At 74.2% G+C, this 55,025-nt stretch carries 52 protein-coding genes and 2 pseudogenes (1 of these 54 running past the window's edge); 28 read left to right on the forward strand and 26 right to left on the reverse strand.

Translation table 11 applies throughout. From position 1 onward, the window contains the following. The 5 genes and pseudogenes from ACFYYN_RS36435 to ACFYYN_RS36455 all read left to right on the forward strand — a co-directional run. A pseudogene (locus ACFYYN_RS36435) lies at nucleotides 1-351 on the forward strand (flavodoxin-dependent (E)-4-hydroxy-3-methylbut-2-enyl-diphosphate synthase); the annotation flags it as partial. A gap of 37 nt (nucleotides 352-388) precedes the next feature. Beyond that, nucleotides 389-2,314, forward strand: coding sequence for a 1-deoxy-D-xylulose-5-phosphate synthase (gene dxs / locus ACFYYN_RS36440; RefSeq protein ID WP_500549146.1), 1,926 nt, complete (start codon nucleotides 389-391; stop codon nucleotides 2,312-2,314). Beyond that, nucleotides 2,295-3,698 (forward strand): aspartate aminotransferase family protein, encoded by a 1,404-nt coding sequence (locus tag ACFYYN_RS36445; protein ID WP_500549147.1) that lies wholly within the window; start codon nucleotides 2,295-2,297, stop codon nucleotides 3,696-3,698. The genes dxs and ACFYYN_RS36445 overlap by 20 nt, the downstream gene beginning before the upstream one ends. 83 nt (nucleotides 3,699-3,781) lie before the next feature. Next, entirely contained in the window at nucleotides 3,782-4,399 is a 618-nt protein-coding gene (locus ACFYYN_RS36450) for a helix-turn-helix domain-containing protein (RefSeq protein ID WP_500323864.1), read from the forward strand. Nucleotides 4,400-4,413: 14 nt separating this feature from the next. After that, nucleotides 4,414-4,539, forward strand: coding sequence for a DUF6126 family protein (locus ACFYYN_RS36455; RefSeq protein ID WP_500323865.1), 126 nt, complete (start codon nucleotides 4,414-4,416; stop codon nucleotides 4,537-4,539). A gap of 20 nt (nucleotides 4,540-4,559) precedes the next feature. On the opposite strand, the gene ACFYYN_RS36460 is transcribed toward ACFYYN_RS36455, so the two are convergent. Next, nucleotides 4,560-5,384 (reverse strand): tyrosine-protein phosphatase, encoded by an 825-nt coding sequence (locus ACFYYN_RS36460; RefSeq protein ID WP_500549148.1) that lies wholly within the window; start codon nucleotides 5,382-5,384, stop codon nucleotides 4,560-4,562. Between the two features lie 244 nt (nucleotides 5,385-5,628). Between ACFYYN_RS36460 and ACFYYN_RS36465 the strand changes: the two genes are divergently transcribed. Continuing rightward, nucleotides 5,629-6,420 carry an SGNH/GDSL hydrolase family protein gene (locus ACFYYN_RS36465; RefSeq protein WP_500323867.1) on the forward strand — a complete coding sequence of 264 codons (792 nt, stop codon included), beginning with the start codon at nucleotides 5,629-5,631 and terminating at the stop codon, nucleotides 6,418-6,420. 31 nt (nucleotides 6,421-6,451) lie between these two features. On the opposite strand, the gene ACFYYN_RS36470 is transcribed toward ACFYYN_RS36465, so the two are convergent. After that, on the reverse strand, nucleotides 6,452-6,910 hold the full coding sequence (locus ACFYYN_RS36470; protein ID WP_500549149.1) for an ATP-binding protein: 459 nt from the start codon (nucleotides 6,908-6,910) through the stop codon (nucleotides 6,452-6,454). Nucleotides 6,911-7,046: 136 nt separating this feature from the next. On the opposite strand from ACFYYN_RS36470, the gene ACFYYN_RS36475 reads away from it, so the two are divergent. Continuing rightward, nucleotides 7,047-7,913 carry a Sco1979 family transcriptional regulator gene (locus tag ACFYYN_RS36475; protein WP_500357320.1) on the forward strand — a complete coding sequence of 289 codons (867 nt, stop codon included), beginning with the start codon at nucleotides 7,047-7,049 and terminating at the stop codon, nucleotides 7,911-7,913. A gap of 85 nt (nucleotides 7,914-7,998) precedes the next feature. Beyond that, nucleotides 7,999-8,805, forward strand: coding sequence for an SAM-dependent methyltransferase (locus ACFYYN_RS36480; protein ID WP_500323870.1), 807 nt, complete (start codon nucleotides 7,999-8,001; stop codon nucleotides 8,803-8,805). A gap of 21 nt (nucleotides 8,806-8,826) precedes the next feature. Here the strand turns inward: ACFYYN_RS36480 and ACFYYN_RS36485 are convergent, their stop codons facing one another. Genes ACFYYN_RS36485 through ACFYYN_RS36510 form a run of 6 tightly spaced genes read right to left on the reverse strand, consistent with a single transcriptional unit; the run spans nucleotide 8,827 to nucleotide 14,980 of the window. Beyond that, nucleotides 8,827-9,717, reverse strand: coding sequence for an STM4011 family radical SAM protein (locus tag ACFYYN_RS36485; protein ID WP_500549217.1), 891 nt, complete (start codon nucleotides 9,715-9,717; stop codon nucleotides 8,827-8,829). Between the two features lie 11 nt (nucleotides 9,718-9,728). After that, on the reverse strand, nucleotides 9,729-11,108 hold the full coding sequence (locus tag ACFYYN_RS36490; RefSeq protein WP_500549150.1) for an STM4012 family radical SAM protein: 1,380 nt from the start codon (nucleotides 11,106-11,108) through the stop codon (nucleotides 9,729-9,731). After that, nucleotides 11,105-11,914, reverse strand: a complete 810-nt coding sequence (locus tag ACFYYN_RS36495; RefSeq protein WP_500549218.1) for an STM4013/SEN3800 family hydrolase — start codon at nucleotides 11,912-11,914, stop codon at nucleotides 11,105-11,107. Before ACFYYN_RS36495 ends, ACFYYN_RS36490 begins: the two co-directional genes overlap by 4 nt. A gap of 1 nt (nucleotide 11,915) precedes the next feature. After that, nucleotides 11,916-13,073, reverse strand: coding sequence for an STM4014 family protein (locus ACFYYN_RS36500; RefSeq protein WP_500549151.1), 1,158 nt, complete (start codon nucleotides 13,071-13,073; stop codon nucleotides 11,916-11,918). Then, nucleotides 13,054-14,019: an STM4015 family protein gene (locus ACFYYN_RS36505; protein ID WP_500549152.1), complete on the reverse strand. Its 966-nt coding sequence runs from the start codon at nucleotides 14,017-14,019 to the stop codon at nucleotides 13,054-13,056. The genes ACFYYN_RS36500 and ACFYYN_RS36505 overlap by 20 nt, the downstream gene beginning before the upstream one ends. 7 nt (nucleotides 14,020-14,026) lie before the next feature. After that, entirely contained in the window at nucleotides 14,027-14,980 is a 954-nt protein-coding gene (locus ACFYYN_RS36510) for an STM4015 family protein (protein WP_500549153.1), read from the reverse strand. A gap of 222 nt (nucleotides 14,981-15,202) precedes the next feature. Between ACFYYN_RS36510 and ACFYYN_RS36515 the strand changes: the two genes are divergently transcribed. Both ACFYYN_RS36515 and ACFYYN_RS36520 read left to right on the forward strand, forming a co-directional pair. Then, nucleotides 15,203-15,529 carry a DUF8820 family protein gene (locus ACFYYN_RS36515; protein WP_500549154.1) on the forward strand — a complete coding sequence of 109 codons (327 nt, stop codon included), beginning with the start codon at nucleotides 15,203-15,205 and terminating at the stop codon, nucleotides 15,527-15,529. Between the two features lie 54 nt (nucleotides 15,530-15,583). After that, nucleotides 15,584-16,639 (forward strand): DUF6745 domain-containing protein, encoded by a 1,056-nt coding sequence (locus tag ACFYYN_RS36520; RefSeq protein WP_500549219.1) that lies wholly within the window; start codon nucleotides 15,584-15,586, stop codon nucleotides 16,637-16,639. Here the strand turns inward: ACFYYN_RS36520 and ACFYYN_RS36525 are convergent. From ACFYYN_RS36525 to wecB, 6 genes are read right to left on the reverse strand one after another with little or no spacing between them, the layout of a single operon-like run. Further along, nucleotides 16,615-17,538 carry a carbohydrate kinase family protein gene (locus ACFYYN_RS36525; protein WP_500549155.1) on the reverse strand — a complete coding sequence of 308 codons (924 nt, stop codon included), beginning with the start codon at nucleotides 17,536-17,538 and terminating at the stop codon, nucleotides 16,615-16,617. The two genes, ACFYYN_RS36520 and ACFYYN_RS36525, sit on opposite strands and share 25 nt — an antisense overlap. A gap of 31 nt (nucleotides 17,539-17,569) precedes the next feature. Beyond that, on the reverse strand, nucleotides 17,570-18,094 hold the full coding sequence (locus tag ACFYYN_RS36530; RefSeq protein WP_500549220.1) for a PadR family transcriptional regulator: 525 nt from the start codon (nucleotides 18,092-18,094) through the stop codon (nucleotides 17,570-17,572). 31 nt (nucleotides 18,095-18,125) lie between these two features. Then, entirely contained in the window at nucleotides 18,126-20,288 is a 2,163-nt protein-coding gene (locus ACFYYN_RS36535) for a glycosyltransferase family protein (RefSeq protein WP_500549156.1), read from the reverse strand. After that, a complete protein-coding gene (locus ACFYYN_RS36540) occupies nucleotides 20,285-22,102 on the reverse strand; it encodes a hypothetical protein (protein WP_500549157.1) in 1,818 nt (605 codons plus the stop codon). Before ACFYYN_RS36540 ends, ACFYYN_RS36535 begins: the two co-directional genes overlap by 4 nt. Continuing rightward, complete coding sequence (locus tag ACFYYN_RS36545; protein WP_500549158.1) at nucleotides 22,102-22,743, reverse strand: class I SAM-dependent methyltransferase; 642 nt, start codon at nucleotides 22,741-22,743, stop codon at nucleotides 22,102-22,104. The genes ACFYYN_RS36540 and ACFYYN_RS36545 overlap by 1 nt, the downstream gene beginning before the upstream one ends. Beyond that, a complete protein-coding gene (wecB, locus tag ACFYYN_RS36550) occupies nucleotides 22,736-23,821 on the reverse strand; it encodes a non-hydrolyzing UDP-N-acetylglucosamine 2-epimerase (protein ID WP_500549159.1) in 1,086 nt (361 codons plus the stop codon). The genes ACFYYN_RS36545 and wecB overlap by 8 nt, the downstream gene beginning before the upstream one ends. A gap of 62 nt (nucleotides 23,822-23,883) precedes the next feature. Here wecB and ACFYYN_RS36555 point away from each other — a divergent pair, with 62 nt between their 5' ends. The 3 genes from ACFYYN_RS36555 to ACFYYN_RS36565 are packed head-to-tail and all read left to right on the forward strand — an operon-like array spanning nucleotide 23,884 to nucleotide 27,743. Continuing rightward, nucleotides 23,884-25,314 (forward strand): glycosyltransferase, encoded by a 1,431-nt coding sequence (locus ACFYYN_RS36555; RefSeq protein WP_500549160.1) that lies wholly within the window; start codon nucleotides 23,884-23,886, stop codon nucleotides 25,312-25,314. A gap of 18 nt (nucleotides 25,315-25,332) precedes the next feature. Further along, complete coding sequence (locus tag ACFYYN_RS36560) at nucleotides 25,333-26,592, forward strand: nucleotide sugar dehydrogenase (protein ID WP_500549161.1); 1,260 nt, start codon at nucleotides 25,333-25,335, stop codon at nucleotides 26,590-26,592. After that, nucleotides 26,592-27,743, forward strand: coding sequence for a glycosyltransferase (locus ACFYYN_RS36565; protein ID WP_500549162.1), 1,152 nt, complete (start codon nucleotides 26,592-26,594; stop codon nucleotides 27,741-27,743). Before ACFYYN_RS36560 ends, ACFYYN_RS36565 begins: the two co-directional genes overlap by 1 nt. Nucleotides 27,744-28,076: 333 nt before the next feature. Here the strand turns inward: ACFYYN_RS36565 and ACFYYN_RS36570 are convergent, their stop codons facing one another. After that, nucleotides 28,077-29,108, reverse strand: a complete 1,032-nt coding sequence (locus tag ACFYYN_RS36570; protein ID WP_500549163.1) for a saccharopine dehydrogenase family protein — start codon at nucleotides 29,106-29,108, stop codon at nucleotides 28,077-28,079. 229 nt (nucleotides 29,109-29,337) lie between these two features. Between ACFYYN_RS36570 and ACFYYN_RS36575 the strand changes: the two genes are divergently transcribed. Beyond that, the gene (locus ACFYYN_RS36575) at nucleotides 29,338-30,249 is read left to right on the forward strand and encodes an alpha/beta hydrolase (protein ID WP_500549164.1); all 912 of its coding nucleotides are present in this window, start codon (nucleotides 29,338-29,340) and stop codon (nucleotides 30,247-30,249) included. Between the two features lie 320 nt (nucleotides 30,250-30,569). On the opposite strand, the gene ACFYYN_RS36580 is transcribed toward ACFYYN_RS36575, so the two are convergent. Beyond that, nucleotides 30,570-31,025, reverse strand: a complete 456-nt coding sequence (locus tag ACFYYN_RS36580) for a hypothetical protein (protein WP_499515234.1) — start codon at nucleotides 31,023-31,025, stop codon at nucleotides 30,570-30,572. A 49-nt stretch (nucleotides 31,026-31,074) separates the two neighbouring features. On the opposite strand from ACFYYN_RS36580, the gene ACFYYN_RS36585 reads away from it, so the two are divergent. Beyond that, nucleotides 31,075-31,266, forward strand: a complete 192-nt coding sequence (locus tag ACFYYN_RS36585) for a hypothetical protein (protein WP_500549165.1) — start codon at nucleotides 31,075-31,077, stop codon at nucleotides 31,264-31,266. 136 nt (nucleotides 31,267-31,402) lie between these two features. Here ACFYYN_RS36585 and ACFYYN_RS36590 read toward each other — a convergent pair whose 3' ends face one another. The 3 genes from ACFYYN_RS36590 to ACFYYN_RS36600 are packed head-to-tail and all read right to left on the reverse strand — an operon-like array spanning nucleotide 31,403 to nucleotide 35,103. Next, the gene (locus ACFYYN_RS36590) at nucleotides 31,403-32,470 is read right to left on the reverse strand and encodes a maleylacetate reductase (protein ID WP_500549166.1); all 1,068 of its coding nucleotides are present in this window, start codon (nucleotides 32,468-32,470) and stop codon (nucleotides 31,403-31,405) included. Continuing rightward, nucleotides 32,467-33,333 (reverse strand): dioxygenase family protein, encoded by an 867-nt coding sequence (locus ACFYYN_RS36595; protein ID WP_500549167.1) that lies wholly within the window; start codon nucleotides 33,331-33,333, stop codon nucleotides 32,467-32,469. Before ACFYYN_RS36595 ends, ACFYYN_RS36590 begins: the two co-directional genes overlap by 4 nt. A 12-nt stretch (nucleotides 33,334-33,345) precedes the next feature. Next, complete coding sequence (locus ACFYYN_RS36600) at nucleotides 33,346-35,103, reverse strand: FAD-dependent oxidoreductase (RefSeq protein WP_500549168.1); 1,758 nt, start codon at nucleotides 35,101-35,103, stop codon at nucleotides 33,346-33,348. 69 nt (nucleotides 35,104-35,172) lie between these two features. Between ACFYYN_RS36600 and ACFYYN_RS36605 the strand changes: the two genes are divergently transcribed. From ACFYYN_RS36605 to aroQ, 3 genes are read left to right on the forward strand one after another with little or no spacing between them, the layout of a single operon-like run. Beyond that, complete coding sequence (locus ACFYYN_RS36605; protein ID WP_500549169.1) at nucleotides 35,173-36,318, forward strand: helix-turn-helix domain-containing protein; 1,146 nt, start codon at nucleotides 35,173-35,175, stop codon at nucleotides 36,316-36,318. Between the two features lie 60 nt (nucleotides 36,319-36,378). Continuing rightward, nucleotides 36,379-37,140 (forward strand): pirin family protein, encoded by a 762-nt coding sequence (locus ACFYYN_RS36610; RefSeq protein ID WP_500549170.1) that lies wholly within the window; start codon nucleotides 36,379-36,381, stop codon nucleotides 37,138-37,140. Nucleotides 37,141-37,162: 22 nt separating this feature from the next. After that, complete coding sequence (gene aroQ, locus ACFYYN_RS36615; RefSeq protein ID WP_500549171.1) at nucleotides 37,163-37,630, forward strand: type II 3-dehydroquinate dehydratase; 468 nt, start codon at nucleotides 37,163-37,165, stop codon at nucleotides 37,628-37,630. Between the two features lie 54 nt (nucleotides 37,631-37,684). Here aroQ and grpE read toward each other — a convergent pair whose 3' ends face one another. Further along, nucleotides 37,685-38,380, reverse strand: a complete 696-nt coding sequence (grpE, locus tag ACFYYN_RS36620; RefSeq protein ID WP_499515242.1) for a nucleotide exchange factor GrpE — start codon at nucleotides 38,378-38,380, stop codon at nucleotides 37,685-37,687. Continuing rightward, complete coding sequence (gene dnaK, locus ACFYYN_RS36625) at nucleotides 38,377-40,245, reverse strand: molecular chaperone DnaK (protein WP_500549172.1); 1,869 nt, start codon at nucleotides 40,243-40,245, stop codon at nucleotides 38,377-38,379. Before dnaK ends, grpE begins: the two co-directional genes overlap by 4 nt. Before the next feature lie 142 nt (nucleotides 40,246-40,387). Between dnaK and ACFYYN_RS36630 the strand changes: the two genes are divergently transcribed. From ACFYYN_RS36630 to ACFYYN_RS36640, 3 genes are all read left to right on the forward strand, one after another. Further along, nucleotides 40,388-41,233: an NUDIX domain-containing protein gene (locus tag ACFYYN_RS36630; protein WP_500549173.1), complete on the forward strand. Its 846-nt coding sequence runs from the start codon at nucleotides 40,388-40,390 to the stop codon at nucleotides 41,231-41,233. Nucleotides 41,234-41,286: 53 nt separating this feature from the next. Then, complete coding sequence (locus ACFYYN_RS36635) at nucleotides 41,287-41,817, forward strand: O-acetyl-ADP-ribose deacetylase (protein ID WP_500549174.1); 531 nt, start codon at nucleotides 41,287-41,289, stop codon at nucleotides 41,815-41,817. A gap of 296 nt (nucleotides 41,818-42,113) precedes the next feature. Continuing rightward, a complete protein-coding gene (locus tag ACFYYN_RS36640) occupies nucleotides 42,114-42,374 on the forward strand; it encodes a hypothetical protein (protein ID WP_500549175.1) in 261 nt (86 codons plus the stop codon). 41 nt (nucleotides 42,375-42,415) lie between these two features. Here ACFYYN_RS36640 and ACFYYN_RS36645 read toward each other — a convergent pair whose 3' ends face one another. From ACFYYN_RS36645 to ACFYYN_RS36655, 3 genes are read right to left on the reverse strand one after another with little or no spacing between them, the layout of a single operon-like run. Beyond that, entirely contained in the window at nucleotides 42,416-43,951 is a 1,536-nt protein-coding gene (locus ACFYYN_RS36645) for an ATP-dependent DNA ligase (protein ID WP_500549176.1), read from the reverse strand. A 47-nt stretch (nucleotides 43,952-43,998) separates the two neighbouring features. Continuing rightward, nucleotides 43,999-45,135, reverse strand: a complete 1,137-nt coding sequence (locus tag ACFYYN_RS36650; protein ID WP_500549177.1) for a site-2 protease family protein — start codon at nucleotides 45,133-45,135, stop codon at nucleotides 43,999-44,001. A 17-nt stretch (nucleotides 45,136-45,152) separates the two neighbouring features. Further along, nucleotides 45,153-46,097 carry an AraC family transcriptional regulator gene (locus ACFYYN_RS36655; protein WP_500323901.1) on the reverse strand — a complete coding sequence of 315 codons (945 nt, stop codon included), beginning with the start codon at nucleotides 46,095-46,097 and terminating at the stop codon, nucleotides 45,153-45,155. 81 nt (nucleotides 46,098-46,178) lie between these two features. Between ACFYYN_RS36655 and ACFYYN_RS36660 the strand changes: the two are divergent. Both ACFYYN_RS36660 and ACFYYN_RS36665 read left to right on the forward strand, forming a co-directional pair. Then, nucleotides 46,179-47,044 (forward strand): annotated as a pseudogene (locus ACFYYN_RS36660) (Rossmann-fold NAD(P)-binding domain-containing protein). A gap of 177 nt (nucleotides 47,045-47,221) precedes the next feature. After that, nucleotides 47,222-47,872: a DUF4360 domain-containing protein gene (locus ACFYYN_RS36665; protein WP_500323903.1), complete on the forward strand. Its 651-nt coding sequence runs from the start codon at nucleotides 47,222-47,224 to the stop codon at nucleotides 47,870-47,872. Nucleotides 47,873-47,941: 69 nt separating this feature from the next. On the opposite strand, the gene ACFYYN_RS36670 is transcribed toward ACFYYN_RS36665, so the two are convergent. Beyond that, the gene (locus ACFYYN_RS36670; RefSeq protein ID WP_500549178.1) at nucleotides 47,942-48,826 is read right to left on the reverse strand and encodes an alpha/beta fold hydrolase; all 885 of its coding nucleotides are present in this window, start codon (nucleotides 48,824-48,826) and stop codon (nucleotides 47,942-47,944) included. A gap of 68 nt (nucleotides 48,827-48,894) precedes the next feature. Here ACFYYN_RS36670 and ACFYYN_RS36675 point away from each other — a divergent pair, with 68 nt between their 5' ends. The 5 genes from ACFYYN_RS36675 to ACFYYN_RS36695 all read left to right on the forward strand — a co-directional run bounded on the left by ACFYYN_RS36675 (nucleotide 48,895) and on the right by ACFYYN_RS36695 (nucleotide 53,846). Further along, nucleotides 48,895-49,530: a GNAT family N-acetyltransferase gene (locus ACFYYN_RS36675; RefSeq protein WP_500549179.1), complete on the forward strand. Its 636-nt coding sequence runs from the start codon at nucleotides 48,895-48,897 to the stop codon at nucleotides 49,528-49,530. 39 nt (nucleotides 49,531-49,569) lie between these two features. Beyond that, a complete protein-coding gene (locus ACFYYN_RS36680) occupies nucleotides 49,570-49,971 on the forward strand; it encodes a hypothetical protein (RefSeq protein ID WP_500549180.1) in 402 nt (133 codons plus the stop codon). A 124-nt stretch (nucleotides 49,972-50,095) separates the two neighbouring features. Next, complete coding sequence (locus tag ACFYYN_RS36685) at nucleotides 50,096-51,943, forward strand: DUF2264 domain-containing protein (protein ID WP_500549181.1); 1,848 nt, start codon at nucleotides 50,096-50,098, stop codon at nucleotides 51,941-51,943. A 7-nt stretch (nucleotides 51,944-51,950) separates the two neighbouring features. Continuing rightward, a complete protein-coding gene (locus ACFYYN_RS36690) occupies nucleotides 51,951-52,379 on the forward strand; it encodes a PPOX class F420-dependent oxidoreductase (protein WP_500549182.1) in 429 nt (142 codons plus the stop codon). 300 nt (nucleotides 52,380-52,679) lie between these two features. Continuing rightward, nucleotides 52,680-53,846 (forward strand): MBL fold metallo-hydrolase, encoded by a 1,167-nt coding sequence (locus ACFYYN_RS36695; protein ID WP_500549183.1) that lies wholly within the window; start codon nucleotides 52,680-52,682, stop codon nucleotides 53,844-53,846. Between the two features lie 71 nt (nucleotides 53,847-53,917). Here the strand turns inward: ACFYYN_RS36695 and ACFYYN_RS36700 are convergent, their stop codons facing one another. After that, nucleotides 53,918-55,025, reverse strand: partial view of an MFS transporter gene (locus tag ACFYYN_RS36700; RefSeq protein WP_500549184.1) — the 3' portion only. It continues 59 nt past the right edge of the window; only the last 1,108 of its 1,167 coding nucleotides appear in the window; its start codon lies off the right edge, out of view — the gene reads right to left on this strand; its stop codon occupies nucleotides 53,918-53,920.

Here is a 55,025-nt window from a genome sequence, read left to right on the forward strand (position 1 = left end):
AACCTGCGGCAGCGGCGGCTGGAGATCGTCTCGTGCCCGTCGTGCGGGCGGGCGCAGGTGGACGTGTACAAGCTGGCGGACCAGGTGACGGCGGGTCTGGAGGGCATGGAGGTGCCGCTGCGGGTCGCGGTGATGGGCTGCGTCGTCAACGGTCCGGGCGAGGCGCGCGAGGCGGACCTGGGGGTGGCCTCGGGCAACGGCAAGGGGCAGATCTTCGTCAAGGGCGAGGTCATCAAGACCGTGCCGGAGTCGAAGATCGTGGAGACCCTCATCGAGGAGGCCATGAAGCTCGCCGAGCGCATGCAGGCCGACGGAGTGCCGTCAGGAGAGCCCCAGATCAGTGTGAGCTAAAGCGAAACAATCCCCGGCAGGGGAGCGAGGTGGGAAAGTGTCGCTGCTCGAGAACATCCGTGGTCCACGCGACCTGAAGGCCCTTCCGCCGGAGCGGCTGGGCGAACTCGCCGTGGAGATCCGTGAATTCCTGGTGCAGGCGGTGGCCAGGACCGGGGGGCACCTGGGACCCAATCTGGGCGTGGTCGAGCTGACGGTCGCCCTGCACCGGGTCTTCGACTCGCCGGCCGACCGCATCCTGTGGGACACGGGTCACCAGTCCTACGTCCACAAGATCCTGACCGGCCGTCAGGACTTCTCCAAACTGCGCGGCAAGGGGGGCCTGTCCGGCTACCCCTCGCGCGCGGAGTCCGAGCACGACCTCATCGAGAACAGCCACGCCTCCACGGTGCTCGGCTGGGCCGACGGCCTGGCCAAGGCCAACCAGGTGCTCGGCCGGCAGGACCACGTCGTGGCCGTCATCGGGGACGGCGCGCTCACCGGCGGCATGGCCTGGGAGGCGCTGAACAACATCGCCGCCGCCAAGGACCGTCCGCTGATCATCGTCGTCAACGACAACGAGCGCTCCTACGCCCCCACCATCGGCGGCCTCGCCAACCACCTGGCCACCCTGCGCACCACCGACGGCTACGAGCGCTTCCTGGCCTGGGGCAAGCAGGTGCTCCAGCAGACGCCCGTGGTCGGCAAGCCGCTGTACGAGTCCCTGCACGGCGCCAAGAAGGGCTTCAAGGACGCCTTCGCCCCGCAGGGCATGTTCGAGGACCTGGGGCTGAAGTACCTCGGCCCGATCGACGGCCACGACGTGACCGCGGTCGAGTCGGCGCTGCGCCGGGCCCGGCGCTTCCACGGCCCCGTCCTCGTCCACTGCCTCACCGAGAAGGGCCGCGGCTACGCCTTCGCCGAGCGCGACGAGGCGGACCGCTTCCACGCCGTGGGCGCCATGGACCCGCTCACCTGCGAACCGCTCACCCCGTCGAGCGGCCCGAAGTGGACCTCGGTCTTCGGCAACGAGATGGTCCGGATCGGCGCCGAGCGTCCGGACGTCGTGGCGATCACGGCGGCCATGCTGCAGCCGGTCGGGCTGGAGAAGTTCGCCAAGGCCTTCCCGCGCCGCGTCTACGACGTCGGGATCGCCGAGCAGCACGCGGCGGTCTCGGCGGCGGGCCTGGCGACCGGCGGCCTGCACCCGGTGGTCGCCGTGTACGCGACCTTCCTCAACCGCGCCTTCGACCAGGTCCTGATGGACGTCGCGCTGCACAAGTGCGGTGTGACCTTCGTGCTGGACCGGGCCGGCGTCACCGGCGACGACGGCGCCTCGCACAACGGAATGTGGGACATGTCGATCCTCCAGGTCGTCCCGGGCCTGCGGATCGCCGCGCCGCGCGACGCCGACCAACTGCGCGCCCAGCTCCGCGAGGCGATCGACGTCGACGACGCGCCCACCGTCGTCCGCTTCCCCAAGGAGACCGTCGGCGAGACCCTGCCGGCCATCGACCGGGTCGGCGGCATGGACGTGCTGCACCGCGGCGACCGGCCGGACGTGCTGATGGTGTCCGTCGGCGCCCTGGGCTCGGTCTCCCTGGCTGCGGCCGCCCTGCTGCGCGAACGCGGCGTCGGCGTCACGGTCGTCGACCCCCGCTGGGTCAAGCCGCTCGACGCGGAGCTGCCCGCGCTCGCCGCCCGGCACCGCATGGTGGCCGTCATCGAGGACAACGGCCGGGCCGGAGGCGTGGGTTCTGCGGTGGCGCAGGCCATGCGGGACGCAGAGACCGACGTGCCGGTCCGGGACTTCGGCATCCCGCAGCAGTTCCTGGCGCACGCCAAGCGCGGCGAGGTGCTGGCCGACATCGGGCTCACCCCGGCCGAGATCGCCGGCCGGATCGGGGCCACCCTGACCCGTCTCGCGGTGAACGAGCAGCACCCGAACGAGAGGCACGTGAGCGATGACACCGCCCGAACCTGAGCCCAAGGGGTTCGACCTGGCGACGCTGCTGGCCGAGCGCGGAGCCGAGCGATACGACCTGCACGCCAGGTACCTCAACCACCAGTTGCCGCGGATGCTGCACACCATCGGCTTCGACAAGGTCTACGAGCGGGCCGAGGGCGCGTACTTCTGGGACGACGAGGGCCGGGACTACCTCGACATGCTCGCCGGCTTCGGGGTGATGGGCCTGGGCCGCCACCACCCCGTGGTCCGCAAGGCGCTGCACGACGTCCTGGACGCCGGGCTGGCCGACCTCACCCGCTTCGACTGCCAGCCGCTGCCGGGACTGCTCGCGGAGAAGCTGCTGTCGTACGCACCGGGGCTCGACCGGGTGTTCTTCGGCAACAGCGGCACCGAGGCCGTCGAGACGGCCCTGAAGTTCGCCCGTTACGCCACCGGCAGGCCCCGCGTGCTCTACTGCGACCACGCGTTCCACGGGCTGACCACCGGCTCGCTGTCCGTCAACGGCGAGGTCGGCTTCCGCGAGGGCTTCGACCCGCTGCTCCCCGACACCGCCGTGCCCCTGGGCGACCTGGCGGCCCTGGAGCGGGAGCTGGCCAAGGGCGACGTGGCCGCGCTGATCGTCGAGCCGATCCAGGGCAAGGGCGTGCACGCCGCGCCGCCCGGTTACCTACGGGCGGCGCAGGAGCTGCTGCACCGGCACAAGGCGCTGCTCATCGCCGACGAGGTGCAGACCGGCATCGGCCGCACCGGCGACTTCTTCGCCTACCGGCACGAGGAGGGCGTCGAGCCGGACCTGGTGTGCGTGGCCAAGGCGCTGTCGGGTGGCTACGTGCCGGTGGGCGCCACCCTCGGCAAGGACTGGATCTTCAAGAAGGTCTACTCCTCCATGGACCGGGTACTGGCGCACTCCGCCAGCTTCGGCTCCAACGCCCAGGCCATGACCGCCGGGCTGGCCACCCTCACGGTGATGGAGGACGAGAAGGTCGTCGCCAACGCGCGGGCCACCGGGGACCTGCTCCGCGACCGCCTCGCCGCCCTCGTCGACCGCTACGAGCTGCTGCACGAGGTCCGCGGCCGGGGCCTGATGATCGGCATCGAGTTCGGCCGGCCGAAGTCGCTGGGGCTGCGCAGCCGCTGGACGATGCTGCAGGCGGCCCGCAAGGGCCTGTTCGCGCAGATGGTGGTGGTGCCGCTGCTGCAGCGGCACCGTATCCTCACCCAGGTCTCGGGGGACCACCTGGAGGTGATCAAGCTGATCCCGCCGCTGGTCATCGGGGAGCGCGAGGTGGACCGTTTCGTGGACGCCTTCACCGCCGTGATGGACGACGCACACGGCGGCGGTGGCCTGATGTGGGAGTTCGGCAGGACACTGGTGAAGCAGGCCGTCGCCAACCGCTGACCCGGGCCCGCGTCCGGCCCACGGTGCTTTGCCCCTGAGGCAAACTTTTTGCCTCAGGGGCGAACCACGTCTATACCTGAGGCATGACCTCACCATCCGCGGACGAGGCGCCCCTGCCGGACGTCGCCCCCCAGCTGCGCGCGCTGCGCCGCAGGGGCGGGCTGACGCTGGAGGCGGCCGCGGCCCGCGCCGGGCTGTCGCCCGCGCACCTGTCCCGGCTGGAGACCGGGCAGCGGCAGCCTTCGCTCCCCATGCTGCTGACCCTCGCCCGCACCTACGGCACCACGGTGTCCGACCTGCTCGGCGAGACCTCCCCCGAGCGCGATCCGGTCGTCCGCGGCGGTTCCGTGCCGCCCGCGGAGGCCGGCGGCTGGACGTACTGGCCGGCCGGGAACCCCGGGCGGGCCATGCAGGCGCTGCGGCTGCACGTGCCGCCCGGCCCCCAGGAGGGGCTGGTCCGCGTCCACGCCGGCGAGGAGTGGCTGCACGTCCTGGGGGGCGAGCTGCGGCTCACCCTCGGGGACGCCGTGCACCGGCTGGTGCCCGGCGACAGCGCCCACTTCGACTCGCTCACCCCGCACCGCATCGCGGCGGCCTCGCCGAACGGTGTCGATCTGCTGTTCGTCCACACGCTGCTGCGGAGTTCCGTCGTAGAGCTGTGCCTGGGCGACGGCCGTTCCCCGCGCCCCCACGGCGCATGACGAGAGGACTGACCGTGTCCGGCAACTCCGGGGGCAAGGCCCCCATGGGCTTCAAGGTGCGCACCTTCATCTACCTGGTGGGGGTCCACGTCATCGCCGCGTTCTTCTTCCTGATCTTCCACCTGGCCGGGGCCAAGTAGGGCGGCCCCGCCGCTTCGTGTCAGGCCGGCTGCGCGCCGTCCAGGAAGAGCGCGCGCAGCCGCTCGCGGCGCCCGGGGGTGAGGCCGAGCCCCTCCTCCAGGTAGCGGTCGACCGAGCCCCAGTGCTCCTCGATGGTGTCGAAGGCGGTCTCCAGGTACTCCTTGCGCGCGTCGAAGAGCGGGCCGAGCAGCTCCATGACCTCGGGGGTGGTCGCCGGTTCCGCGTCGTCGCCGCGCTTGATGCGGTAGCGGCGGTGGGCCTCGTTGCTCTTGAGGTAGTCCTCCACGATCGCGTCGCGCTCGACCCCGAGGGCGAGCAGGATGACGGCGACCGAGGTCCCGGCCCGGTCCTTGCCCGCGGCGCAGTGCAGCAGCGCCGGCACCGACTCGTCCTCGGCGAGCAGTTCCAGCATGCGGGCGTGCTCGGCGGTGCGGTCCAGCACGATGCGGCGGTAGGCCTGCACCATGCGCGCGGCGGCGCGGCCCTCCCCGAGGATCTCGCGCAGCGCCGCGATGTCGCCGTCGCGGACCGTCGTCCAGAACTCGGCGCCCGAGGCCGGGTCGCTCAGCGGCATGTTGACGTTGCGCACCCCGGGCAGCTCGACGTCCGGGCCCTCCAGCTTCATGTCGGAGGCGTTGCGGAAGTCGAAGACCGTGTGCAGCCCGAGGGTGGAGAGGAAGGCGGCGTCGGCGGCGGTGGCGTGCGCCAGGTGGCCGCTGCGGAAGAGCCGTCCGTACCGCAACCGGCGGCCGTCCGTCGTCGGGAGGCCGCCCACGTCGCGGAAGTTGCGCACCCCGGTCAGCTCGGGTTCCGACGGGGCGGTCTGCGGCGTCTGCTCGGTCACCGGGGCTCCTTCGCTCAGGGGCCGGACGGTGCGGATCACCGGCGGCCGGACCACTCCCGACCTTACGACACCCGTGGCTGCCCGTACCGCGCGGTATGTGATCGCGGGAGGGGGGCTGTGCGCGGCGGGCGCGGCACCGCCGTATTCCGCTTCCGGAGGATCCAGCCGGGTGGGATACATCACCCCCCGTCAACCCTTGGTTACGGTGGCGTAGGTCACTTGAGGAGGTGAAGTATGTGCTGACGTGCCAGACGATTCGAAGAGAAACAACAGTGCCGCCATCGGGTCGTACACCGCCCTGGGGGACAGCTTCACCGAAGGTGTGGGCGATCCGGGTCCCGACGGGACGTTCATCGGCTGGGCCGACCGGCTGGCGGTCCTCCTGTCCGACCGCCGCCCGGAGCACGACTTCCGGTACGCGAACCTCGCGGTGCGCGGCCGCCTGCTCGACCAGATCGTCGAGGAGCAGGTGCCGCGGGCCGTGGAGCTCGCGCCCGACCTCGTGACCTTCTGCGCGGGCGGCAACGACATCCTCCGCCCCGGCAGCGACCCGGACGACGTCGCGGAGCGCTACGAGGCGGCGGTCGCCCGCCTCACCGCGTCCGTCGGCACCGTCGTGCTCTGCACCGGTTTCGACACCCGCGGCATCCCCGTGCTGCGCCATCTGCGCGGCAAGATCGCCACCTACACGGCCCATGTGCGCGCCATCGCCGACCGGTACGACTCCCCGGTGCTGGACCTGTGGTCGCTCCGTTCCGTCCAGGACCGCCGGGCCTGGGACTCCGACCGCCTCCACCTGTCGCCCGAGGGGCACACCAGGGTCGCGCTGCGCGCCGCGCAGGTGCTGGGCCTCGAGGTGCCCGCCGACCCCGACCAGGCGTGGCCGCCGGAGCCGTTCCGCGCGCCCGCCGAGATCCGGCGGGACAACATCCAGTGGGCGCGCGAGTACCTCGTGCCCTGGATCGGCCGGCGGCTGCGCGGGGAGTCCTCCGGCGACAACGTGGAGCCCAAGCGCCCGGACCTGCTGCCGCTGTAGCCGGCGGGCCCGGGGCGCACCGCGCGCGGTGTCAGAAGGGCGAGGCCCCGGAGGCGAGTTCGGCCCACACGACACGGCCGCCACCGTCGTCGGTGGGCCGGACGCCCCATGCCTGCGAGAGCGCGCCCACCAGCAGCAGCCCGCGGCCGCCCTCCTCGTCGACGCCCGCCGCCCGCGGCCGGGGCGCGGTCGGCGCGTGCCCCTGGTCGCTGACTTCCAGACACAGCCGGGTGCCGTCGTAGCGCAGCCCGCAGGTGATGAACTCACTGCCGGTGTGCATGACGGCGTTGGTGAAGAGCTCGGAGACGATCATCTCGGCGTCGTCGCGGAGTCCCTCGTCCGCCTCCCACTCCCACAACCGTGCCCGCACGCGGTGGCGTGCGTCGGCGACCGAGGACCCGTGAGCGGGCAAACGGAAGAGGTCCTGGCAGCGACGGGCGTCGAGGTCGCCACGGCGCTCTAACCGCAGAGCGTCTGGTGAGGAGGCCACGTCGCTAACTATGCGGTCCCGTTCTCACTGTTGGCAAGATGCGATCTGTAATTTACAGAACGGCCGATGCGCACTGTCGGTTTTCGTTGACGGCATGACACACTGCTTGTGGCAGAGGGGAGTTGGGGAAGTGGTCGTGACGGACGCGCGGTCAGCCGGTGCCCCCACCGTCCTCCGTGTGGTGCTCGGAAAACGGCTCCAGGACCTGCGTGAGAAGGCCGGACTCTCCTTCGAGGACGCGGGCCGGGCGCTCGACGTCACCCACGCCACCGTCCGCCGCATGGAGAAGGCCGAGGTCGGCCTGAAGATCCCCTACGTCGAGAAGCTCCTGCGCACCTACGGGGTCGGCGACCCGGAAGAGGTCGAGGGGTTCCTGGCGCTCGCCCGCGAGGCCAACCAGCCGGGCTGGTGGCACCGCTACCGCGACGTCCTGCCCGACTGGTTCAGCGCCTTCGTGAGCCTGGAGGGCGAGGCCGGTGTCATCCGCGCCTACGAGCCGCACTACGTCCCCGGACTGCTGCAGACCGAGGACTACGCGCGCGAGGTGCTGCGGGCGGGGAACCCGGGCGCCGGCGACGCGGAGATCGAACGCGGGGTCGCGCTGCGCATGGAGCGCCAGGCCCTGCTCACCCGTGAGGACGCACCGCTGGTCTGGATCGTCATCGACGAGACGGTGCTGCGAAGACCCATCGGCCGTCCGGCGGTCATGCGCGCCCAGATCGCCAAGCTGATCGACTCCTGCGCGCTGCCCAACGTACGGCTCCAGATCATGCCGTTCACGGCCGGACCGCACCCCGCCATGTACGGCCCGTTCCACATCTTCCGGTTCCAGACGCACGAGCTCCCGGACGTCGTCTACTCGGAAAGCCTGGTCGGGGGCGTCTACTTCGACGACCGCGACGACGTCTCGGCGTTCCTGGAGGCACTGGACCGGATGTGCGCACAGGCCGCGCCCACCCAGAGCACCGAGCGGATCCTCGTCGGCATCCAGAGGGAGACGTGACCATGGAGCGGACCCACGACGGCGACGAGATGACCGCACCGACCTCGACCCGCAAGGGTCACCGGAATCCGAACGGAGCAGGGCGTTGACCGACAAGGGCTTCCCCGCTGAGGAGATCGACACCAGCCGGCCGCACCCGGCCCGGATGTACGACTACTACCTCGGCGGCAAGGACAACTACGAGGCCGACCGCGAGGCGGCCGAGATGGTGATCCGCATGACCCCCGACGCGCGCCCCAGCGCCCGCGCCAACCGGGACTTCATGCAGCGCGCGGTGCGCTATGCGGCGGGGCAGGGCGTCCGGCAGTTCGTCGACATCGGCACCGGCATCCCCACCTCGCCCAACACCCACGAGGTCGCCCGCTCCGTCGTCCCCGAGGCCCGGGTCGCCTACGTCGACAACGACCCCATCGTCGCCGCCCACGCCGGCGCGCGGCTCACCAACACCGGCAACGCCGGCTTCTTCCTCGGCGACGTCCGTGAGCCCGAGACCATCCTGGAGCACGCCACCATCCGGGAGCTGATCGACTTCGACGAGCCCGTCGCCCTGATGCTCGTCGCGCTGCTGCACTTCGTCCGCGACGACGAGGACCCGGCCGGGATCGTGCGCACCCTCACCAAGAACCTCCCGTCCGGCAGCTTCCTGATCCTCAGCCACGGCACGACCGACTTCCACCGCGACGTCGACGCCGACGCCGGTGAGGCGTACAAGAACGCCACCTCCACCCTCAACCTGCGCAGCAAGCCGCAGATCGAACCCTTCTTCGAGGGGTTCTCCCTGGTCGAGCCGGGCCTGGTGCAGGTGCCGCGATGGCGCCCGGACTCCCCGTCCGCGCAGGAGGGCGAGCACGCCCGTGCAGCCTTCTGGGGAGGTGTCGGCCGCAAGGGCTGACGCGGGGGTGCCGGCCGCCCGCTAGGGGAGCGGGGGCAGCAGGAGCGGGAGCGGTGTCCGCCTCGGCGGCGGCGCGGCGGGGATCCGCTCCAGGACCCCGCCCGCGAACACGTCGTACAACGGCAGCGTCTCCAGGTGGACGTAGCCGATGTGGCAGTCGCAGACGGCCAGCGGGCACGCGCGCGGGCGCAGCGCCGCGCGGTAGGAGCCGTCGTAGAGGTTGCCCAGTTCCTCGGGGACGAAGTGGCAGCGGCGCACCGTGCCCTCGCCGTCCACCGAGATGACCGACTCGCCCGTGCGGCACGGCAGACCCGCGCTGCGGTGCGGATGCCGGCTGTACGGGAAGAGAGGGTCCAGCGCGGTCCACCGTGCCGCCTCGGCGTCGGTGTACGTGTGGCCCTCCGCGGCGTTGACCCACAGGTAGACGTGGTCCGGGAGGTCGGCCCGCAGCCGGCCGGCCTGTTCCAGGTGCTCCGGCAGCCCGACGACGCCCACGCTGTGGCGGACGCCGCGGTCCGCGAGCTCGCGGCACTTGGCCAGGAAGCGGTCGTAGGGCGTCTGGCCCGGGTGGAAGGTGCACCACAGGGCCAGCGTGTCCAGGTCGGCCTCGTCCAGCCACTGCGTGCGGCAGCTCAGATTGGTCTGGATCGCCACCCGGCGCACGTGCGGAAGCCGGCTCAGCTCCGCCAGCGTACGCCGGTACCAGGAGCGCACCAGTCCCTCGCCCCACGGGGTGAACAGCAGGGAGAGCCGGTCGTCGGTCCGCCCGGCCGCCCAGCCCGCGAAGCGCTCCAGCGCGACGCGGTCGGCGGTCAGCTGGGCGCGGCTGTCACGGCGCTTGGCGAAGGGGCAGTACGGGCAGTCGTAGTCGCACGAGGCCAGCGGGCCGCGGTAGAGGATCGTCAGGTCCATGGCGGGGGCGCTCACTTGGGCTCGTAGGCGGCCATGCGCCGGTGGACGGCGGCGGAGAACAGCTCGGGTCCGGCCGCGTCGGAGTGGGCGAGCCCCTCGGGCGACAGCCGCAGCACCTCCGGCCCCGCGGCGGCGTCGAGCCAGCCCCGGTCGGCGAAGCGCTGCAGCTCCCCGGCGAAGTCCTCCCCGGGAGCCGTGCCGAACCGGGCCCGGTACTCCGCGACGGGCAGGCCCTCGGCCTGCAGCAGGGACTGCAGCAGATGACGGCGGCGGGCCTCCTCGGCGTCCATCGCCCAGCCGAAGTCAGCGTGGGCGAACTCCTGCGTGGTGCGCGCCGTGTACTCGTCGATGATGCCGCGGATGTGGTGCATGTCGACGGCGTAGTCGAAGGAGTAGTGCAGCGAGGAGGTGTACGAACGGGCGCCGCAGCCCAGGCCCACCATGCCGTCGGTCTGGCAGGCGTAGTCCCCGCCGCCCGTGGTGGGCGCGCCCGCACGGCGGAACATGCGCATCGACACCTGCTCGTAGCCGTGCGCCAGCAGATGGTCGCGGCCGTGCCGGTACAGCCGCAGCCGCTGCTCGTCCCACGCCGCTTCGCCCCGCCCGGCGTCGGCCGCGTGGCGGCCGAGACCGGTGAGCGGGCGGACGTACAGGGGGTACAGGTACAGCTCCTCGGGCCGCCAGGCGAGCGCCGCGTCGAGGGACTGCGTCCAGGAACCCTCGGTCTGGCCGTCGATGCCGTAGATCAGGTCGATGTTGAGGACGGGGATGCCCGCCTCCCGGATCCTGCCCAGCGCCGCCTCGACGTCGGCCCGGCGCTGGGGACGGACGGCGGCGCGCGCCTCGGCGTCGACGAAGCTCTGCACCCCCAGGCTCAGCCGGGTCGTGCCGCGCTCCGCCAGCACCGACAGCCGGTCGGCGGTCGCGGTGGCCGGCGAGGCCTCCACGGAGAGCGGTATCGCCCGCAGGTCGGCCCCCAGGCCGCGTTCGGCGAGATCGCAGAGCCGCTCCAGCTCGGCAGCCTCCAGGTACGTGGGGGTGCCGCCGCCGAAGGCGGCGTTGGCGAACCGCGCGTCCTCGCCCAGCGCCTCCCGCACCGCCGTGGCCTGGCGCTCCAGCGCGTCCAGGTAGGCGGTCGCCAGGCCGTCGGGCGCCCCGATCCTGGTGAAGAGGTTGCAGAAGCCGCAGCGGACCTCGCAGAACGGGATGTGGAAGTAGAGGGACAGCGCGTCCTTCGGCTCGTCCGCCCACAGGTCGCGCAGCCGGGCGTGCTCGCGGGGCAGCGCGCGGTAGGCCGTCTTGTGCGGGTACGCGTACACGTAGTGCCGGTACGGGCGCACGGCGGCCGTGGCCGGGGGCGTGGCGGAGAGCGTCAGGTCGGTGAGGGTCATCGGGCGGCCCCGTCGAGGAGGAAGTGGGCGTAGGGCACCGTCCACACGACCTCGTGGCCGATGCGGTGGCCGGTGTGGCCGTCCTCGCCGTACGCCGTGCCGTGGTCGGAGCAGACGACGGCCAGGCACGGACGGCGGCTGGAGACGGCGGCGAAGAGCCTGCCGATGTGGCGGTCGACGTACTCCAGGGCGGCGGCGTGGGTGGCGCGCGAGTCGCCCGCCTCCCGGGTGGCGCCCGGCAGGTGGAACCAGTTGGGCTGGTGCAGCGCCGACACGTTCACGAACAGGAAGAGCCGCTGCTGCGGCGGCAGGGCGGCGACGACCTCCTCGGCGCGGGCCACCTGGGCCTCGAAGGAGGTCGGGGAGGGCACCCCGAACTCCGGCTCCCAGTGGCTCTCCTGGAAGAGCCCGGGCAGCACCGAGCCCAGCGGCGCCTGCTTGTTGAAGAAGCCGACGCCGCCGATGCACACCGTGCGGTAGCCGGCCCCGGCCAGGCCCGACACCAGGTCGGGGGTGTCGTACACGAAGGTGCCGTCCGCGGTGCTCTCACTGCCGGCGAAGCGCGCCGCGAACAGCCGCGGGTGGGGACCGGGCGTGGTGGGTGTGGGCAGGAAGCCCGCGAAGATCGCCTGGTGGGAGGCGTAGGTGAAGCTGCCGGGCGCGTGCCGGCGCTCCCACCGGCCACCGGGCAGATGGCGGGCCAGGTGGGGGATGCGGCCGGCCGCGGCGAGCTCCTCCGCCACGTCGTGGCGGAGGGTGTCCAGGGTGACCAGCAGGATGTCGTGGCTGCCCACGATCTGGTTCATGTCAAGCGGTGGCGTCATGCTGGTGCTCCTCGCGTCGCGCGTCGTGCATCGCGGCCGGTACGGCGGCGACCTGGGCGGCGTAGGTGTCCAGGCCCTCGGCGCCGCTGCCGGGGAGGCCGGTGAGCCGGGGCAGCAGGTCCCCGAAGGCGTTGACCTCGCCGACGGCGAAGCGGCGCCAGCCCGTCGCGGGCAGGACGTCCACGCCCACGCAGAGCGTGCCGGGGAAACACGCGGCCGCCCGTTCGGCGGTCGTCAGCACGTCCCCGAAGTCGCCGCCCGCGGCGCGGATCGCCGCGCGGGCCGTGTCCAGGTCGCCGCGGGCGCCGCCGAGGTGCAGGTTCGTCATGGGGTGCGGGCTGGTGCGGACGACGGCGTGCGTGGCGCGGCCCGCGACCACCACCACCCGCAGGTCGGCCGCCCGCCCGTGCTGGGACGCCTTGGGCAGCCAGCGCTCGACGTGCAGCCCGTCCGGGGCCAGCGCGTCCACGAGGGCGGCGACCTCCCGCTCCGTGCGGTACTCGCGTACCCGCAGCGAGTTGAACAGGCGTCCGTCGGCGGTGGTCTCCACCGAGGTCGTGGCCTTGACCCGGCCGGGGCCCGCCATCGCCAGCGCCACCACCCCGGAGGCGGAGGAGCCGTGCGCGGGCTTGAGGAACGCCCGGGAGATCCGGGCGGACCGCAGGCGCTCCCTGAGCTCGGCCCAGCCGCGCACCGGCGGCCCGTCGGGAGCGGGCGGCACCGGGACGCCCGCGGAGGTCAGCCGGGCGTGGCAGCGCCGCTTGTCGAACAGCACGGCGACCTCCCCGGCGTCCGCCGACGGCACCGCGCCGGCCCGGCGGGCCGCCTCCGTCACCTCGTGCACGGCGGCGGTGAAGCGGCGGTACCACAACGCGGTGCCCTCGACCCTGGCCGGGTCGTCGGCGCCCCGCAGCAGGCGGTCGACCTCCGCGTCCTCGCCGGGCGAGTCGACGCGCACGAACTCACCGGGCGCGAAGGCGTACCGGCCGCGCAGCACGTCGCGCCACGCCAGCACACGGGGCGCGGGATGGCCTGCGGCACGCACCGCGTCGGCGAAGAGGGTCGTTCTGCGGTTGCCGGGGTTGCCGACGACGGCGATGCGGAGCGCACCGCCGGTACCGCTACTCGGAGACGGCGACATAGCGCCACTCCTCGTTCCGCCAGTGATGCGGCTCGCGGTGCTCCGACAGGTCGACCTCGGTGCCCGCGGAGCCCACGACGGCGCGCAGCCGCTCGGCCACGGCTTCGCTCAGGTAGTGGTGGTGCAGGTCGAGCCGCTTGAGGTGGGTGAGCGGCTGGCCGCCCAGCAGTGCCTCGGCGCCGGTGTCGGTGAGGGTGCCCATGGACAGGCTCAGCGTCTCCAGCTGCGCGACGACGGGAGCGGAGGCCACCGCCGCCGCGATCTCGTCCTGCAACTCGCTGTCCTGCAGGCCGAGGTGGCGCAGCGCGGGGAAGCGGCCGCCGGCCAGGACCGGCGCGAGGTCGGCGACCGTGGAGTCCCCTCCGTACTGCTCCACGCCGAGCCACAGCTCCAGCCGCTCCAGCGCGGGCAGCTCGCAGGCGCCGACCGCCCGCACCACCGCGCCGGGGAGCCCGCCGGACTCCAGGCGCAGCACGCGCAGCGCCTCGTGACGGACGGGACGCAGCGACAGCGGCTCCTCGCCCAGCCCCTGCGAGTCGCCGCCGCGGACACCGAACTCCTCCAGCAGCGGGAAGCGTTCGAGGACGGGCGTGACGTCGGTCAGCTGCAGCCAGGAGACCTCGCACTCCTCGCCGGTCACGTCGGCGAGGAACAGGGCGCGCAGCGCGGGGAAACGCTCCGCGTCCGCGAGCACCAGTTCCAGCGCGGGACGCAGCTCGCAGTACTCGTCGTCCCACCAGGGGCCGAGGACCAGCGCGCGCACCCGCGTGGTGTCGACCGCCGCGGTGAAGTGGCCCCACAGCTCGGGGAAGGGGATCTCGCCCGCCTCGAAGCAGTCAAGCCGCCAGGCCACGGCGTCGGGCCCGGGCAGCTCGGCCGTGCCGGCCTCGGGCAGCGTGTGCACGCGCAGCCCGTGGAAGGTTTCCAGGTGACGTGTGACGGTCATGACGGCCTCACTCCGCGATGGCGGTGTAGCGGTGGACCTCGCCGTCCCACTCGTCCTCGTCACCGGGTTCGGAGAGGTCGACCTCGACGCCCGAGGGCTCGAGGGCGGCCCGCACGCGCTCGGCGACCGGCTCGGTGACGAAGTTGTGGTGCAGGTCCAGCCAGTTCAGGTGGGTCAGCGGCTGGCCGGCGAGCAGGGCGGTCACACCGCCGTCGGTGAGCACGCCCAGGGACAGGTCGAGCGAGGAGAGCTGGGCCACGACGGGGGCAGCGGCGACGGCGGCGGCGATCTCGTCCTGGATCTCGCTGTTGCGCAGGCCGAGGTGGCGCAGCGCGGGGAAGCGGCCGCCGGCCAGGACCGGCGCGAGGTCGGCGACCGTGGCGTCGCCTCCGTACTCCTCCACGCCCAGCCACAGCTCCAGGTGCTCCAGCGCCGGGAGTTCGCTCGCGGCGACACCGCGGACCACCTCACCGGGCAGGCCGCCCGCCTCGAAGCGGAGCGTGCGCAGCCGCTGGTGGCGGGTCGCAGGGAAGCGCAGTCCGGTGCCGCCGCGGACGCCGAACTCCTCCAGCCGCGGATAGGCCTCGAGCACCGGCGTCACGTCGGACTGCTCGATCCAGGAGATCTCGGCCTCCTCCATCTCCAGGTCGCCGAGGAACACGGCCTCCAGCGCGGTCAGCCGTTCGCGCGCGTCCACGAGCAGCCGCACGAGGACACCGGAGTCGTTGTCGTACGGCTCGCCCCACTGGCCCATGACCAGGGCCCGTACCCCGGTGGGTTCGACCGTCTCCAGGAAGCGTTCCCACAGCTGCGCGAAGGTCTCCTTCGCGTCGTCCCAGGGGTTGACGGCCAGCCGCCACGCCACCGCGCCCGCCGCCGGGAGTTCCTGCCGCGCGCCGGGCGCGGGGAAGTCGAAGGCCGGCAGGCCGTTCAGTTCCTGCAGATGTTCGACGTGGGACATCGGTGGTCTCCCGAGGTGGACGGACGCGGTGCCTTGACGTGGTGGTGCCTTGACGTGGAGGTGCTCCGAGGCGGTGGTGCCTCGCTCGCGAAGAGTTCTACCAAGCCGCTCCGACAGTGCCTGCCGCGGGCTGTGCACAAGCCGTCGGGGGGCGTTGTCACACCCCGCGCGTAGCGTCGTGGACATCGGGTCGGCGGGTGCCGACGGCGGAGGGAGACACGCATGTACCGGCAGGGGGACGTCCTGATCGTGCCCGTCGCGGAAGCGGCCGTGCCGCCGGGCACGGACCGGATGCCGCGGCAGGCGAGGGACGCGCGGGGCAGGCTCGTGCTGGCCCTCGGCGAGGTGACCGGGCACGCCCACGCGGTGGTCGGGCCGGGGACGCTGGTGCGCGGGACCGGGCCGTTCGGGGCGGCGTACCTCCATCTCCCGGACGGCGGGCGGGTGGTCCACGAGGAGCACGCCGCGATACCGCTGCCGAAGGGGTGGTACCGGGTGGTGCGGCAGCGCGAGTACGTGCCCGGCGCGGTCCGCGTCGTGGCGGACTGACCAGGACGGGGGAGCGGAGCGATGACGACGGTGGCGAGCGCGGTGACGAGCGCGATGACGGGTTCGGGCAGGGGTACGGCGACGGAGCCGGCGGCGGACACGACGGCGCTGTGGCGCGAGGTCGTCGCGGCGACCGGACCCGCGGACCGGGCGGCGGCGGAGGAGGGGGTGCGCCTGGCCTACCGGCTGGCGGGGCTGCCCGAGCCGGAACGGATCGTGTGGGCGGCCTCGCCCCTGGAGGCGGTGGTCCTGGCCGTGCGCCTGACGGCGGACGGCACGGCGGGCGGCAGCGTCCGCGACGCCGTGCGGACACGGCCGTGGGCAGCCGCGCGGGAGCGGGTCGCCGACCGGCTCGGACCGGCCGGGTGGGCGGACCACTGGGCCGTCACGGGCGCGCAGTTGTGGGACACGACGGTGCTGCTGACCGAGCGGATACGGACCGCCGTGGTGGACGCCGGCCCGAGGGTGCCCGGCGGCGGGCAGGCCGTGCGGCTGGCGTTGCTCGACGCCGTGCTCGGGCAGCACGACGCGGCGTGGCTGGCCGCCTTCGACGGGCAGGAGGGCACGCGGGAGCTGGCCGGGATCGCCGCGGTCGCCCGGAACGCGGGCTGGTGGTGGCCGTACGAGCGGACGGCGGTCGTCGCCGAACGCCCCCTGGAGCTGCACCGGGACGAGGCGGGCCGGCTGGACCGCGGCGACGGCCCCGCGCTGGCCTACGCGGACGGCTTCGCGCTGCACGCCTGGCGGGGCATGCCGGTCCCCGCCGAGTTCCTCGACGGGCTCGCCGGGCTGACTCCGCGCCGTATACGCGAGGAGGAGAACGCCGAACTGCGCCGGGTGATGCTGGAGCACTACGGCTACGAGCGCTACCTGGAGGAGTCCGGGGCCGAGCCCGTGCAGCGGGACGCCGCCGGCGTGCTGTGGCGGATCGAGCTGGAGGGGGACGAGCCGCTGGTGATGGTCGAGGTCGTCAACTCCACGCCGGAGCCGGACGGCACCCACCGCACCTACTGGCTGCGGGTGCCGCCGCGGACCCGGACCGCCCGCGAGGGCGTCGCCTGGACCTTCGGACTGGAGGAGGCCGACTACGTGCCGGAGAAGGAGACCTGAGCGGACTCCAGCGTCGCGGCGTCGATGAGGGCGAGGTTGCCGAGAGCGGTGCAGGTGTGGGCACCAGCCGTCGCGCCGAGGCGGGCGCAGGACTCGAAGTCCAGTCCGCGCATGCGCCCGTGGAGGAAGCCGCAGAGGAAGGCGTCGCCCGCCCCGTTGGAGTCCACCACCGGGCCGGGCGGGGTGACGGCCGGGATGTGCCGGGGCGTGCTGCCCCCGTCGCGCGCGAGCAGGTAGGCGCCGCCCGCGCCCGCGGTGGCGATCACGGCCTGGGCGCGGCCGTCGCGCAGGATCGCGCGCATGATGTCCGCGATGCGCTCGCCCGCTCCTGCCGCGCTGAGGAAGACCAGGTCGGAGCGGCGGGCGAACTCCCGCTGGTGCTCGGCCAGTCCGTCCCAGTCGTGCAGGTCGGTCGAGACGGGCAGGCCGAGTTCCTCGATGTCGTCGTAGAGGAAGCGCGTGAAGTGCGAGATCGACAGGTGCACGTGCCGGGCCCGGCGCAGGTGCGGCAGGTAGAACTCGCGCGGCATCCGCAGGTGCTCCGGGTCGCGTCCGTCGTAGAAGGACATCCGGCGGCCCGTGGCGTCCACGAGGTTGACGGCCCGCCGGGTCCCGGCGGGGGAGATCAGCGGCTCGAAGTCGACGTCGCCCTTGGCCAGGCGCTCCCTGAGCAGGGTGCCGATCCAGTCGTCGCCGACGAAGTCGAGGAACTTCACGGTCATGCCGAGCGCGCGGCAGCCCAGCGCCACGTTGCCGCCGGTCTGGCCGGGCCACTCCCGGACCGGCTCCACCCCGAGGGAGTCCACGAGCGGTACGGGCAGGCTGTCCACCCGCACGACGGTGTCCACCCCGGAACCGCCCACGACGAGCACGTCGTACGGCGACTCTTCCGTGGTCATGTGCACCTCCAGTCACCACCCCGGCGCCATGTTACGGCCGTCCGGTGTCCCCCGGTGTCCGGTCACTGATGTGCTCGGCCGCCCAGGCGGCCCATTCCTGCTGCATCCTGGTGAAGCGCAGCCCCCACTCCAGGGTCAGCCGCCCGTAGAAGGCGAGGTCTCCGCCGGCGTCCCAGTCGACGGAGCGCTCGAGCTCCAGCAGCCCCTCGTGGCGCTCCGCGGCCAGCGCCCCCTCGCGCTCCACGTAGGCCCGGGCCCGCCCGGGGTCGACCTGGTGGAGGAAGAAGACCCGCAGCAGCGCGTCGCTGCGGCGGTTGCGCTGCGGCTCCACCTCGGTGAGCCAGTGGAGCAGCTCCGCGCGGCCCGCCTCGGTGAGGGCGTACTCCTTGCGCCCGCGCGGTCCCTCGGCGGCGACGGTCACCAGCTCGGCCTCGGCGAGCCGGTTCAGCTCCGTGTAGAGCTGGCTCTGGGTGGCGGGCCAGACGTTGTCTGCGGCTTCGCCCTCCCGGTGGTCTTCACCACGCGCTACAGCCGCGCCGTGGCGGCCCGCCGACAGGCAGGCGGCCCGGCGCCCGCCCCCGCGGGCGTCACGGCGCCGAGCCGGTGACCAGCTCCGTCCACGCCGCGCGGACCGTGTCGAGCCCGAAGGAGCCGCGCAGCCAGTCGCGGGCCTGCTCGCCCGCCTCCTGCCATCCGTCGGCCGCGAGCGCCGCGATCGCGTCCGCCATGGCCGAGGGGGAGTCGTGGATCCAGCGGCGTTCGTAGATCGCGTCGGCGCCCGGCCAGGGCAGCAGGGCGGGCACCGCGCCGGAGGCCATGCCCTCGGCGGGCGCGAGGTGGAAGCTCTCGTCGTCGCTGGTGGAGAGCACGAAGCCGATGCGCCGCAGCCAGCTCGCCACGTCGGGGCCGAAGTCGTCGAAGACCACGGCGTCCTCCAGCGGACCGGACTGCACACGGCGCAGCACGGCGTCGTAGTGCGCCCGCTCCTCGGGCTTGTTCCAGATCCACCAGTAGTCCCAGGGCATCTTGGACTTCACCGACAGCCGCCACCGCGGGTCCCTGGCCCGCAGCGCCTCGAGCACGTCCAGGCCCAGGTCGAGCCGCTTGCGCGAGGGCGCGATGCCGATCATGCCGAGGCGGTAGCGGGCGTCGGGGACCTTGGGGCGGTCCAGCTGCCGGTCGTCGACCCAGTTGGGGACGGTGACGAGCTTCTCCTGCGGCCAGCCGGTGCGTTCCCGCGTGAGCCGGTTGTAGTGCGGGCTGACGCACACGACGCGGTCGACGGCGTCGATGTCGACCTGCGCGGGGTAACCGGCGTACAGCTCGAAGCGGTGGAGGCGCACCAGCAGGCGGGAGCCGCGGCGCTTGTGGCGGCTGTACCAGACGGCCGCCGGCCCGCACCACTCCACGACCACGACGTCGGCCCAGGCGGCGAGTTCGCGGCCGGCGGCCGCGTCGTGCCGGGCCAGTGCCTCCCAGGCGTCGACCCGCACCTCGACCCCGGGCAGGGCCTGGAGGTGGTCCAGCAGACGCGTGAAGAACTTCAGGTCGTGCCCGGCGACGACGACCCGCAGCGGCCGGCCGCGTCCGGCGAGCGCGACCGGCGCCGCCGGCAGCGCCCGTTCGACCAGGCCGCGCAGCCGTTCGGCGGCCCGGTCCAGTGAGAAGTGCGCGGCGGCCTCGCGGCAGCGCCGGGCGGCCGTGCGGTAGGCCTCGGGGGAGCGGGCGGCGATGGCGACCGCCTCCGCCGCGTCGTCGAGGGTGCCGCGACCGGGGACGAACAGCGGGTAGTCGGCGCCGAGCAGCGCCTCGTGCGCGGGCGTGCGGTTGAGCACGACGGGCAGCCCGAGCGTCCCGAACTCCAGCACCTTCGTGGACAGTTCCAGGCTCGCGTCCAGTTCCGGGTGACGCCAGCCCAGCCCCAGGTCGCATCCCGCGGCGATCCGCATGGCCTCCTGGCGGGGGGTGCCGCCGTGGTGCACCACGCCGGTGGCGCTCCGCAGCGCACGCTCCATGGCCGCGTGGAAGCCGGGGTGCCGCGGGTCGTCGTGGACCTTGTCGCCGACGGTGTGCAGCTCGGCCCGGATCCCGCGGGTGGCCAGCGCGGCCGGCAGTTCCGTCATCTCCAAGGTGTTCCAGCGCGGTGCGAACTTGCCCGTGTACACCAGGCGGACGGGGTCGCGCGCCGCGTCGTGCCCCGGCACCGCGAAGTCCGGGACGGGCACGCTCGGCGGGTACAGCACGCACTTGCCGCACGCGGCCGGCACCCAGGCCTCGATGAAGCAGCGCAACTCCTCCGTCTGGCACAGCAGGTAGCGGGAGGCCTCGGCGATCCGGGTCAGCTCGTCGACCGCCTCGTCCGACATCTGCGCCGCCGACTGCGGGATGTCGGTGAGGTACGCCCAGATCCGCCCGTCGAAGGCGCCGTCGGCGACAGCCTGCGCCACCAGCCGGCGACCGCGCAGCACCAGCAGGTCGCACGGCTCCCGTTCGTCCTGCTCGCGCAGCACCCGCGAGGCCTGGACGGGGGACAAGGCGTGCCCGGTCGGTACGACGGACACCCCCGGCAGCTGCGCCAGCGGATCGACCAGCCGTCCGGTGCGCACCGGAGCCTTCAGCACCAGCCGGGTCCCGCAGCCGGCCCGCGCCAGCGCCTGCACCGTCGACTGGGCCCACACCGCGGAACCGTCGATGAGGTTGAGGTCCACGTCCCCGTAGACCATCGCCCTGACCGTGCGCGTGCCCGTCATCGGACCTCCTCCGGGCGGATCGTGAACAGCCGTGCCGCCCCGGGGGACGGCCAGAGCGTCCTGCGCAGCAGGGCCGGGCGGAAGCCGTTGACGTGCGGAACGAAGCCCGGGGCGTCCGCGCTGAAGCCGACCGCGTCGGCCCCGGAGCACTCCTGGGCGCACATCAGGTCCAGCAGGTGGGCAGCCGGCCGTTCCTCAGCGAGGTCCGACCAGTCCGCGACCCAGGGCGCGCCCGGCCCGTCCGCCGTGGCCCGTACGGTGACCCCGCCCGCGGTGAGTTCCGCGTAGGCCGCCCCGGGAACGGGCACCAGCACCTCGGCGGGGCGGAGCCGCTGCGCCAGCACCTGCGCGACCAGGCGTGACACCTCGGATCCGTCACGCGGGTCGGCCAGCACGGCCACCCGCCGGGCGTCCAGCGGGTCCGCCGCCCCGGCGATCCGGGCGAGCTCCGACAGCCGGACCCGGGTGGCCCGGGAGGTGAAGATCTCCCGCAGGTCGCCGCGGTCCACCGACACCGGGTCCAGCCGGGCCGGCTGCACCCCGGTGTCCCCGTCGAGCACGGCGTCCCAGGGGAACGGGGCCAGCCCCGGCGCGGCGGAGGCGGGGGCGTCCCGCCACAGCACGGCGGTACGGCCGAGCGCGTGGACGGTGGCGAGGAGTTCGGCCAGCCGCCGGTCCAGGTCGGGGGCGGTGCCCGTGCCGGTGTGCGCCCACGGCCCGGCAAGGCAGGCGCTGAGCTGTACGACGAGCACGTCCGGGTCGGTGCGTTCGGCGACCTGCCGTGCGTCGTGCGGCAGCACGCGGTTGACGACGGCGTCGTGGGCGAAGTCGGCGGCGGTCGTGGCGTCCAGGACGCCGGCGATCACCAGCCGGTCGCGGGGGCCGGCCGTGAACGCCCGGTGGGCCAGGTGCAGGTGTCCGTCGGCCGCCGGACCGCCAACGCCCGGTGCCGGGGAGGCGGCGGCCGGCGCGCCCGGCCGGGCTGCCGCGGGGCGACCGCCCTTGCCGCGGCCGCGCCACATCCCGTACAGCTCGCGCGGCAGCCGCGTCGAGCCGCGCAAGGGGGAGCGCGCGGCCGAGACCAGCGCCTGGCCGACCCGCAGCGAGGTCGAGCCCTGCAGCATGGCGACCCGGGTCTCCAGCACCCCGATCCGCTCCCTGGCGCGTCGCAGCTCGGCCGCGAGCCGGTCGCGTTCGTGCGTCACGGCCGCCGTCCGCTCGCCGTCCGTGCCGTCCTGCAGCGCCTCCAGCGCGCGACGGTCCTCCTCGTGCCGCCGCTCCAGCTCCCGCACCCGCGCCCGCTCGGCACGCGAGACGAACTCCGCCAGCACGTACTCGCCGGCCACCCGCAGCGCGGTGGTCTCCCCGCCGGGCACGGGCCGCCCGGCCGGGTCCAGGAGCGGGAGCAGCGCCTCGGTGCAGGTGAACACCGCGCCGCCGTGCAGGTGCAGGTAGTCAAGGCCGGCCGCCCGCAGCACCTGGCAGCGGTGCGCCACCAGGGCGTCGAGCAGCCGGTGGTACGGCAGTTCGGCACGGGCGTGGCCGAACACGATCAGGCCCTTGCCGCCCGGGCGCATGCGCCGCAGCGCCGCGAGGCACGCGTCCTCGTCGCCGTGCCGGGCGGGGTCGGGGCCGAAACTGAGCAGGGCCAGCCGTCCCTCGCCGACCGGGTCCTGGTCACCGGCCGGGGAGGGGCTCAGCCGGACGCCGCCCGGCAGGTGCAGGTACGGTTCGAGCGGGATGCCGCCGCCGGTCGCGTCGACGACCTCGGTCACCCCGTCCAGGTGCGGGTGGAGCAGATCGAGAAGGCGCATCAGGAGGTCCTCGTGAAGACGTGGAAACCGACCCTGTTCTCCCGGAAACCGTACGGCGTGAAGCCGCCGTACCGCAGTCCGAGCGGTTCGACGGCGGCGCGGTACTCGGCGGCAGGGCGGTGCAGGATGTAGTCGCCGCGCGCCACGCGCCCGGGCGCGTCCTCGTCGGTGACGACCAGCCGGCCGGTCAGCCGGACGAGGGAGGCGAGGTTGACCAGCGCGGCCCGCCAGGCGGTGTCGTCGAGCACGTGGAAGAGCACGTCCACGGCGAGCACCACGTCGTACAGCCACGGGCTGCGCCAGTCCGACAGCTCCGCCACCGCGTAGCGGGGGCCGCCGCCGAGCGCGCGGCCGTGGTCCACCGCCGAGGGACTGGCGTCGACCGCGTCGACGAGGTGGCCGCAGCGGGCCAGGGCCCGGGCGAAGTGGCCCTTGCCGCAGCCCGCGTCGAGTACGAGCAGCGGGTCGTTGGCCCGTTCGAAGTCGCCGGTGATGCGCAGTACCTCCGCGAAGCGCAGCGCGTAGAAGATCTCGTTGCCCGGCCGGTCGAGGCCGATGTGGCCGCCGGAGGCGAGGTCGTCGTGCTCGCGGTGGCGGCTGTCCCAGTACGCGAGGGGGTCGTCCAGGCGCGGATCAGACATGGTGGTCCAGCCACTCGGTGATGACGCGGGCGATGCGGGGCCCCGAACGCCCGTCCCACAGCGGGGGGCCTTCGGGGGCGCGGGCTTCGCCGTCCAGCGCCTTGAGCAGCGCCGGGACCAGCCCGTCGGGGGCCACGAGGCGGTTGGTGCCGTGGGTGACCGTCACGGGCCGCTCGGTGTTGGGCCGCAGCGTCAGGCAGGGCACGCCCAGGACGGTGGTCTCCTCCTGCACCCCGCCCGAGTCGGTGACCACCGCGGCGGCGCCCCGCAGCAGCCCCATGAACTCCAGGTAGCCGAGCGGCTCCAGGATCCGGATGCCGGGCGTGTCGCCGAGCCCCGCCGCCTCCAGCGCGGCCCGCCCGCGCGGGTGCAGCGGGACCGCCAGCTCCAGGTGCTCCGCCGCCCCGCGCAACGCCGCCACGGCGGCGGCCGCGGCGGCCGGGTCGTCGACGTTGGCGGGACGGTGCAGCGTCACGACGCCGTAGCGGCCGGGCAGCCCGTGGGCGGCGCGGGCGGCCTCCGGGTCGAAGCGCGGCAGGTGGGCCATCAGGGTGTCGATCATCGGGTTGCCGACGAAGTGCACCCGGGCGGTGTCCACGCCCTCGTCCCCCAGATGGCCCACCGCCTCCGGGCTGGTGACGAAGAGCAGGTCGGCGAGCTGGTCGGTCAGCCGCCGGTTGACCTCCTCCGGCATCGTCATGTCGAAGCTGCGCAGGCCCGCCTCGACGTGCGCCACGGGCAGCCCCAGCTTGGCGGCGACCAGGGCGGCGGCGAGCGTGGAGTTGACGTCCCCGTAGACCGTGACCAGGGCGGGCGCCCGGGCCGACAGCTCGTCCTCCAGGGCGGTCAGCAGGGCGGCGGTCTGCCGGGCGTGGCTGCCGGAGCCGACGCCGAGGTCCACGTCCGGCTCGGGCAGGCCGAGTTCCCGGAAGAAGACGTGCGACATGCGTTCGTCGTAGTGCTGTCCGGTGTGCACCACCGACTGCGGCTGCCCGGCCTCGCGCAGCGCGGCGACGACCGGAGCGGCCTTGACGAAGTTGGGCCGGGCACCGACCACGTGGACTACCGAGCCGAGCACGGTGCCTCCCGTTCACTTGCCGTGCTTAGGGTGGGATTGTGCGTCGTCGTACTCTTCGTGCCTTGATTCTCGCCGCCTCCGTGGCGGTCCGTCATCTGCGGGACGACCCGGTGCGTGCGGCGTCCCTGGCCCTGAGGGTCGCCCCGGGGCCGGCCCGGCGGCCCGCCCGGTGGGCGCTGGCCCGGCTGCCCGAGCGCGATCCGCACCGCGTACGCGGCGGCGCCACCGCGTACGGGCCGCGGGGTGTGCCCGCCCCGGCCGGTGCGCCGGGGACGGCGGTGCCGGGGCGGGTGCTGCACCTGGTCACCAACTCCCTGCCGTACCGCAACGCCGGCTACACCGTCAGGACGCACGCCATCGCGCGCGCCCAGCGGGAGGCGGGCCTGGACCCGCAGGTCGTCACACGGCTGGGCTTCCCCGTGGCGCAGGGCGTCTGGGACGGACGGCCGGCGCAGGTCGTGGACGGGGTGCCGTACCACCGCCTGCTGCCGGTGCGGATGCCGGGGACGCCCGCGGCCGCCCTCGCCCGCAACGCCGAGCTCGCCGCCCGGCTCGTCGAACGGCTCCGCCCCGCGGTCCTGCACGCGGCCACCGATCACCCGAACGGCCGAGTGGCGCTCGCGCTGCGCGAATCGTTCGGCCTGCCGGTCGTCTACGAGGTGCGCGGCTTCCTGGAGGAGACCTGGCTGACGCAGGGACCCGGGCGTGACCGTGACAGCGCGTCGTACCGGGAGCGGCGCGCCCTGGAGACGCACTGCATGAAGGCCGCCGACCTGGTGCTCACCCTCGGCGAGGCGATGAAGGCGGAGATCGTCTCCCGGGGGGTCCCCGAGGAACGGGTGCGGGTCGTGCCCAACGCCGTGGACGACGTCTTCCTCCAGCCGCTGCCCGACCCCGGTGACCTGCGCACCCGTCTCGGCATCGCCCCGGACGAGCTGGTCGTCGGCACGGTCTCCACGCTCACCCCCCACGAGGGCATCGGCACCCTGCTGCGCGCCGGGGCCGTGCTGCGCCGCCGGGGTGTGCCGCTGCGCCTGCTGATCGTGGGGGACGGCCCGCAGCGGCCCGCGCTGGAGCGGCAGGCGGCGGGGCTCGGCCTCGGCGGGAGCGCCCTGTTCACGGGCCGTGTGCCGTACGCCGAGGTGCGGGCCCACCATGCCGTGCTGGACGTCTTCGCGGTGCCCCGGACGGGAGAGCGGGTGTGCCATCTCGTGACCCCTCTCAAGCCGGTGGAGGCGATGGCGAGCGGTCTTCCCCTTGCAGCAAGTGATGTCACGGCGATGGGGGAGCTGGTCGAAGACCAGGTGAACGGACGGCTAATTCCGTCAGGAGACGTAAATGCCTGGGCAGATACGCTCGAAATATTGCTCTATAGTCCAAATCAACGGCGGATGATGGGCGACGCCGCCCGCGCACGAGTGGCCCGCGACCGTACGTGGGCCCACATCGCGGGGCGGACGCGCGACGCCTACCGCGGTCTGGGGGCCGTATAGCGCTCTGGATGGTGCGGCATGACGGTGGATCTCGCAGTCGTAGGCCTCGGGTACGTCGGGCTGCCCCTCGCCAGGGAAGCCGCGGCGGTGGGACTGAGCGTCGTGGGACACGACCTGGACCCCGCGGTCGTGGACGCCCTCAACTCCGGCCGCTCGCACGTGGACGACGTCCGCGACGACGACCTGCGGCGCATGCTGGCCTCCGGGTTCACCGCGACCACCGGCCAGGAGTGCCTGGGGGAGGCCCAGGTCATCGTCATCTGCGTCCCCACCCCGCTGTCCGAGGACGGCGGACCGGACTTGACCGCGGTCACCGGGGCCGCCGAGGCGGTCGCCGCGCGGCTGCGCCCCGGCGTCCTGGTCGTGCTGGAGTCGACGACCTACCCCGGCACGACCGACGAGGTCGTCCGGCCCCTCCTCGAGGCGGGCTCGGGGCTGCGCGCCGGGGCGGACTTCGCCCTCGCCTTCTCGCCCGAGCGGATCGACCCGGGCAACCGGACCCACGGCTTCCGCGACACTCCGAAGATCGTCGGCGGGCACACCCCCGGGTGCGCGGCGCGCGCCGTCGCGTTCTACGGCAAGCTCGTCGACACCGTCGTGCGGGCCAAGGGCACCCGCGAGGCCGAGATGGCCAAGCTGCTGGAGAACACCTACCGCCACGTCAACATCGCGCTCGTCAACGAGCTGGCCATACTCTGCCGCGAACTGGGCGTCGACATCTGGAACGTCATCGACTGCGCCGCCACCAAGCCCTTCGGCTTCCAGGCCTTCCGGCCCGGCGCGGGCGTGGGCGGCCACTGCATCCCGATCGACCCCAACTACCTGTCGTACAAGGTCCGCACGCTCGGCTACGAGTTCCGCTTCGTCGAACTCGCCCGGGAGATCAACCACCGGATGCCGGAGTACGTGGTGCGCCGGGCGCAGGACCTGCTCAACACGGCCGGGAAGGCGCTGCACGGCTCACGGGTGCTGCTGCTCGGCGTCACCTACAAGCCCGACATCGCCGACCGGCGCGAGAGCCCCGCCGTCCCCGTGGCGCGGCTGCTGCGCCGGCTCGGCACGGGGATCTCCTTCCACGACCCGTTCGTGGAGGCCTGGGAGGTCGACGGCGAGCCCGTCCCCCGGGCCGGCGACCTGGCCGCCGCCCTGCGCGAGCACGACCTGACGGTCCTCCTGCAGGACCACAGCGCCTACGACCTGCAGGTGGTGGCGGACCGGGCCCGCCTGCTGTTCGACACGCGCGGACGGATCTTCCGGCCGGACGTCGAGGTGCTGTGATGCACGTACTGGTCGTCACCGTCGTGCACCACCCCGAGGACGCGCGCATCCTGCACCGTCAGATAGCCGCCCTCATGGCCCACGGCCACACCGTCACCTACGCCGCGCCCTTCACCGCGCGGGCGACCCCGCCCCGCCCCGGGGTCGAGGGCGTGGACCTGCCCCGGGCCACCGGACGGGACCGGCGTGCGGCCGTCCGTGCGGCCCGGCGCCTGCTGGTGCGGCGCGGGCCCACCGTCGACGCCGTCCTGCTCCACGACCCCGAACTGCTGCTCGTGCTGCCGCGGGCGCTGCGGCACTGGCACCGCACCGGCGCCCGGCGGCCGGCCGTGGTGTGGGACGTGCACGAGGACACCGCGGCCGCCCTCACCATGAAGGGCTGGGTTCCGCGGCCACTGCGCCCGCCGCTGCGCCTCGTGGTCCGCGCGGCCGAACTCGCCGCCGAGCGGCATCTGCACCTGCTGCTCGCCGAGGACGCCTACCAGCGGCGCTTCCGCCGCGCGCACCCCGTGGTGCCCAACCTGGTCACCGTCCCCACGGACCCCCCGCCGGCGCCGGGCGACGACCGCGTGGTCTACCTCGGGCAGCTGTCCAGGGCCCGCGGCGCCGAGGAACTGGTCGCCATGGCACGGCTGCTGGCCCCGGACGTCCATGTCGAGCTCATCGGCGCCGCCGACGGGGACGTCCGCGGACTGCTCGCGGCGGCCGACCGCGACGGCGCGCTGCGCTGGCACGGGTTCCTGCCCAACGACGCGGCCCTGGGCCGGCTGCGCGGCGCCCTCGCCGGGGTGTCGCTGCTGCGCGACGAGGCGAACTACCGCCACTCGCGGCCCACCAAGGTCGTCGAGTACATGGCCTACGGCATCCCCGTGGTGAGCACCCCCAACCCCCTCGCCGCCGAGCTGGTCCGCGGGCACGACTGCGGCCTCCTCGTCCCCTTCGAGGACCCCGCGGCCGCCGCGGACGCGGTCCGACGGCTGCGCGACGACCCGGAACTGCGGCGCGCGATGGGCGCCCGCGGCCACGCCGCCGCCCGTGGCGGGCTGCACTGGCCGGACTGCGCGGGGCACTTTGTCACGAGCCTGGAGGGCTGGGCGGTGGCGGCGGCCACCGCCGCCACGGCGCGCGCCTCGGCGGCGCGTCCGTCGTAGCGGGAGCCCCGGCCGGCCCGGGGGCCCGGTCGCGGACCGGTGCCGCGGTTTCGGCGGCAGGGTCGGGGGCCGCGGTTGCGACTCACCGCAGGTCTGTCGGAGGCCAACGTCGTCCGAACCCTGCTGTTGTGCCTGGCGCGGGTGCGTGCGCCCGGTCGCGGGAGCGGGCGCGTGGTGGCGCCCTTCTGCCGTTGCCCTTCAGGGACCGGCCGACCGCGGCGCGGGTCGGCCTTGGCGACCGCGTCCCGCGGCGGCGGATCCGTCGTGGCGGGAGCCTCGGCCGGCGCGCGCCTCGGCCGGTGCGGGCCGGGCGGTGGGCCCGTCGTAGGGGGATCAGCTGACGTGGGGTCCGTCCCGGCGTACTCCGTCCAGTTCCAGGACGAAGTCGGCGCCGAGGGCCGAGGAGGGGGTCTGGGTGCCGTGCGGGAGCCGTGGCAGCCGGGTCACGATGCGCATCACCGAATCGACGGTCAGCGCGTAGCCGTTGGGGGCCGACAGCGCCGCCTGGGCCTCACCGCCGTGCGCGTCGCGGGCGCGGGCCCACACCTGGGAACGGGTGCGCGCCCGCGCGCGCTCGCCGGGGCCCGTCAGGAGACGGTCGACCCCCGCGCGGGCCAGTCGCCGTACCGGGCCGACCCCGAGCACGCGTGCCACCAGCGGGGCGCCCGGCAGCCAGGTGTACGTCGAGATGTTGGGGATGCCGGTCGAGTGGTAGGCCGTGCTGACGTCGCCCCAGGCGATGCCGGCGACCTGGCGCCGGCCGGTGCGGAAGGACGCCGTCAGCCGGGGGTGCCCGAGCGGGACGTCGCGGATCACCCCGTCGACGCGGGCACGGCCGCCGGCGCCCTTGTCGAGCGCCTCGAGCGCGGAGCGCGCCGTGCCGGGGCTCGCGCCCCCGCCGGCCACGAAGGCGATGTCCAGGTGGGTGGCGGTGGGCAGCGCGGCGGCGACGGTGGCGGCGAGGCAGTCGGTGGGGACGACGTCGAACCCCGCCCCGGGCAGCAGGACCACGCCCGCCGCGCGGGCCCGGGCGCTCATCGCGTGCAGCGCCTCGAGCACGTCGATCTCGCCGGTGATGTCGAGGTAGTGCGTGCCGGTGTCCAGGCACGCCTCGGCCATCGGCAGCGCCGTCGCGGAGAAGGGCCCCGCGCAGTGGGCCACGGCGTCCACGTCCGCGAGCGCCGCGCGCAACGCCGTCGCGTCGCCGAGACCGACCACCCGGTGGTCCAGGCCCAGTTCGGCCGCGAGCGGGGCCAGCGCGGCGGCCGACCGGCCCGCGAGCACGGGGCGTTCCCCGCGGGCCACGGCCTCCCGTGCGACGAGGCGGCCGGTGTAGCCGGTGGCTCCGTACAGCAACCAGGTCATGCGTGAGTGCTCCCTCGTCGGTTCCGGCCCCCGCGGCGGGGCCCCCGGCACCGAACCTACCGGTCGGTCACCGGACTTCGCCCCCGGCACGTCGCGGGCTTGCGGCGCGCCGAGGGGAACCGTGGCGGCCGTTGAACCACTCCCGGCCGCCGTCCGTTACCCCGGGTAAAGGGAGTGCGCCCGGTCCGTGCGCGCCCCGTCGCGCACCTGTCCTGTGAGGAGCCACCCCATGACCCCCAGCACCGCCCGCGCGCCCGGAGGGACCGCCGCCGAGGTGGCCGCCGCGACCCGCGTCGACGCACGCACCTGGGACCTGACGGTCGCCTCGGCAGCGCTCGGCCGCCCGGCGGCGGTGCGGATCGTCCTGCCCACGGACTTCGCGCGTGCGTCCGGGCGCACCTGGCCGGTGCTGTACCTGCTGCACGGGCCACACGAGGACCACACCGCCTGGAGCCGGCAGGCGGATGTCGAGCGGCTCACCGAGGGCGGCGGCCTCATCCTCGCCATGCCGGACTGCGGCCCCGCGGGCCTGTCCAGCCACTGGCTCGACGGCTCCGACTACGAGACCTTCCAGCTGGGCGAAGTCGACGCGCTGCTGCGCCGCGACTACCGGGCCTCCGGCGTACGGGCCGTGGCGGGCGTCTCGACCGGCGGCCACGGCGCCATGGCCCACGCCGCCCGCCACCCGGGGGCGTTCCGCGCCGCCGCATCCTTCAGTGGCGTCCTGGACACCACCTTCGCCGGGGTGCCCACCGCCCTCGACGCCCTCCTGCTCCGCGAGAGCCTCTGCCCCGGCTCCCTGTGGGGCGACCCCGTGGACCGGTGGGACACCTGGCGGTCCTTCAACCCCACGGCGCGCGCGGGAGGGCTGCGCGGCACCGCGCTGTACGTGTCCTGCGGAAGCGGTGCCGCCGCCCCGGCCGCGGGCGGCGGCACCGAGCTGCTGCCGGAGGTGCTGGAGAGCACCCTGTGGCCCGCCACGCACGTCTTCGCCACCGCGCTGGAACTCCGTGACATCCCGGTGACGACGCACTACTACGAGGGCGGCCGACACGAATGGGCTTACTGGCGACAGGAGTTCGCGACGGCGTGGCCGCTGCTTGCCCACGCGCTCGGGCTGCCGGGACCTGCCGTCGCGTGACGATGAGACGATGAGCGGGTCAGAGGGTGAGAGGAAGGCCCCTAACGAGGGGGGCGCGCTCACTCGTTCCAGTGGCGCTGCCCGCTCCGGACGTACCACCGGCGCACGAGCGGCGTTGCAAGGGGACATGGACAGCAGCACATCCTCGACCCGTGGATGCCTTCTCCAGGGCCACCCGGACCACCACCGGACCTTCGCCGAACTCACCGGCGCCTATTGGATGGACCCGCCCATCTACACGGAACTCCTCGCCGACTGGCGGGCCCACGGGCGCGCCGTCCCCGGCTACGCGGGGCCGGACGTACCGCGCGCGGCCTCCTTCAGCGGCGGCAGTCTGCCGCAACTGCTGCCTGGAACAGGGCCAGTTCCACCACGGTAGGGGTGTGGAGGGTGCCCGTTCCGTCGGGGGGTACCAGCCACCGCAGGGCCCCCGCGGCCCGGTACGGGGGCGGGACGGCGATCCAGGCGCCCCTGCCGGCGTAGCGGATTCCAGTGCCCACCCATCTGCTGACGGGGTCCGGCGGGAGGAAGAAGCCGACCCGGCGGGAGGCCGTGTCGGCGAGGGTGGGTCCGGGTTCCGTGCGGGGGAGGCGCAGCAGGGCGTCGAGGGCCAGCAGGCCGAGGTCCTCGGGCACGCTGAGCACGTCCCAGAAACGCCCGGCGGGCAGCAGGACGGTCCCGCTCTCGCCGTGCTCCCATTCCCGCTTGCACGCCCGCGGATCCGCCGCGGCGGCGGCCAGCCACTCCATTGCCTGTTTCGGTGCCGCATTTCTCATACGCTCAACCTTGGTAGATATTTCTAACCGGCGGAAGGGGTGGCGGGGGATGGCGTTTTGGAGCGCGAAACGCCTGTTTTCCGTACGCCTGTGCGGCGTTGTGGCGCGGGCCGGCCGTGCCCTGCACGGCGGGCCGCGGGACGGTGCCGCACTCGAACGGCTGGTGAGGACGGCGGAGCGGCTGGACTACGGCGGCGGGCCGCCCGCGGCGCCGGACCGGGAGGCCCGGCGCCGGGGCTGAGGGAATCCCGCGCGCCGGCGGAACACGGGTTCCGCCGGGAATTCCGGGACCGCTGCAGGGGAATGCACTCGGCCGCACGGTCGAAAAGCGCAAAGGTGTTCGCGTGCGTACGGGGAATGCCCGGGCCGGAATCCGGTCAGCCCGTCGGCGGCGCCCCCTCGTACGCCGCCGTCAGCAGCGCGCGCAGCTCTTCCGCGTCCGCCGGGCGCGGGTTGGCGTACGAGGCCGCGCCCACCAGCTCCACGACGCGGCCGATGCCGTCGGCCGGCAGACCGACCTCGGCCAGCGAGCGCGGCGCGCCGAGCCGCCCGCCCAGCTCCCACAGTGCGCGCGCCGCGTCCCCGGTGCCCAGCGCCCGGCGCAGCGCGGCCGTCGCGGCCGGGGCGGCCGGGGCGTTGAAGGCGAGGACGTACGGCAGCAGCACCGTGTGCGTCGCGGAGTGCGGCAGGTCGAAGGCGCCGCCGAGCACATGGGCCAGCTTGTGGTGGAGGCCCATCGTGGTGGCCCCGAGGCACGCCCCGCACAGCCAGGCCCCGTACAGGGCGTGTCCGCGCGCGTCGAGGCCGCCCGGGTCGGCGACGACACGGGGCAGCGCGTCCGCCAGGGCGCGCACCCCCTCCTCGGCCATCAGCGACACGATCGGGGTGGCGTCGGGGGCGTACAGCGCCTCGACGGCGTGGGCGAGGGCGTTGACGCCGCTGGTGCCGGACAGCGCCGGCGGCATCGACAGGGTGAGCTCCGGGTCGTAGACGACGCTGCGCGGCAGGACGCGGCGGTCGCGGCCGGTGCGCTTGACGCCGTCCTCCGTCAGGCCCCAGACCGGGGTCATCTCGGAGCCCGAGTACGTCGTCGGCACGGCCAGCAGCGGCAGCCCGGTGCGCAGTGCGACCGCCTTGCCCAGGCCGACCGCGGAACCGCCGCCGACCGCGACCAGCCCGTCGGCGTCCAGTTCCTGCGCCACCGCGACGGCCTCGTCGGCCACCTTCACCGGCACGTGCATCACCGCGCCCGGGTGGACGCCCACGCAGACCGCCCCGAGCGACGCGGCGACGGAGCGCGCGGTGTCCTCACCGTGCCGGCCGGACAGCACCAGCACGCGGCGCAGGCCGAGCCGGCCGGTCTCCTCCGCCACGGCCGCGGTGGCGGCCCCGGCGCGGAAGACGACCCGCATCGGCAGCGCCTCGTGGACGAACTCCAGGCTCATGACCGCTGCAGCACGATGTCGAAGGTCGCCAGCCGGAAGGGGTTGGGAACCCCGTACCCGGCCGCCTGCTCCGGGTCGTCCACCTCGGCGAACTCCTGGACCAGGCTCTTCTTCACCGCGAAGACCGCGTCCGAGTCCAGGTACGGGCTGTCCTGGACGAACACGTGCGTGGTGACCGGCTGGTGGCCGGCGGCGGCCGCGATGAAGTGGATGTGCGCGGGCCGGTACGCATGGCGCTCCGTGGCGTCCAGCAGGTCGCCCACCGGGCCGTCGGTCGGGATCGGGTAGTGCGCGGGCACGACGGTGCGGAACCGGAAGCGGCCCTCCCCGTCGGCCTGGAACATCCCGCGCCCGTTGCCCTGGGGCTGTTCGCCCGGCTGCTGGACGTCGTAGAAGCCGTGCTCGTCGGCCTGCCAGACGTCCACCGTGGCGCCCGGCAGCGGTGTGCCGTCCACGGAGACCACGCGCCCGGTGACCACGCAGGGCTCACCCGAGCCGATCATGTCGATCGCGTCGCCGAACTCCCGCGCGGGGGAGCCGACCATGTGGAACGGGCCCAGCACGGTGGACTCGGTGGCCCCCTCCCCGGCCGACTTCCGCTGGTTGATCGTCTCGACCAGCATCGACACCCCGAGCACGTCGGACAGGAGGATGAACTCCTGCCGTGTGTCGGTGCACGCCTGGCCGGTGCGGGTGAGGAAGCCGATCGCCCCTTCCCACTCCTCCATCGTCGGCTCGACGTCCCGGACGAAGTCGTGGAGGTGCCGGGTCAGACTGCCCAGGATCTCCCGCAGCCGAGGGTCGGGCGTCCGCGCGAAGCTCTCCACGACGGCCGGCGTCGCGCTCTGTTCGGTGAAGTCCATGCTCTCTCCTCGTCAGTCCCGTCCCAGGATGCGCCGCAGCGCGGAGCCGAGCACGGCCCGCGCCTCGGCGTCGTCGGCGGCCCCGTCGGCGCGCCGGAAGGCCACGTACAGGTCCGGCCGGACGAGCAGCGCGCCCGTGTCGCCGATGCCGCGCACCCGCGCCCAGTCGCCGTACGGGTCCTCGTACTCCCGGCCGGGGCCGATCACCGCGGTCGCGATGTCCAGCCCCAGCTCGGCGCCCGCAGCGCGGGCCGCCGCCACCCAGGCCTCGCCGCCGATGCCGGTCAGCAGCGCGAACCGGCCCCCGCCGCCGAGGTCGAGGGTGGACAGCGTGCGGGTGCCCGCCGTCAGCCATGCGTGCGGCAGCTTGGCGCCGGGGCGGCTGCTCGGCTGGTGGTACAGCTCGGGATCGCGGTCGAAGCCCGGGTCGGCGGTGCCGTCCGGGACGACCGCGGCCGAGGCGTAGCGCTGGTTGAGCTCCACGCCGTGCGCGTTGAACTCGTACCGCTTGAAGTCGATCGCCTCGCGCAGCCGTGCGCGCCGCTTCTCGCCGGCCGGGGTCGCGTCCTTGCGGGACTCCATGTTGGCGATCAGTTGCCCGGGGCTCTGCGGGGTGAGCAGGTCCAGCGCGTCGAAGACCGGGGCGGTCTCGCCGATCGACTTGTTGGCGCGGGTGACGATCTGCTTGCCGACGGGCGCCCGCTCGGCGGTGTAGGTGTCCAGCAGCGAGGGCGCGGCGGTGCCGTCCAGGACCAGCTTCAGCTTCCAGGCCAGGTTGTACGCGTCCTGGATGGAGGTGTTGGAGCCGAGGCCGTTGGACGGCGGGTGCCGGTGGGTGGCGTCGCCGGCGCAGAAGACCCGGCCGTGGGAGTACGTCTCGGCGTACATCTCGTTGACCGTCCACGCCGAGGAGGAGCGGATGGTCACCGGGACGTCGTCGTCGCCGATGAGCTGCCGGACCACCGACAGGGCGTACTCCTCGGTGAGGTCCGGGGGCGCGCCCTCGACGTCGTAGCCCCACACGATCAGCCATTCGTTCCACGGCCGCACGCAGCGCACCAGGCCCGCGCCGATGCCGCCCACGGTCGCGCCGGGGGTGAGCACCCAGTACAGGGTGCTGGGGCGGTGGGCGACGTACCGGGACAGGTCGGCCTCGAAGACGATGTTGACGCTGCCCGCCACGCCCATCTTGCCGCCCATGGGCAGCCCCGCGTCCTCGGCGACCTTGCTGCGTCCGCCGTCGGCGCCGATGAGGTACTTGGCGCGGATGGCGTACTCGTCGCCGCGCAGCCGGTCCTCCACCACGGCCGTCACGCCGTCGGCGTCCTGCTCGAAGGACTTGTAGACGGTGCCGTAGCGCAGCCGGGTGCCGCGCGCCACGGCCGCCTCGACCAGCACCGGCTCCATCCAGTTCTGCGGCATGTCGCACATGCGGCTCGGGCTGGCCAGGTCGTGCGCGGCCTGCACCAGCGGGTCGTTGCCCCAGGAGCGCAGCCGCCCCAGCTCCTCGCCCGCGAGGCTGGTGCAGAAGACGGTGTTCCCCATCAGGTGCTGGGGAGTGGCCTTGGCGACGACCTCCTGCTCGACGCCGAGGTCGCGCAGCACCTCCATGGTGCGCTGGTTGGTGATGTGGGCCCGAGGGGTGTCGGCCAGCCTGTCGTAGCGTGTGACGACGATGTTCGGCACCCCGTACGTGCTCAGCGCGAGCGCGGCGCTCGCGCCGGCCGGCCCACTGCCCACGATCAGCACGTCGGTCTCGACGGTCTCCATCAACGCGGCTCCTTGACGGATAATTGAAATGGCAACGAACCGATCGTGGATCAGAGGGAGACCGCCGGCGTGTCTCAATCCGATACATCCCCCGAAGAGCTGCTGCTCGGCGCCTACCTGCGCGAGCGGCCGAACGGCCGGGCGGTCGTCGCGGCCGACGGCAGGACGCGGATCGTGAGCGCCGAGGCCGCGCGGCGGCTGTCCGACGAGTCGCTGGCGCTGCTGGAGCGCCGGGCCGGCGGCATGGTCCGCGACGGCCGGACCGAGGGGTACGAGCTGCCCCTGCCGGACGGCGGCTGGCGGGCCCGGCTCAGCCCCGTCCTGGACTCCGGCGAGGTCATCGGTGCCGTCGCCGTCCTGTCCGCGGCGGCGGAGGGCTCCGGCGGGCCGCCGGCGGTCCCCGAGCCGAGGCTGCCCGGGCTCGTGGGCGCGTCGCTGTCCTGGCGCGCGGCGGTGGCCCGCGCGGTGCGGCTCGGGGGCGAGCAGGGGCCGCTGCTGGTGACGGGGGAGCCCGGCACCGGCAAGACGACGCTGGCCCGGGCCGTCCGGGCCGGCGACGTGGAGTTGGACGCGGCGCTGGTGAACGGTGCGGCGGCCCGTGACTGGGTGCGGCGGCTGGCCGTGCGCCCCGTGCCGGGCCGGGTGCTCGTGCGCCACGTCGAGGCGCTGGACGGCGGTGCCGCGGCCGCGCTGGTGGCGCTCCTCGAACAGCGCCCCGTCCTGCGGCTGACCGCCACCCACACCCCCGGGGACCGTACGGACCCGTGCCTGGACCGCCTGCTGGGCCGGCTGGCGGCGCGCTCGCTGTCCGTACCGCCGCTGCGCGAGCGCCCCGAGGACCTCCCGGTGCTGCTCGCCGCCCTCAGCCCGCGACCGGCTCCCGGCCACCCGCCGCTGACCTGGACCGTCGAGGCCCGGCGCACCCTGGAGCGGCACACCTGGCCGGGCAACGTCGCCGAGCTGGCGACGGTCGTCAGGACCCTCGCGGACGAGCGCCGGCTGAGCGGTCCGGTGCGCCCGGAGGAGCTGCCGGACGCCGTGCGCGGCGGGGCCGGCGGCCGCCGTCTGGGCAGCCTGGAGCGGGCCGAACGGGACGCGATCCTGGAGGCGCTGCGCACCCACGGCGGCAACAAGGCGCGGGCGGCGAAGGCGCTGGGCATCGCACGGGCCACGGTCTACCGCAAGCTGCGGAGCTACGGCATCCAAGGAATATAGTTCGAGATTCAACATGTTAGGTTGGGCGACAGAGACGCACCCCGCAGAAGGAGATCCCCGATGGCCACCCAGCTGGATGTCCGCCGCGCCGGCCAGCGGTTCCACACCCGCGCCGGCTGGCTCGACTCGCACCACTGCTTCTCCTTCAGCCACCACTACGACCCGAAGAACACCCACTTCGGTCTGCTGCTCGTCTCCAACGACGACGTCGTCGCCCCCGGCACCGGCTTCGACACGCACCCGCACCGGGACATGGAGATCGTCACCTGGGTGCTCGACGGCGGCCTGGTCCACCAGGACTCCGAGGGCCACAACGGCGTCATCTACCCGGGCCTCGCCCAGCGGATGAGCGCGGGCACCGGCATCCTGCACAGCGAGAAGAACGACAGCTGGAAGCTGACCGGCGCGCCGGAGCACAAGGACCCCGTGCACTTCGTGCAGATGTGGGTCTTCCCCGACGAGCAGGGCATCAAGCCGGGCTACGAGCAGCTCGACATCAACGACGAACTCGCCCGCGGCGGCTGGGTCACCGTCGCCTCCGGAATGGACCGCGACCGCGACGAGCGGGCCATCTCCATCGCCCAGAAGCACGCCGCGCTGCAGGCCGCGCGCATGACGCCGCAGCAGACCCTGGCCCTGCCCACCGCCCCCCTGGTGCACCTGTACGTCGCCAAGGGCGAGGTCGCCGTCGAAGGCGCCGGCCTGCTCACCAAGGGCGACGCCGTGCGCGTCACCGGGGCCGAGGGCCAGCGGCTCACCGCCGGCGCCGAGGGTGCCGAGGTGCTGGTCTGGGAGATGGACGCCGCCGTCAGCTTCGGGTGATCACGTGGTAGACCTTGGGGCCATGACCCGCACCCTCGCGAGCGCGCCGATCATGGTCCTCAACGGTCCCAACCTCAACCTGCTCGGCCGGCGGCAGCCCGAGATCTACGGCTCCGAGAGCCTCGCCGACGTCGAGGCCCTGTGCGCCGCGACGGCGGCGCGGCTCGGCGGGACCGCCGACTGCCGGCAGAGCAACCACGAGGGACAGCTGATCGACTGGATCCACGAGGCCCGCGAGCACCACGCGGGCATCGTGATCAACCCCGGCGCCTACTCGCACACCTCGGTGGCGATCCTGGACGCCCTGAGCGCCTGCGACGGCCTCCCCGTGATCGAGGTCCACATCTCCAACATCCACCGGCGCGAGCCCTTCCGGCACCACAGCTACGTCTCGGCGCGGGCCGACGCCGTGATCGCGGGCTGCGGCGTCCAGGGCTACGCCTTCGCCGTCGAGCGGATCGCCGCGCTCCTGGACGCCGGCGCCCGCTGAACCGCCGCTGAACCACCGTCGGGCCGCGGCACGACCGCCCCCGGACCGCCGCGCTCAGGCCTCGCCCGGCTGCCAGTCCGGCCACTCGCCAGGGTGGTCGGCCCAGTGCACCTGGTCGGGGTCCGACACGTCGATGTCCGGGAAGGTCCCGCGCACCCGCAGCTCGAACTCCTCCCGCTCCAACTGCTCCCAGCCCACACCCCGGATGTGCACCCTGCGGTAACGGTGGTCGGCCCCGAGCGGGGCCACGTCGACCTTGTGGGTTGTCTCCATGCCTCCAGGGTGCACCCGGGCCGGTGCCCCCGCAGGTCCGGTGACCACCACCTCCGCGGGGCGCAGCAGGTGCCCGCCGACCCGGTAGCCGGACCGTACGACGGTGCCGCAGACGAGGCGGTCCGCGCCGTAGGCGCCCGACGAGCCGACCGCCTCGTGACGCGCCGGGTCGAAGGGATCCCCGGGCTCGCCGAACGACCGCAGGCCGAGCTCCGCCAGCCGTGCCTCCAGCACCTCCACCACGGCGCGGAAGCCGCCGGTCACCTCGCCCAGCTCCCGCGCCCGGTCGACGGCGTCCAGCACCGGCAGCAGTCCGTGCAGCACGTTCGCGACGGCGATCTCCCGCACCGCCAGCCGGTCCCGGTGCACGCGCTTGCGGTAGTTGTCGTACTCGGCCTTGAGCCGTTGCAGGTCCGCCGTGCGTTCGACGAGCCGCGCCCGCAGCCCGCCGCCCGGAGGCGGACCGGCCCGGTTCACGCCGTGCCTCCCTCCCGCTTGTCGTCGTCGACGATCTCGGCGTCCACCACGTCCTCGTCGCCCTCCGGCGGCGCCGCATGCGGGGCCCCGCCCTCGCCCGCCGCGGACCGTTCCGCCTGGGCCTGGGCGTACATCGCCGTGCCGATCTTCTGCGCCGAGGCGGTCAGCCGCTCGGTCGCCCGGCGGATGCCGGCGGAGTCCTCGCCCTTCAGCTGCTCCTTCAGGTCCGCCACCGCCGACTCGACCTCCGACTTCAGGTCGCCCGGGACCTTGTCGGGGTTGTCCCGCAGCAGCTTCTCGGTGGAGTAGACCAGGCTCTCCGCGTTGTTGCGGGTCTCGGCCTCCTCGCGGCGCTTGTGGTCCTCCTCCGCGTACTGCTCGGCCTCGCGCATCATGCGGTCGATGTCGCTCTTCGGCAGCCCGGAGCCGCCGGTCACGGTCATCTTCTGTTCCTTGCCGGTGCCGAGGTCCTTCGCCGTCACGTGCATGATGCCGTTGGCGTCGATGTCGAAGGAGACCTCGATCTGCGGGATGCCGCGCGGCGCCGGCGGCAGACCGGTCAGCTCGAACACCCCGAGCTTCTTGTTGTACGCCGCGATCTCGCGTTCGCCCTGGTAGACCTGGATCTGCACCGACGGCTGGTTGTCCTCGGCCGTCGTGAAGATCTCCGAGCGCCTCGTGGGGATGGTCGTGTTGCGCTCGATCAGCTTGGTCATGATGCCGCCCTTGGTCTCGATGCCGAGGGACAGCGGGGTGACGTCCAGCAGCAGGACGTCCTTGACCTCGCCCTTGAGCACCCCGGCCTGGAGGCTGGCGCCGATCGCCACGACCTCGTCCGGGTTGACGCCCTTGTGCGGCTCCTTGCCGGTCAGCGACTTCACCAGCTCCGTCACCGCCGGCATCCGGGTCGAACCGCCCACCAGGATCACGTGGTCGACGTCGGCGACGTTGATCCGCGCGTCCTTCACCGCCTGGTGGAAGGGACCCTTGCAGCGCTCCAGCAGGTCCGCGGTCAGCTGCTGGAACTGGGCGCGGGTGAGCTTCTCGTCCAGGTGCAGCGGGCCCTCGGCGGAGGCCGTGATGTAGGGCAGGTTGATCGTCGTCTCGGTGGACGAGGACAGCTCGATCTTCGCCCGCTCGGCCGCCTCGCGCAGCCGCTGCAGCGCCATCTTGTCCTTGGCCAGGTCCAGCCCGTACGCGTTCTTGAAGCGCTCCACGAGGTGGTCGACGACCCGCTGGTCCCAGTCGTCGCCGCCCAGCTCCGTGTCGCCGTTGGTGGCCTTGACCTCCACCACGCCCTCGCCGATGTCCAGCAGGGAGACGTCGAAGGTGCCGCCGCCCAGGTCGAAGACGAGGATCGTCTGGTCGTTCTCCTTGTCCAGGCCGTACGCCAGGGCCGCGGCCGTGGGCTCGTTGATGATCCGCAGCACGTTCAGGCCGGCGATCTCCCCGGCCTCCTTGGTCGCGGTGCGCTGGACGTCGTCGAAGTACGCGGGCACGGTGATCACCGCGTCCGTGACGTCCTCGCCCAGGTACGCCTCCGCGTCCCGCTTCAGCTTCTGCAGCACCCGGGCCGAGATCTCCTGGGCCGTGAAGCGCTTGCCGTCGATGGTGCCGGAATCGGGGAACCGCCAGTCGGGGTCGCCCATGTGCCGCTTGGCCGAGCGCGCGGTCCGCTCCACGTTGGTCACGGCCTGGCGCTTGGCGATCTCGCCGACGAGGACCTCGCCGCCCTTGCTGAAGGCCACCACCGAGGGTGTGGTCCGTGCCCCTTCCGTGTTGGTGATGACGGTGGGCTCGCCGCCCTCCAGAGCGCAGACCACCGAATTGGTGGTGCCGAGGTCAATACCGACCGGACGTGTCATGTCAGCTCGCCTCCTCCCCTCCAGGGTGCGACGTGCGCGGGCCGACCACCAGACGGCCGCCGCAACCCGCGCCGGGGAGCGCAGGGCAATGTCCCGGCATAATCGCGGGGCCCGGACAGTGGGCGCTGCTAGCGTCGGCGGGATGTCCTCACTGCATGCGGGAGTGATCCTCTTCCACGACCAACGCCTCGCCGTACACAGCGACTTGAGCCTGCCGCAGGCCCCCGTCCCGCCTCGCGGCGACCCCGCGGAAACCGCCCGCGCGGCGGCGCGCGACGGCCTCGGCATCGACGTCAGGACCGACGTCCGGCCCTGCCTGGAGGTCCGCGCGACCGGCGGCACCCATCTGTACTACCGGGCCGCCGTGCCGCTGCCGTCCGGCCCCCCGCCCACCCGGCTGCTCAGCAGGTCCGAGGCCCTGCACCTGCCGCTCGCGCCCTGGACGGCGTGGGAGGCCATCCTGCGGTCCTGGGACGGCCCGCCCTGGTGGCGGGGCCGCCTCGTACTGGAGGAGCCGCTCGGCCGGCCGCCCAAACGGACCCGGGCCGGCGCGGTGATCATCCGCGACGGGCACATGCTGCTGATCCGCTACCGCCACCGGCGCGGCGACTACTACGAGATCCCCGGCGGCGGGGTCGAGCCGGGGGAGACCCCCGAGACGGCCGTCCTGCGCGAACTCGCGGAGGAGACCGGGCTGAGCGGCACCGTCGGGCAGGAGATCGCCCGGGTGAACCGGGTGCACCGCGGCTCGCACCCCGGGCACTACTTCCTCGTCGAGGCGCACGGCGAGATCGGCCCCCGCTCCTCCCTCGACCTGGGGGAGGCCGCCGTCCCCGTCTGGGTCCCCGTCGACGACCTGCGGCACCTGCCGCTGTGGCCCAAACGGCTGGGCTGGCGCATCGCGCACTGGCACCGCGAGGGCTGGCCGAAGCCCGCCGCGGAGTTCTGCGACTCACTGCTCGACCTGCGGGTGCCCTGCGACTGGTGACCCGCTGGGAACGGCCGGGCGCCCGGGCACCTCGCGGTGGCAGGATCACGGGTATGGCACGCATCACCCTCGTCCGGGGCGACATCACGCAGCAGTCCGTCGACGCCGTCGTCAACGCCGCCAACTCCTCGCTGCTCGGGGGCGGCGGCGTCGACGGCGCCATCCACCGCCGCGGCGGCCCGGAGATCCTCGAGGAGTGCCGTGCGCTGCGCGCCTCGCGGTACGGGCGCGGTCTGCCGACCGGACAGGCCGTCGCCACCACGGCCGGCCGGCTCCCGGCCCGCTGGGTGATCCACACCGTCGGCCCCGTGCACAGCGCCGGCGAGGACCGCTCCGAGCTGCTGGCCTCCTGCCACCGCGAGGCGCTGCGGATCGCCGACGAGGTGGGCGCGAAGACGGTCGCCTTCCCCGCGATCTCCACCGGCGTCTACCGCTGGCCCGTCGAGGACGCCGCGCGCATCGCCGTCGCCACCGTCCAGGACGCGGACACCGAGGTCGAGGAGGTCCGCTTCGTCCTCTTCGACGACGCGGCCTACGCCGCGTTCGCGGCGCGACTTCCCGGAGAAGGGCTCGGTGAACGGTGACCTCGGCATCCGGGAGCGGAGCGCGGAGCGGTGCCCGGCCCGTGGTGCGGGTTAACCGGGGCGGAACTCTTGGTCATCGATTCCTTTGGGAAAGCTCCGGGACCGCAAGCCCTGCCTAGCATGAGGTGATCACGCACCGTAAGACCCCGGGGGCGGCCCGCAATACCGTCGTCCGGCCCCGGGCCGCGGCTCTCGCGTCCGGGCGTACTCGCCCGGATCGTGGGCGCGGACTGGTCACAGGCCCGCATGGGTCCGGCCCGACCGGGGCCGCGGGCACACGAGATCCTGGAGAACACGTGCAGTTCGAGCTGACCGGACGGACCGGCTTCGGCAGCGGCGGCGACCTCGGCACCACCGCCCGGGCGACCCCCGACGGCACCCGGGGGGACCTGCCGGAGCCCGACCGTGAGCCGGGCCACGCCGAGGGGGCCCTCGCAGCGTCCGCCCCGGACGGCGAGCGGACCGCGCTGCCCCGGCTGAGCCGCGCCCAGCGGGAGACGGTGGACGCCGCCCTCGACGAACTGGCGGAGCGGCTCGCCCTGGTGGCCCACCGGTGATCCCGGCCCGGCGCGGTCACCCCGACCGCGCCGGGCCACGCTCAGGGCCGCAGGGCCAGCACCGTCTCGACGGTGTCCGCCTCGGCGGCCGTCTTGTCCTCGCGGTAGCGCAGGACGCGGGCGAAGCGCAGCGTGACGCCCGCGGGGTAGCGGGTGGAGCGCTGCAGGCCGTCGAAGGCGATCTCAACGACGAGTTCCGGGCGGACCCGGACCACCCACCCGTCGTCGCTCACGGCCAGTTCCCGCAGGCGCCCGGTCTGCCAGGCGAGCATGGCGTCGGTCAGGCCCTTGAAGGTCTTGCCCAGCATCGCGAAGGTGCCGTCGGGGCGGCGGGCGCCCAGGTGGAGGTTGGACAGCTTGCCGGTGCGGCGGCCGTGGCCCCACTCGGCGGCGAGGACCACCAGGTCGAGGGTGTGCACCGGCTTGACCTTGAGCCAGGCCGCCCCGCGCCGCCCGGCGCTGTACGGGGCGTCGAGCGCCTTGGCGACGATCCCCTCGTGGCCCCGTTCCAGCACCTGCTCCGCGAAGTCGCGGGCCGCCTGCCGGGTGGCCGGGTCGGCCGGGTCGGCGGCCACCAGCCGGCGCACCCTGCGCGGTGCGGGGGCGACCCGGGCCAGTTCCTCGTGGCGCTCGGCGGTGGACAGCTCCAGCAGGTCGCGGCCGTCGACCGACAGCAGGTCGAAGAAGACCGGGGCCACCGGCAGCGACTCCCGGGCGGCCGCGACGTCCAGCCGCGAGCCCACCCGTGAGGAGGTCTCCTGGAAGGCGCGGGGGCGGCCGTCCTCGCCGAAGGAGATCACCTCGCCGTCGAGCACGGCCTCCTCCACGGCCAACTCCCGTGCGGCGGCGACGACTTCCGGCAGCCGGCCGGTGATCTCGTCCAGCGTGCGGGTATACACGCGCACGTCCTCGCCCATGCGGTGCACCTGGACGCGGATGCCGTCCAGCTTCTCCTCCAGCGCGCACGGGCCCAGCCGGTCCAGGGCCTCGTCCACGTCCTTCGCGGTCTGCGCGAGCATCGGCTGCACCGGCCGCCCCACCTCCAGCCGGAACGCCGCGAGCGCCTCCGGCCCCCCGGCCAGCAGCGCCCGCGCGACGGCGCCCAGGGAACCGCCCAGCATCACCGCGCGTCGCACGTCCTGCGGGGGCGCCTCCGCCGCCACGGCGAGCGCCTCGACCGCGAGCGCGTCGAGCGCCCCCTGCCGCAGCTCCCCGCCGATCAGCCCCAGCAGGAACGCCTGCTCCTCCTCCGTGGCCGCACCCATGAGCTCCGCCACCAGTCGTTTGCGTTCGGCCGCCGCCCCCTTGCCGGTGACCGCGGCGATCCGGTCGAGCGTCCCGTGGACCTCGTGCACCGTCAGCCGGGGCGCCGGGGCGGGTTCCTGCCGCTCCCGCAGGGTGCTCCAGCCCACCCCGGTGCGCCGCTGGGGCAGTCGCCCCGCCAGGTACGTGACCACCACGGGCGCCTCGTCGGGCTCCGCGGTACGCAGCAGCCGGGCCAGCGCCGCCACCTTCTCCGACCGGGCGGACGTGGCCGCCACCTCCCGGGACGTCCGGGCGAGCTCCGCGAGCAGCATGGCTCCATCCTGGACCGCCCGCGCCGGGCGCGCAGCCGTCGGGCGGGTCAGACGGGGGGCCGTCCGCCCGTCATGCGGCGGTGCTGGACGAGCCGGGTGACGTCGGTGCCGGTGACGATGCCGATGGGGCGGCCGCCGTCGACGACGACGACCCGGACGCCGCCGGCGCCGGGCTGGAGGCGGTCGAGCGCGTCGTTGACGAGTTCCTCCGGCGTGCCGGTGGTGGTCCTGGACAGCGGGACGGCGACGTCGCGGACCCGCACGTCGGCGCGGCGGTCCGCGGGGACCGACGTGAGCCGGCGCAGCTGCACCACCCCGCTGAGGCGGCCGTCGAAGTCGACCAGGGGCAGGGTGGAATGGCGGGCGGCCACCGCGACCTCGTCGATGAAGCGGTCCACCGGCAGCCAGTCGGGGCCGGTCACGACGGGGGCCGACATGGCGTCCGCGAGCCGTACGCCGCGCAACGCGGCGCTGATGACCGCGCGCTGGCGCTCGGCGCCTGCGGTGAGGGCCATGAAGAGCCCGACCAGGGCGAGCCACAGGCCGCCGGCCATGCCGCGGGCGAAGGCGAGCCACCCGACCACCACGAAGAGGAAGCCGAGTACCTGCCCACCGCGCCCGGCGACCCGGTCGGCGCGGTCACGGTCTCCCGTCCGCCACCACAGCAGCGCCTGCAGCACCCGGCCGCCGTCCAGGGGCGCGGCGGGCAGCAGGTTGAAGACGCCGAGCAGCAGGTTCGCCCAGCCCAGCCAGATCAGCAGCGCCCCCGGCACCGAGCGGTGGGCCGCCGCTTCGACGCCGATGCCCGCGCCGAGCGCGGCGCCGCCGATGACCAGGCTCGCCAGCGGGCCGCTGACCGCCACCAGGAAAGCCGCGCCCGCGGAGCCGGGCCGCCCCATGCGCGTCATGCCGCCCATGGCCCACAGGGTGACGTCCTCGACCGACAGGTGCTCGCGCCGGGCCGTCGCCGCGTGGGCGACCTCGTGCGCGAGCAGGCTCGCCATCAGCAGGACCGCGCCCACGGCCGCCGCGACGGTGTAGGCGGTCGCCGACAGGCCCGGGACCCAGGCGGGCAGCGTCTCGCGGCCGAGCCCGTAGGCGAGCAGCACGACGAGGACGGGGACGCTCCAGTGCATCCGGAGCGGAACCCCGAAGACGCGTCCCACAACCACCGAACCGTTCATGACTCCTCTCTCCAGTGTCACTCCGCCCGGGCCGCGCCGACGCGGTGCTCCTGGGGGCTCACCCCCCGCACCCGCTTGAAGGCGGCGCTCAGCGCGAAGGGGCTGCCGTATCCGACCCGTCGGGCGACCGCCCCGAGCGTGGCGTCCGGTTCGAGCAGCAGATCGGCGGCGAGCGCCAGCCGCCAGCCGGTCAGGTACGCCATGGGCGGCTCGCCCACCAGTTCGCCGAAGCGCCGGGCCAGCGCGGCCCGCGACACGCCCGCCTCGGCGGCCAGCCCCGCCACCGTCCACGGGTGGGCCGGGTTGTTCTGCAGCAGCCGCAGCGCCCGGCCCACCACGGGGTCGGCGAAGGCCCGGTACCACGCGGGGGCCGCCTCGCCGCGCCGGGCGAACCACGCCCGCAGCACGGAGATCAGCAGCAGGTCGAGCAACCGGTCCAGCACCGCCTCTTGCCCCGGATCGTCCTTGACGATCTCCTCGGCCAGCAGCGGCGGCAGCGGGCTCTCCCACTCGCGCGCCGGCAGCACCAGGAGCGGGGGGAGCGCGTCCAGCAACCGGCGGCCGACCGCGCCGTCCACCTCGTAGGTGCCGACCAGCATGACGTCGGAGCCGTCGGCCCGGTTGCCCCAGGTCCGCACCCCCAGCGCCATCGCGTCGGCCAGGTCGTGGCCGTCCGCCGTGCGGCACACCGCACCGGGGAGGATCCAGGCGTGCGGCGGGGTCGAGGGGAGGTCGGCGACCGCGTACGGCACGGGGCCGCGCGCCACGGCCACGTCCCCGGGCCGCAGCCGCACCGGCGCGCCCTCCTCGGGCACGACCCAGGCGCCGCCGCGCGCGACCGTCATCACGCACAGCGGCGCCCGGTCCTCGATCCGCACCGACCACGGCGGTTCCATGACCATGCGCAGCAGGAAGGCACCCCGCGCACGGGGTCCGTCGAGCAGGCCCGAGAGTGCGTCCATGTCCCCCAGCGTAGACGTCCGCGTATGGGAACGGGCCGTTCACCCATGGTCCGTCTCAGCCGGCGCGGCTTGACTGAGGCCATGACACCGACATCCGCACGGCACCGGAACGGGACCGCACTCGTCCTCGGCGGTACCGGCAAGACCGGCCGCCGCGTCGCGACGGCCCTCGCGGCGCACGGCTTCGCGGTGCGCACCGCCTCCCGCGGCGGCGTGCCGCGCTTCGACTGGGCGGACCGCGAGACCTGGGAGCCCGCGCTCGACGGCGCGGACGCGGCCTACCTCGCCTACCACCCCGACATCGGCGACCCCGCGGCCGCGGCCACCCTGGGCGACTTCGCCGCCCTCGCCGCCGCGCGCGGGGTGCGCAAGGCCGTCCTGCTCTCCGCCCGCGGCGAGGAACTGGCGCTGCCGGCCGAGCGCGCGGTACGGGACGGCGCGCCGACTGCACGGTGCTCCGGGCCAGTTGGTTCTGCCAGAACTTCACCGAGGGAGTGCTCCGCGACGGCGTCCTCGACGGCGGGATCGTCTTCCCGGCCGGCACGGTCGGCGAACCCTTCGTCGACACCCGGGACATCGCGGACGTCGCCGTGGCCACCCTGACCGGGGACGGCCACGCGGGCCGCACGTACGAGCTGACCGGACCGCGCCTGCTGACGTTCAGCGAGGCGGCGGCCGAGATCGGCGCGGCGACCGGCCGGGACGTCCGCTACACCGCGGTCCCGCCCCGGGAGTACGGGGCGCTGCTCGAGCGGTCCGGCCTGCCGGGCGAGGTCGCCGGCTTCCTCACCGGGCTCTTCGGCGACCTGCTCGACGGCCGCAACGCCCATGTCACCGACGACGTACGGCGGGTGCTGGGGCGCGGGCCGCGCGACTTCGGCGACTTCGCGCGCGAGGCGGCCGCGGCGGGGGAATGGCGGGAAGCCGACCCTCGTCACGCCGGGTGACTGTCCGGATCTCATGCGTCACTTCCGCGCCAGGGGTGACGGCGGTCGGCCATTCCTGTGGGAAACCTGTGGGGATCCTGTACGTGAACGGTGACGCATGGTGTCGTGTACGCGACACCGGAACGGGGTGCACGACCCGGTGTCGCGACCCCTCAACGACCTGAAGGGAATCCCCCCATGACGTTACGTGCGTTGGCCATGAGCGGTGTGGCGGCCGCCTCGCTGCTCGGCCCGCAGGCCTGGGAGCCGGGCGGCGCCACCCTGCCGCCGCCGGACCGGATCGTCATCGACGTCGCCACCGTCAACGGTTCCGGCTGTCCGGCCGGCACCGCCGCCGTGGCCGTCTCGCCGGACAACGAGGCCTTCACCGTCACGTACAGCGCCTACGTCGCCCAGGTGGGCGTCGGCTCCAAGCCGACCGACTTCCGCAAGAACTGCCAGCTCAACCTGAACGTGCACGTGCCGCAGGGCTTCACCTACGCGATCGCCGCGGCCGACTACCGCGGCTTCGCGCACCTGGAGCGCGGCGCCTCCGGCGTGGAGAAGGCCAGCTACTACTTCCAGGGCTCGCCCGAGACCAACGCCATCAGCCACACCTTCCGCGGCGCGCTGGACGACAACTGGCAGACCACGGACAGCGTCGACGTCGCCGCGCTGGTCTGGGCGCCCTGTGGCGAACTGCGCAACTTCAACATCAACACCGAACTGCGGGTCAGTGCCGGCAGTTCGGACCCGTCTCGGACCACGAGCTTCATGACGATGGACTCCACGGACGGAAGCATCAGGACCACGTACCACCTGGCGTGGAAGGAGTGCCCCGGCGCGTAGCCCGCGGCGCCCCGCGGGTCGGGCCCCGGGCGGGAAAGGGGCCCGGCCCGCGTCACCCGGCAGCCCCGCTCACGGGGCGGTGATCGCGTCGGCGACCCGTTCGGGCTCGTCGACCTGCACGTAGTGCCCGGCGCGCATCAGCAGGCGCAGTTCGCTGTGGGGGAAGATCACGGAGAACTGCCGGGCGACGCGGGTGTTGAGCCACCGGTCCCGGGTGCCGAAGACCACCCGGACCGGTGGCTGGAACTCCCGCATCTCCGGGATGCGCCGCCGGCGGCTCGGCACCGCGTGCAGCAGCTCGTCGTTGAGCCCCCAGAACGCCGGGCGTGCGGCGGGGTACTGCGCGTAGAGCCGCTCGACGTACGTCCCGCGCAGCTCCGGGTCGCGGATGAAGGCACCCACCTGCCAGGCGTAGAGCCTGCGGTCCAGGCCGGGCCGGCGCCTGGCGACGGCGCGGGCCGCCGAGCGCAGCAACGGGGTGGAGTACAGGGCGATCGCCGGAGGGCGGCGCAGCGCGGGGGTCCAGTGGTAGTAGGTGTTGAGCAGCACCAGCCGGGCCACGCGGTCGGGGTGCTCCAGCGCCCAGTCGATCGCGGGCGGTCCCGAGGCGTCGTGCGCCACCAGCACCAGGCGCCGGGCGGTGCGGCCCGCCGCGAGGGCGTCGGCCACCGCGGCGAGGTCGTCCACCTGCTGGGCGACGGTGTAGGCGTGGCCGGACGGCTTGTCGGAGCGTCCCCACCCGAGGAAGTCGAACCGCACCACCGGCAGCCTGCCCTCCAGGTGGGGCAGGAGGCGGTCGTACAGCCGGCTGCTGTCGGGGAAGCCGTGCATCAGGACCGCGGGCGCGCCGGGGCCCGGGGTGATCTCGGCGTGCAGCCGGTAGGGGCCGTGCGACACGGCCAGCGCCTCGGCGGCCGGGGCCATGGCGACCTCCCTCGGCCTGTGGGCCCCCATGTGGTTCAGCCTAACGCGGTACGTCACAGGGGTTGTGGGAGCGCTCCCATGGCCGTCATCATGCCCGCATGACCCCACGCGCCGAGATCCGCCCGTACCGCCCGGAGGACCGGGCCGCCGTCTACGACATCTGCGTGCGCACCGGCCACGAGGGCGGCGACGCGCGGCACCTCTACACCGACCACGACCTGCTGCCGGACAACTTCGCCGGGCCCTACGCCCACCTCGAGCCCGAACTCGCCTTCGTCGTCGACGACGGCGCGCGCGCCGTCGGCTACGTCGTCGGCACCGCGGACACCGCCGCTTTCGTGCGGCGCTTCCGCGCCGAGTGGCTGCCCCGCCTCGAACACCGCCACCCCAAGCCGTCCGGGCCGCCCTTCACCCCGGACGAGGAGATGGCGGACCTGCTCCACCGCCCGGAGCGCATGATCGTGCCGGAACTCGCCGGGTACCCCGCGCACCTGCACATCGACCTGCTGCCCGAGTACCAGCGGCGCGGTTACGGGCGGGAACTGATGGGGCGTCTCCTGGCCGCGCTGGCCGCCCGGGGCGTCGGCGCCGTCCACCTCGGCATGGTGACCGCCAACACCGCGGCCCGCGCCTTCTACGACCGGATGGGCTTCCGTGAGCTCCCCGTCCCGGACCCCGGCCCCCTGACGTACCTGGGACGCGGGACGTCTGCGCCGGCGACGGCCGGGGGCTGAGAGGATCGCGGTGTGCCGCCGGTGGGAGAGGAGCGTCGCATGGAGGTGCCCGGCCCCGAGCCCGACTGGGAGCCCGCGCCGCAGTACCAGGGCGGCAAGCGCAACCCCGCCCTGCAGATCGGGCTGTGGGACTGGGTCGCCTGTGACTTCCGATGTCTCGCGAGGCTGGATCCGCCCCTGGAGGCGTTCGCCGCGCGGCTGAGGCTGTCCGTCGAACGCAGTTGGCAGGACCTCGGCGACGTGGGGGTCGCCGTCTTCCGCATCGGCAGGACGGAGTACGCGCTGCACGAGTTCGACGGGGGCTCGTACGGCACCTACGCCTGGGTCCACCATTCCGTGGACGACCACGAGCAGGCACTGGACGTCCTGTTGCGTGCCCTCGGCGTGGGGCGTGCCGTGATCCGTCCGGGCACGCTCTCCACGGACCCGGAGGGGTCCTGACGGCCCCGGCCGAGGCCGACGCGCTCTGGAAAGCGCTTGCGGCGCGGCGGTAGAGTCGCCCGCCGGCTGGGCGCCGCCGGGCGCCGCCGCCGTTCCCCGACCCCGGAAAGGCCGTATGCGAACCGTGACCCGGAAAGCGCCGGCGCACCCCTTCCCACTGCCGCCCGAGGACCGGGAGCTGAGCCCGTACACGGGATGGACCCGCGCCCACTGGGAGGCGGTCGCCGACGGGCTGCTCGCCGCCGTCGCCCCGCACGCCACGCCCGGCGGGGCGCTCTACCACCTCCCCGGTGACCGCAACAGCGCCTCGGGCGCCCGCTCGGACGGCCTGGAGGGGTACGCGCGGACGTTCCTGCTCGCCGCGATCCGCGTGGCGGGCGCGAACGGTGACGATCCATCAGGACTGTTGCAGCGGTACGCCGACGGCCTGGCCGCCGGCACCACGCGGCCCGGCGGGGACGGGCCGGAGGACTGGCCCGTCGTGGCCGACCGCACACAGCCGCTGGTCGAGGCCGCGTCCATCGCCATCGGGCTCCGGCTGACCCGCCGCTGGCTGTGGGACCGGCTCGACGGGCCCGTGCGCGAACGCGCCACCGCCTGGCTCGACCGGGCGACCGCCGCGCAGGCGTGGCCCAACAACTGGGAGATGTTCCCGGCCACCGTCGGCGGTTTCCTCGGCGACCGGGACGCCGTGGCGCGCGGACTGCGGCGGATCGAGCGCTGGTACGTCGGCGACGGCTGGTACACCGACGGCGACCTGCCCGCCTTTGACCACTACAACGGGTGGGCGCTGCACCTCTACCCGGTGCTGGAGGCCTGGTTCTCAGGCGACGCCGACCTGCTGGACCGCTACGGCGAGCGGCTGCGGATCCATCTCGCCGACCAGTCCCGCCTGTTCGGCGCCGACGGCTCGCCCCTCCACCAGGGCCGCTCGCTGACCTACCGCGTCGCCGCGGCCGCGCCGCTGTGGCTGGGCGCCCTCACCGGACACACCCCGCTCGCCCCCGGCACCACGCGGCGGCTTGCCTCCGGCGCCCTGCGCCACTTCCTGGACCGCGGCGCGGCGGGCCCCGACGGACTGCTGTCCCTGGGCTGGCACGGTCCCTACGCGGGTGTCCTGCAGGACTACTCCGGGCCCGGCTCCCCGTACTGGGCGAGCAAGGGCTTCCTCGGCCTGCTGCTGCCGCCCGGACACGCGGTGTGGACGGCGCCCGAGGAGCCCGCCCCCGTCGAACGCGGCGACGCCCTGACCACGCTGCCCGCACCCAACTGGCTGATCCAGTCGACGACCGCCGACGGCCTCGTACGCCTGCACAACCACGGCAGCGAGGACACCCGTTACGCCGCCCACTACACGCGGTTCGCCTACTCCACGGCCACCGCTCCGCTGACCGGGGACACGCCCCCCGACAACCACTTCGGCCTCCTGGACGGCGACGGCGGTGTCACCGCGCGCACCGGGCTCACCCCGCTCGGCGCCGGCGAGGGATGGGCCGCCTCACGCTCCCGCGCCGGTGACCGGGTCCGCGTCGTGAGCCTCGTGATGGCCAGGGGTGCCGCCGAGATCCGCGCCCACCTGGTCAGCGGGGCGCCGCCCGGCTCGCAGGTACGGCAGACCGGCTGGCCGGCGGGCGAGGGCCTGACCTCGGAACTGCTGCCCCAGCACGGCCTGCGGGCCGCCCCCGGCCTGCCGCCCGCCCCGACCGCGTGCACCGGACGCGCGGTCACCCCCGTCCTCACCGGCGCGACCACCGAAAGCGGCGGCAGCCGCGGCGACCTCTTCCTCTGCGCGGCCCGGCTCACCGGCGCCGCCGACGCGGAGCCGCTGTCCGCCCTCGTCCGGTCGGAGGTCGCCGTGTCGCCGTCAGGGGTCCACGAGGTGACCGTCACCTGGGCCGACGGAGCCACGCACCGGGCGCGGCTGACCACGGCGGACGCGGTCGTGGAATCCTCGCCCCCGGACGCTCGTTGAGGCTGCCATGAGCGACAAAGACCTCCTCCGCCTGCTCGCCGACACCAAGGGGGGCGTGCTCGTCACCATCAAGCGTGACGGCCGCCCCCAGATGTCCAACGTCATCCACCACTTCGACCCGGACACGGGGGTGCTGCGGGTCTCCCTCACCGACGACCGCGCCAAGACCCGCAACCTGCGCCGTGACCCCCGCGCGAGCTACCACGTCACCACGGCCGACCGCTGGGCCTGGACGGTCGCGGAGGGCACCGCAGAACTCACCCCCGTCGCGGCGGACCGGGACGACGCGACGGTCGAGGAGCTCGTCGACCTCTACCGGGCCCTGCAGGGCGAGCACCCGGACTGGGACGACTACCGCCGCGCCATGGTCGAGGACAAGCGCCTCGTGCTGAAGCTCCACGTCGAGCGCGCGTACGGCCAGCCGCGCGGCGCGTAGCCGCCCCTCCGGTGCGCCCCCGCCGCCCGCTCCCCGTGGGGGCGGGCGGCATGCGGCCCGCGACGGTGGCAGCATCGACACTGCGCGACATCGCGGGGACGGTCTCCCGTACCGGGGAACCGCCTGGTCGCGGTCGTCCCGCCGGTCGTGGGCGGGAGCCGGTGGGCCGCCGGAGGCCGATCCCACAAAGGGGCGCGGAACCGGAATGACCGGTGTAGGAGTTGTCGCTGTACATACTGGTTCTGCCGGGGCCCGGACGGCTCACGGCACGTTCGTGACCGCCGACCAACGGGAGGTGCCGTGTCCGGCTCCAGTCCGAAGCGTTCCCTGCTCTCCAGCCTCATCCCCGCCTTCGGAGACAACCCCTACGGGGAGAGGATGGAGCGCATCCGGCGGTCGCCGAACTTCGCCGACGGGGTGTTCACCAACCCCCTGGGCGCACGTACGGCGCCCTCCGGATCGATGCTGCGGTTCGCCCGGACGTACTTCCGCAAGGAGGAGCGGGTCCGCAGGGCCCCCGCCGGGGACATCCCGCTGCACGCCACGACCCTCGCCGACCTGGCCGCACCGCCCGCCTCGGGCCTGCGGCTCACCTGGATGGGCCACTCCACCGTGCTCGCCGAGATCGACGGGCGCCGCGTCCTGTTCGACCCCGTCTGGGGCGAGCGGTGCTCCCCCTTCTCCTTCGTCGGCCCCAAGCGCCTCCACCGGCCGCCGGTACCGCTGGAGGAGCTGGGCGAGGCCGACGCGATCGTCATCTCGCACGACCACTACGACCACCTCGACATGCCCACGATCAAGGCGCTCGCCGGGACCGGCACCCGCTTCGTCGTGCCGCTGGGCGTCGGCGCCCACCTGGAACGCTGGGGCGTCCCCGCGGACCGCATGACCGAGCTGGACTGGCACGAGTCGACGCAGGTCGCCGGGCTCACCCTCACGGCGACCCCGGCGCGGCACTTCTGCGGCCGGGCGATCCGCAACACCCAGCACACCCTGTGGGCGTCCTGGGTCGTCGCCGGGCCCGAGCACCGCGTCTACCACAGCGGCGACACGGGATACTTCCCCGGTTTCACGGAGATCGGCGAGGCCTACGGGCCGTTCGACGCCACCATGGTGCAGATCGGCGCGTACAGCGACTTCTGGCCTGACATCCACATGACCCCCGAGGAGGGCGTCCGCGCCCACCAGGACCTGCGCGGCCGGCTCATGCTCCCCATCCACTGGGGCACGTTCAACCTGGCCCCGCACCCGTGGGAGGAGCCCGCCGAGGGCACCGTCGCCGCGGCGCGCGCCGTGGGGGCCCGGGTCGCCGTGCCGCGCCCCGGGGAGCCCTTCGAGCCCGCGGCCGGGGTGCCGCTCGACCCCTGGTGGCGGGCGATCGCGCACGGGGCCGCCGCCCGCACCTGGCCCGCGCTCACCGACGACCCGCGGCCGGCCGCCCCGCAGCCGGACAGCGCCCCGGCGTGAGGGTCGTGAGCCGGTCCTGAGCGAGGAGGGGGCGGGGCGCCCGCCGTACCCGCCCCCTCCCGCGCGGGCCGTCAGCCGTCGCCCGCCGCCCGCGTGAGCCAGGCCGTCGCCGCCAGGCTCGCCGCCGACAGCAGGAGCAGCAGCGGGGGGACGGCGCCGATGCCGGAGGCCTCGATGCCCTTGCCGAGCGCCGGCGGGGCGGCCACACCGCCGATCATCGACGCGGCGATGACCCACGCCCCCGCGCGCCGCGCCCCGGGCACGGCGCGGGCCAGCCACGGCAGCCCCGTCGGGAAGACCGGGGCGATGAACAGGCCGACGCCCGCGTAGGCGTACGGCGCGAGCACGGGCACGGCCGCCAGCGCCAGACAGCCCGTCATCCCGGCGCAGCACACCAGCAGGATCCGCGGCGCCGGGTAGCGCAGGGCCAGCGGGACGACGAGGAACCGGCCCGCGGTCATCATCAGCCAGTACACCGCGGTCGCGGACGCGGCGTACGCCGCCGGATGGCCGAGCGACTGCAGGTGGGTCGGCTCCCAGCCGCCGACCCCCGCCTCCACCCCCACATGGAGGACGTACAGCACCACGAAGCCCAGCAGCACCGGCGTGACCAGCCGCCCCCGCGCCCCGGGCCGGACGGCGGGGACGGGCCCGGGAGGCTGTGTCCGCACCCCGCGTGTGCACAGCGCGAGGGCGCCCGCCAGGACGGCGCATCCGGCGAACACGGACGCGTAGCGGTCCGGGCCCAGCGCGGCGAGCAGGGCGGGCCCGGCGACCGCGCCGATCCCGAAGTGGGCGTTGAGGACGTTGAGCATCGCCGCGCCGCGGTCCCCGAAACCCACCGCGAACAGCTGGTTGAGGCCGTAGTCGATGCCGCCGAAGCCGAGCCCCGTCAGCAGTGCCGCGCCCAGCGCGAACGGCCAGTCCGGCGCGAGCGCGAAGGCCGCGCTGCCCACCGCCATCAGCGCGTACGCCACCGTCAGCAGCCTGCGGTCGCCGATCCGGCCGCGCACCGCGTCGAAGACGAGCACCCCCGCGACGCCGCCGACGAAGTGCGCGCTCAGCCCCAGTCCGGCCATGGACGGGGACAGCCCGTGCTCCTGCCGCAGGGCGGGCAGCGCGGGACCGTACAGCGCCTGGAGGGCGCCGATGAGCACGAACCCGGCGCAGGACGCCACC

It is taken from the genome of Streptomyces sp. NPDC001902 (assembly GCF_042891295.1).
GTDB lineage: Bacteria > Actinomycetota > Actinomycetes > Streptomycetales > Streptomycetaceae > Actinacidiphila.

Bases quoted from the DNA above. Each gene is read 5' to 3' on its own strand.
- ACFYYN_RS36655 (WP_500323901.1), bottom strand. From the start codon at position 46,097: ATGGACGCACTCTCGGGCCTGCTCGACGGACCCCGTGCGCGGGGTGCC.
- ACFYYN_RS36560 (WP_500549161.1), top strand. From the start codon at position 25,333: ATGACGGTGGATCTCGCAGTCGTAGGCCTCGGGTACGTCGGGCTGCCC.
- ACFYYN_RS36650 (WP_500549177.1), bottom strand. From the start codon at position 45,135: ATGAACGGTTCGGTGGTTGTGGGACGCGTCTTCGGGGTTCCGCTCCGG.
- dnaK (WP_500549172.1), bottom strand. From the start codon at position 40,245: ATGACACGTCCGGTCGGTATTGACCTCGGCACCACCAATTCGGTGGTC.
- ACFYYN_RS36505 (WP_500549152.1), bottom strand. From the start codon at position 14,019: ATGACCGTCACACGTCACCTGGAAACCTTCCACGGGCTGCGCGTGCAC.
- ACFYYN_RS36520 (WP_500549219.1), top strand. From the start codon at position 15,584: ATGACGGGTTCGGGCAGGGGTACGGCGACGGAGCCGGCGGCGGACACG.
- ACFYYN_RS36490 (WP_500549150.1), bottom strand. From the start codon at position 11,108: ATGACCCTCACCGACCTGACGCTCTCCGCCACGCCCCCGGCCACGGCC.
- ACFYYN_RS36565 (WP_500549162.1), top strand. From the start codon at position 26,592: ATGCACGTACTGGTCGTCACCGTCGTGCACCACCCCGAGGACGCGCGC.
- ACFYYN_RS36690 (WP_500549182.1), top strand. From the start codon at position 51,951: ATGAGCGACAAAGACCTCCTCCGCCTGCTCGCCGACACCAAGGGGGGC.
- ACFYYN_RS36645 (WP_500549176.1), bottom strand. From the start codon at position 43,951: ATGCTGCTCGCGGAGCTCGCCCGGACGTCCCGGGAGGTGGCGGCCACG.
- ACFYYN_RS36610 (WP_500549170.1), top strand. From the start codon at position 36,379: ATGGCCACCCAGCTGGATGTCCGCCGCGCCGGCCAGCGGTTCCACACC.
- ACFYYN_RS36495 (WP_500549218.1), bottom strand. From the start codon at position 11,914: ATGAACCAGATCGTGGGCAGCCACGACATCCTGCTGGTCACCCTGGAC.
- ACFYYN_RS36600 (WP_500549168.1), bottom strand. From the start codon at position 35,103: ATGGAGACCGTCGAGACCGACGTGCTGATCGTGGGCAGTGGGCCGGCC.
- ACFYYN_RS36535 (WP_500549156.1), bottom strand. From the start codon at position 20,288: ATGACGGGCACGCGCACGGTCAGGGCGATGGTCTACGGGGACGTGGAC.
- ACFYYN_RS36665 (WP_500323903.1), top strand. From the start codon at position 47,222: ATGACGTTACGTGCGTTGGCCATGAGCGGTGTGGCGGCCGCCTCGCTG.
- ACFYYN_RS36670 (WP_500549178.1), bottom strand. From the start codon at position 48,826: ATGGGGGCCCACAGGCCGAGGGAGGTCGCCATGGCCCCGGCCGCCGAG.
- aroQ (WP_500549171.1), top strand. From the start codon at position 37,163: ATGACCCGCACCCTCGCGAGCGCGCCGATCATGGTCCTCAACGGTCCC.
- ACFYYN_RS36450 (WP_500323864.1), top strand. From the start codon at position 3,782: ATGACCTCACCATCCGCGGACGAGGCGCCCCTGCCGGACGTCGCCCCC.
- ACFYYN_RS36445 (WP_500549147.1), top strand. From the start codon at position 2,295: ATGACACCGCCCGAACCTGAGCCCAAGGGGTTCGACCTGGCGACGCTG.
- ACFYYN_RS36545 (WP_500549158.1), bottom strand. From the start codon at position 22,743: ATGTCTGATCCGCGCCTGGACGACCCCCTCGCGTACTGGGACAGCCGC.
- ACFYYN_RS36590 (WP_500549166.1), bottom strand. From the start codon at position 32,470: ATGAGCCTGGAGTTCGTCCACGAGGCGCTGCCGATGCGGGTCGTCTTC.
- ACFYYN_RS36540 (WP_500549157.1), bottom strand. From the start codon at position 22,102: ATGCGCCTTCTCGATCTGCTCCACCCGCACCTGGACGGGGTGACCGAG.
- ACFYYN_RS36515 (WP_500549154.1), top strand. From the start codon at position 15,203: ATGTACCGGCAGGGGGACGTCCTGATCGTGCCCGTCGCGGAAGCGGCC.
- ACFYYN_RS36585 (WP_500549165.1), top strand. From the start codon at position 31,075: ATGGCGTTTTGGAGCGCGAAACGCCTGTTTTCCGTACGCCTGTGCGGC.
- ACFYYN_RS36630 (WP_500549173.1), top strand. From the start codon at position 40,388: ATGTCCTCACTGCATGCGGGAGTGATCCTCTTCCACGACCAACGCCTC.
- ACFYYN_RS36510 (WP_500549153.1), bottom strand. From the start codon at position 14,980: ATGTCCCACGTCGAACATCTGCAGGAACTGAACGGCCTGCCGGCCTTC.
- ACFYYN_RS36485 (WP_500549217.1), bottom strand. From the start codon at position 9,717: ATGGACCTGACGATCCTCTACCGCGGCCCGCTGGCCTCGTGCGACTAC.
- ACFYYN_RS36635 (WP_500549174.1), top strand. From the start codon at position 41,287: ATGGCACGCATCACCCTCGTCCGGGGCGACATCACGCAGCAGTCCGTC.
- ACFYYN_RS36500 (WP_500549151.1), bottom strand. From the start codon at position 13,073: ATGTCGCCGTCTCCGAGTAGCGGTACCGGCGGTGCGCTCCGCATCGCC.
- ACFYYN_RS36595 (WP_500549167.1), bottom strand. From the start codon at position 33,333: ATGGACTTCACCGAACAGAGCGCGACGCCGGCCGTCGTGGAGAGCTTC.
- ACFYYN_RS36575 (WP_500549164.1), top strand. From the start codon at position 29,338: ATGACCCCCAGCACCGCCCGCGCGCCCGGAGGGACCGCCGCCGAGGTG.
- ACFYYN_RS36580 (WP_499515234.1), bottom strand. From the start codon at position 31,025: ATGAGAAATGCGGCACCGAAACAGGCAATGGAGTGGCTGGCCGCCGCC.
- ACFYYN_RS36680 (WP_500549180.1), top strand. From the start codon at position 49,570: ATGGAGGTGCCCGGCCCCGAGCCCGACTGGGAGCCCGCGCCGCAGTAC.
- ACFYYN_RS36570 (WP_500549163.1), bottom strand. From the start codon at position 29,108: ATGACCTGGTTGCTGTACGGAGCCACCGGCTACACCGGCCGCCTCGTC.
- ACFYYN_RS36675 (WP_500549179.1), top strand. From the start codon at position 48,895: ATGACCCCACGCGCCGAGATCCGCCCGTACCGCCCGGAGGACCGGGCC.
- ACFYYN_RS36525 (WP_500549155.1), bottom strand. From the start codon at position 17,538: ATGACCACGGAAGAGTCGCCGTACGACGTGCTCGTCGTGGGCGGTTCC.